The 44,456-nt window shown below is 59.0% G+C and carries 41 protein-coding genes and 1 tRNA gene; 20 read left to right on the top strand and 22 right to left on the bottom strand.

From position 1 onward, the window contains the following. Window positions 1-189: 189 nt before the first annotated feature. Genes ALP40_RS01030 through ptsP form a run of 3 tightly spaced genes read right to left on the bottom strand, consistent with a single transcriptional unit; the run spans window position 190 to window position 5,756 of the window. The gene (locus ALP40_RS01030) at window positions 190-1,932 is read right to left on the bottom strand and encodes a PTS fructose-like transporter subunit IIB (protein ID WP_122206464.1); all 1,743 of its coding nucleotides are present in this window, start codon (window positions 1,930-1,932) and stop codon (window positions 190-192) included. Between the two features lie 12 nt (window positions 1,933-1,944). Next, a complete protein-coding gene (pfkB, locus tag ALP40_RS01035; protein ID WP_122206465.1) occupies window positions 1,945-2,886 on the bottom strand; it encodes a 1-phosphofructokinase in 942 nt (313 codons plus the stop codon). Beyond that, window positions 2,886-5,756, bottom strand: a complete 2,871-nt coding sequence (ptsP, locus tag ALP40_RS01040) for a phosphoenolpyruvate--protein phosphotransferase (protein WP_122206466.1) — start codon at window positions 5,754-5,756, stop codon at window positions 2,886-2,888. Before ptsP ends, pfkB begins: the two co-directional genes overlap by 1 nt. 337 nt (window positions 5,757-6,093) lie before the next feature. Between ptsP and cra the strand changes: the two genes are divergently transcribed. Together cra and ALP40_RS01050 are read left to right on the top strand one after the other, a co-directional pair. Beyond that, window positions 6,094-7,089: a catabolite repressor/activator gene (gene cra / locus ALP40_RS01045; protein WP_122206467.1), complete on the top strand. Its 996-nt coding sequence runs from the start codon at window positions 6,094-6,096 to the stop codon at window positions 7,087-7,089. Beyond that, window positions 7,086-7,874: a TatD family hydrolase gene (locus tag ALP40_RS01050; protein WP_181114141.1), complete on the top strand. Its 789-nt coding sequence runs from the start codon at window positions 7,086-7,088 to the stop codon at window positions 7,872-7,874. Before cra ends, ALP40_RS01050 begins: the two co-directional genes overlap by 4 nt. A gap of 21 nt (window positions 7,875-7,895) precedes the next feature. Here ALP40_RS01050 and ampE read toward each other — a convergent pair whose 3' ends face one another. From ampE to ALP40_RS01065, 3 genes are all read right to left on the bottom strand, one after another. Then, window positions 7,896-8,792, bottom strand: coding sequence for a regulatory signaling modulator protein AmpE (ampE, locus tag ALP40_RS01055; RefSeq protein ID WP_122206469.1), 897 nt, complete (start codon window positions 8,790-8,792; stop codon window positions 7,896-7,898). A 15-nt stretch (window positions 8,793-8,807) separates the two neighbouring features. Further along, window positions 8,808-9,356 (bottom strand): 1,6-anhydro-N-acetylmuramyl-L-alanine amidase AmpD, encoded by a 549-nt coding sequence (gene ampD / locus ALP40_RS01060; RefSeq protein ID WP_122206470.1) that lies wholly within the window; start codon window positions 9,354-9,356, stop codon window positions 8,808-8,810. A 153-nt stretch (window positions 9,357-9,509) separates the two neighbouring features. After that, window positions 9,510-11,762: a DUF1631 domain-containing protein gene (locus tag ALP40_RS01065; protein ID WP_122206471.1), complete on the bottom strand. Its 2,253-nt coding sequence runs from the start codon at window positions 11,760-11,762 to the stop codon at window positions 9,510-9,512. 335 nt (window positions 11,763-12,097) lie between these two features. On the opposite strand from ALP40_RS01065, the gene nadC reads away from it, so the two are divergent. Genes nadC through ALP40_RS01080 form a run of 3 tightly spaced genes read left to right on the top strand, consistent with a single transcriptional unit; the run spans window position 12,098 to window position 15,387 of the window. Next, entirely contained in the window at window positions 12,098-12,946 is an 849-nt protein-coding gene (gene nadC, locus ALP40_RS01070; protein WP_122206472.1) for a carboxylating nicotinate-nucleotide diphosphorylase, read from the top strand. A gap of 57 nt (window positions 12,947-13,003) precedes the next feature. Then, window positions 13,004-14,092 (top strand): AIM24 family protein, encoded by a 1,089-nt coding sequence (locus ALP40_RS01075; protein WP_183135983.1) that lies wholly within the window; start codon window positions 13,004-13,006, stop codon window positions 14,090-14,092. Window positions 14,093-14,145: 53 nt separating this feature from the next. Then, entirely contained in the window at window positions 14,146-15,387 is a 1,242-nt protein-coding gene (locus ALP40_RS01080) for a VWA domain-containing protein (protein WP_122206473.1), read from the top strand. 68 nt (window positions 15,388-15,455) lie between these two features. On the opposite strand, the gene ALP40_RS01085 is transcribed toward ALP40_RS01080, so the two are convergent. The 13 genes from ALP40_RS01085 to ALP40_RS01145 form a co-directional block, all read right to left on the bottom strand. After that, the gene (locus tag ALP40_RS01085) at window positions 15,456-16,034 is read right to left on the bottom strand and encodes a TerD family protein (RefSeq protein WP_122206474.1); all 579 of its coding nucleotides are present in this window, start codon (window positions 16,032-16,034) and stop codon (window positions 15,456-15,458) included. Window positions 16,035-16,070: 36 nt separating this feature from the next. After that, complete coding sequence (locus tag ALP40_RS01090; RefSeq protein WP_122206475.1) at window positions 16,071-16,646, bottom strand: TerD family protein; 576 nt, start codon at window positions 16,644-16,646, stop codon at window positions 16,071-16,073. 29 nt (window positions 16,647-16,675) lie between these two features. Next, window positions 16,676-17,710, bottom strand: a complete 1,035-nt coding sequence (locus tag ALP40_RS01095; RefSeq protein WP_004887478.1) for a TerC/Alx family metal homeostasis membrane protein — start codon at window positions 17,708-17,710, stop codon at window positions 16,676-16,678. 26 nt (window positions 17,711-17,736) lie between these two features. Next, window positions 17,737-18,186, bottom strand: a complete 450-nt coding sequence (locus tag ALP40_RS01100; protein WP_122206476.1) for a tellurite resistance TerB family protein — start codon at window positions 18,184-18,186, stop codon at window positions 17,737-17,739. Window positions 18,187-18,238: 52 nt separating this feature from the next. Beyond that, complete coding sequence (locus ALP40_RS01105) at window positions 18,239-19,423, bottom strand: TerD family protein (RefSeq protein WP_122206477.1); 1,185 nt, start codon at window positions 19,421-19,423, stop codon at window positions 18,239-18,241. Continuing rightward, entirely contained in the window at window positions 19,420-20,013 is a 594-nt protein-coding gene (locus tag ALP40_RS01110) for a TerD family protein (RefSeq protein WP_122206478.1), read from the bottom strand. Before ALP40_RS01110 ends, ALP40_RS01105 begins: the two co-directional genes overlap by 4 nt. A gap of 47 nt (window positions 20,014-20,060) precedes the next feature. Continuing rightward, the gene (locus ALP40_RS01115; RefSeq protein WP_122206479.1) at window positions 20,061-20,765 is read right to left on the bottom strand and encodes an HAD family hydrolase; all 705 of its coding nucleotides are present in this window, start codon (window positions 20,763-20,765) and stop codon (window positions 20,061-20,063) included. Continuing rightward, window positions 20,766-21,716, bottom strand: a complete 951-nt coding sequence (locus ALP40_RS01120; protein ID WP_122206480.1) for an HpcH/HpaI aldolase/citrate lyase family protein — start codon at window positions 21,714-21,716, stop codon at window positions 20,766-20,768. Beyond that, window positions 21,716-22,810, bottom strand: coding sequence for a cysteine protease StiP domain-containing protein (locus tag ALP40_RS01125; RefSeq protein ID WP_122206481.1), 1,095 nt, complete (start codon window positions 22,808-22,810; stop codon window positions 21,716-21,718). The genes ALP40_RS01120 and ALP40_RS01125 overlap by 1 nt, the downstream gene beginning before the upstream one ends. Further along, on the bottom strand, window positions 22,803-23,561 hold the full coding sequence (locus ALP40_RS01130; protein WP_122206482.1) for a trehalose phosphatase: 759 nt from the start codon (window positions 23,559-23,561) through the stop codon (window positions 22,803-22,805). The genes ALP40_RS01125 and ALP40_RS01130 overlap by 8 nt, the downstream gene beginning before the upstream one ends. Then, window positions 23,554-24,687 (bottom strand): phosphoribosyltransferase domain-containing protein, encoded by a 1,134-nt coding sequence (locus tag ALP40_RS01135; protein ID WP_122206483.1) that lies wholly within the window; start codon window positions 24,685-24,687, stop codon window positions 23,554-23,556. Before ALP40_RS01135 ends, ALP40_RS01130 begins: the two co-directional genes overlap by 8 nt. A gap of 76 nt (window positions 24,688-24,763) precedes the next feature. Continuing rightward, on the bottom strand, window positions 24,764-25,906 hold the full coding sequence (locus tag ALP40_RS01140) for a trypsin-like peptidase domain-containing protein (protein WP_122206484.1): 1,143 nt from the start codon (window positions 25,904-25,906) through the stop codon (window positions 24,764-24,766). 53 nt (window positions 25,907-25,959) lie between these two features. Continuing rightward, a complete protein-coding gene (locus ALP40_RS01145; protein ID WP_122206485.1) occupies window positions 25,960-26,958 on the bottom strand; it encodes an ATP-grasp domain-containing protein in 999 nt (332 codons plus the stop codon). Between the two features lie 119 nt (window positions 26,959-27,077). On the opposite strand from ALP40_RS01145, the gene ALP40_RS01150 reads away from it, so the two are divergent. The 3 genes from ALP40_RS01150 to ALP40_RS01160 all read left to right on the top strand — a co-directional run bounded on the left by ALP40_RS01150 (window position 27,078) and on the right by ALP40_RS01160 (window position 29,333). After that, entirely contained in the window at window positions 27,078-27,629 is a 552-nt protein-coding gene (locus ALP40_RS01150; protein ID WP_122206486.1) for a DUF1523 family protein, read from the top strand. A gap of 229 nt (window positions 27,630-27,858) precedes the next feature. Continuing rightward, window positions 27,859-28,296 carry a hypothetical protein gene (locus ALP40_RS01155; protein WP_122206487.1) on the top strand — a complete coding sequence of 146 codons (438 nt, stop codon included), beginning with the start codon at window positions 27,859-27,861 and terminating at the stop codon, window positions 28,294-28,296. A 56-nt stretch (window positions 28,297-28,352) separates the two neighbouring features. Further along, window positions 28,353-29,333: a YiiG family protein gene (locus ALP40_RS01160; protein WP_122206488.1), complete on the top strand. Its 981-nt coding sequence runs from the start codon at window positions 28,353-28,355 to the stop codon at window positions 29,331-29,333. Between the two features lie 83 nt (window positions 29,334-29,416). Here the strand turns inward: ALP40_RS01160 and ALP40_RS01165 are convergent. After that, window positions 29,417-29,497, bottom strand: a tRNA-Thr gene (locus tag ALP40_RS01165). 24 nt (window positions 29,498-29,521) lie between these two features. Next, window positions 29,522-29,944 carry a prepilin-type N-terminal cleavage/methylation domain-containing protein gene (locus ALP40_RS01170; protein ID WP_122206503.1) on the bottom strand — a complete coding sequence of 141 codons (423 nt, stop codon included), beginning with the start codon at window positions 29,942-29,944 and terminating at the stop codon, window positions 29,522-29,524. A gap of 226 nt (window positions 29,945-30,170) precedes the next feature. Between ALP40_RS01170 and pilB the strand changes: the two genes are divergently transcribed. Genes pilB through yacG form a run of 5 tightly spaced genes read left to right on the top strand, consistent with a single transcriptional unit; the run spans window position 30,171 to window position 34,791 of the window. Beyond that, on the top strand, window positions 30,171-31,871 hold the full coding sequence (gene pilB / locus ALP40_RS01175; protein WP_122206489.1) for a type IV-A pilus assembly ATPase PilB: 1,701 nt from the start codon (window positions 30,171-30,173) through the stop codon (window positions 31,869-31,871). Window positions 31,872-31,873: 2 nt separating this feature from the next. After that, window positions 31,874-33,091 carry a type II secretion system F family protein gene (locus ALP40_RS01180; RefSeq protein WP_122206490.1) on the top strand — a complete coding sequence of 406 codons (1,218 nt, stop codon included), beginning with the start codon at window positions 31,874-31,876 and terminating at the stop codon, window positions 33,089-33,091. 1 nt (window position 33,092) lies between these two features. Beyond that, window positions 33,093-33,965: an A24 family peptidase gene (locus ALP40_RS01185; protein WP_122206491.1), complete on the top strand. Its 873-nt coding sequence runs from the start codon at window positions 33,093-33,095 to the stop codon at window positions 33,963-33,965. Continuing rightward, window positions 33,962-34,585: a dephospho-CoA kinase gene (gene coaE, locus ALP40_RS01190; protein ID WP_122206492.1), complete on the top strand. Its 624-nt coding sequence runs from the start codon at window positions 33,962-33,964 to the stop codon at window positions 34,583-34,585. Before ALP40_RS01185 ends, coaE begins: the two co-directional genes overlap by 4 nt. Continuing rightward, window positions 34,582-34,791, top strand: coding sequence for a DNA gyrase inhibitor YacG (gene yacG, locus ALP40_RS01195; protein ID WP_004887444.1), 210 nt, complete (start codon window positions 34,582-34,584; stop codon window positions 34,789-34,791). The genes coaE and yacG overlap by 4 nt, the downstream gene beginning before the upstream one ends. 238 nt (window positions 34,792-35,029) lie before the next feature. On the opposite strand, the gene ALP40_RS01200 is transcribed toward yacG, so the two are convergent. Further along, window positions 35,030-35,491, bottom strand: a complete 462-nt coding sequence (locus tag ALP40_RS01200) for a hypothetical protein (RefSeq protein ID WP_183135984.1) — start codon at window positions 35,489-35,491, stop codon at window positions 35,030-35,032. A 124-nt stretch (window positions 35,492-35,615) separates the two neighbouring features. On the opposite strand from ALP40_RS01200, the gene ALP40_RS01205 reads away from it, so the two are divergent. The 7 genes from ALP40_RS01205 to ALP40_RS01235 all read left to right on the top strand — a co-directional run bounded on the left by ALP40_RS01205 (window position 35,616) and on the right by ALP40_RS01235 (window position 44,232). Beyond that, on the top strand, window positions 35,616-36,245 hold the full coding sequence (locus ALP40_RS01205) for a DUF1780 domain-containing protein (RefSeq protein WP_122206493.1): 630 nt from the start codon (window positions 35,616-35,618) through the stop codon (window positions 36,243-36,245). Window positions 36,246-36,256: 11 nt separating this feature from the next. Continuing rightward, complete coding sequence (locus ALP40_RS01210; RefSeq protein ID WP_122206505.1) at window positions 36,257-36,784, top strand: MOSC domain-containing protein; 528 nt, start codon at window positions 36,257-36,259, stop codon at window positions 36,782-36,784. Between the two features lie 30 nt (window positions 36,785-36,814). Next, window positions 36,815-36,982 (top strand): DUF3094 family protein, encoded by a 168-nt coding sequence (locus tag ALP40_RS01215; RefSeq protein ID WP_122206494.1) that lies wholly within the window; start codon window positions 36,815-36,817, stop codon window positions 36,980-36,982. Window positions 36,983-37,045: 63 nt separating this feature from the next. Continuing rightward, the gene (locus tag ALP40_RS01220) at window positions 37,046-38,344 is read left to right on the top strand and encodes an NAD(P)/FAD-dependent oxidoreductase (protein ID WP_122206495.1); all 1,299 of its coding nucleotides are present in this window, start codon (window positions 37,046-37,048) and stop codon (window positions 38,342-38,344) included. 389 nt (window positions 38,345-38,733) lie between these two features. Further along, window positions 38,734-42,774 carry a Pls/PosA family non-ribosomal peptide synthetase gene (locus ALP40_RS01225; RefSeq protein WP_122206496.1) on the top strand — a complete coding sequence of 1,347 codons (4,041 nt, stop codon included), beginning with the start codon at window positions 38,734-38,736 and terminating at the stop codon, window positions 42,772-42,774. Further along, window positions 42,771-43,373: a 4'-phosphopantetheinyl transferase superfamily protein gene (locus ALP40_RS01230; RefSeq protein WP_122206497.1), complete on the top strand. Its 603-nt coding sequence runs from the start codon at window positions 42,771-42,773 to the stop codon at window positions 43,371-43,373. The genes ALP40_RS01225 and ALP40_RS01230 overlap by 4 nt, the downstream gene beginning before the upstream one ends. Window positions 43,374-43,452: 79 nt before the next feature. Beyond that, window positions 43,453-44,232 (top strand): substrate-binding domain-containing protein, encoded by a 780-nt coding sequence (locus ALP40_RS01235; RefSeq protein ID WP_122206498.1) that lies wholly within the window; start codon window positions 43,453-43,455, stop codon window positions 44,230-44,232. Window positions 44,233-44,456: the final 224 nt, after the last annotated feature.

Raw genomic sequence — 44,456 nt, forward strand, 5'->3', positions numbered from 1 at the left:
GACTTGTACGCGAAAGGGCCGCTCCATTCAGTCGAGATGTAGCGCTTGAAATGCAGCCTTCGTGGACAAGTCCACTCCTACAAGCGGCGTTCAACCGTAGGAGCGGACTTATCCGCGAATAGACCAGTACCTTCGCTAAAAATGCAGCGCCTGAGAATCAACCTTCGCGAGCAAGTTGACTTCGGGGTTTCAAGCGCTGGCTGGGGCGACGTCCAGTTCGATCACTTCAGGTCGCTTCAGCACCGCATACAGCACGCCGGTCACCACACTGCCCGCCACGATCGCCACCAGATACAGCAGCGCGTGATTGATGGCGTTGGGGATCAGCATGACGAACAGGCCGCCGTGCGGGGCCATGAGTTTGCAGCCGAAGTACATCGACAACGCGCCGGTCAGCGCGCCACCGACGACGCTCGCGGGTATCACGCGCAACGGATCCTTGGCCGCGAACGGGATCGCACCCTCAGAGATGAAACACAGCCCCAGCACGAACGCCGCCTTGCCTGCCTCGCGCTCGCTCTGGGCGAACTTGCGACGGGCCAGAATGGTGGCGATGCCCATGCCGATCGGCGGGACCATGCCCGCCGCCATAGCAGTGGCCATCGGCGCGTAGCTCTGCGAGGCCAGCAGGCCCACCGAGAACGCGTAAGACGCCTTGTTGATCGGTCCACCCAAGTCGACACACATCATCGCGCCCAGCACCACACCCAACAAAATGGCATTAGTGGTGCCCATGCTGTCAAGGAAGTGAGTCAGTGCTTCAAGCATGCCTGCAACCGGCTTGCCCACCACGTAGATCATCACCAGACCGGTGAACAGGCTCGACAGCAACGGGATGATCAGGATTGGCTTGAGCGCCTCGACACTGGCCGGCAGGCGCGCATAACGATTGATCGCGGCGGCGCTGTAACCGGCCAGAAAGCCAGCCACGATGCCGCCGATGAAGCCGGCGCCCAGGGTGCTCGCCAACAGCCCACCGATCATGCCCGGTGCAAGGCCTGGACGGTCGGCGATGGAATACGCGATGTAACCGGCCAGCAACGGCACCATCAATTTGAACGCTGCTTCACCCCCGATCTGCATCAACGCAGCGGCCAACGTGCCCTGTTCCTTGAACGCAGTGATCCCGAACACGAAGGACAGTGCAATCAACAGACCACCCGCCACCACCATCGGCAGCATGAACGAAACACCGGTCAGCAAATGCTTGTAGACGCCACTCTTCTCCTGCTTGGCAGGCGATTTCGCAGCGCTGGCATCGGATTCGACCTGCCCTTCCGCCAAAGCCTTTTTCAGCGTAGCGTCGGACTGCTTGAGCGCGATCCCGGTGCCACAGCGATAGATCTTCTTGCCAACGAAACGGTCAGTGTTGACCTCAATATCGGCCGCCAGCAACACCACATCTGCGTCAGCGATGGCTTGCGGGCTCAGCGGATTGCGAGCACCCACCGAGCCTTGCGTCTCGACCTGCAGGTCGTAATTCAAGCGCTTGGCAGCCTGCTGAATCGCCTCGGCGGCCATGAATGTATGCGCCACGCCAGTCGGGCAGGCCGTGATGGCGACAATGCGTGGCTGACCGCCTGAACCGCCTGCCGCTTCTGGCGCAGCCGCTTCTTGAGCAACATGGACCTGCGCGTCCTTGTTGGCACGCTGCAGAAACCCGTCGACATCCTGCAAGGCATGGGACGGCGAGTCCTGGAACAGACGCTTACCGACGAAACGGCTCAGGTCTACCGGCCCGGTATTGACCACCAGTACAAGGTCGGCAGCCTCGATGTCCTGGGCCGACAACTGACGGTCCGGCTTGTGTGGGTCGATGATCTCGACGCTGGTTTCCCAGCCCTGACGCATCGCTGCCGCTTCGAGCAATCGTGCACTGAGTACGCTGCTGACCTTGCCGTTCGGGCAGGCCGTGACTATGGCTAACTTCATGACGATCCTCTCTTATTGTTCTGTCAGGTTGCGCACAGTGACGCCGCTTTCAAGCCGTTTGAGTTGCGCGGCGTCGGTGATGCCGAAACCGATCTGGGTAACCGCCATCGCAGCAATTGCCGTGGCAGTACGTAGCGTTTTGTGAGGCTCATCACCACCGATCAGACCGTGCACCATGCCCGCGAGCAACGAGTCGCCCGCGCCTACGGTACTGGCCACCGTGACCTTGGGCGGCAACGAATGCAGCGCCAGGTTGGGGCTGAACCAATGCACGCCTTCCGAGCCCTGAGAGATGACCACATGCTCGATGCCCTGCGTGTGCAAACGAGCCGCCGCCTCTGCCTGAGCCGCGATGGAAATGATCGGCGCGTCCAGCGCATCGGCCAATTCTTCCGTATTGGGTTTGATCAGCCACGGACCGGCCGCCAGACCGGCACGCAACGCCAGACCACTGCTGTCGAGCGCAACTTTCAGCCCAAGATCCTTGAGCATCACCAACAGGGCGTGCAGCCATTCAGGTGTCACGCCCCGGGGCAGACTGCCTGCAACCACGACGGCATCGAAGCCCGGCGCGATCTGCTGCACACGGGCGAACAGCGCCTGCTGCGCCTCATCACTGACTTGCGGGCCGGGGCCGTTGAGGTCGGTGATGCGGCCACTGCCTTCGGCCAGTTTGATGTTGCTGCGGGTTTCGCCCGGCACACGCACGAACTCATCCACGAAACCGCGACGCTCGAACAGGGCTTCGAACGCCTGCTGATTATCGATGCCCATAAAACCGGCGACGGTCAGCTCATGCCCCAGGTCAGACAGCACCTGCGCCACATTCAGGCCCTTGCCGGCGGCGTGGGTAAGCATCGCGTTGCTGCGATTGACCTGGCCCAGCTCGATCTGGCCCAACTGCACAGTCAGGTCCAGCGCCGGGTTCATGGTCAGGGTAAGAATCTTCGCCATTACAGGGCCTCCACAAGTGCACGGACTTCGGCGGCGCTGCCCACCGTCAGCGCATTTTGCGCCAGTTGCCGAGCGGTGCTCAGCGTCAGTTCACGAACACAGGCTTTGACCTCACCGATACTGCGCGCTGAAACGCTCAACTCGTCAACGCCCAGGCCGACCAGCACCGGCACCGCCAGCGGATCAGCCGCCAGCTCACCGCAGACGCCTACCCATTTGCCATTGGCATGGGCGGCGCGCACGGTCATGTCGATCAGTTGCAGCACCGACGGGTGCAGACCATCGGCCTGTGCCGACAACGTCGGGTGCCCCCGGTCAATGGCCATCGTGTATTGAGTCAGGTCGTTGGTGCCGACACTGAAGAAATCGACTTCCTTGGCCAGTACCGGCGCGATCAATGCGGCGGACGGCACTTCGATCATGATCCCCAGTTGCAGGTCGCTGACCGGAATTTCCTGGCGCAGACGTTCGGTCATGTCCCGCGCCTCACGCCACTCTTCAACAGTGCCGACCATTGGAAACATGATCCGCAGCGGCCCGCTGTTGGCGGCGCGCAACAGGGCGCGAAGCTGGCTTTCCATCACATCGGGACGCTGCAAGGTGAGGCGGATACCGCGCACACCCAGGAACGGGTTCTCTTCCTTGTCGATAGGCCAGTACGGCAGCGGTTTGTCGCCACCCACGTCCAGCGTGCGCACCACCAGCGGACGTCCGCCGAGGTCTTCAAGCACGCGGCGGTATTCGGCTTCCTGAGTCGCTTCATCCGGTGCCTGCGAATGGGCCATGAACAGCAATTCTGTGCGCAGCAGACCCACGCCTTCGGCGCCCTGCTCCACCGCTGCCGGTGTGCCGGTGCTGTCACCAATGTTGGCGAACACTTCAACGGCATGGCCGTCGCGAGTGACCGCAGGCTCCATGCGCAGCGCAGCGGCTTCTTTAAGGCGCTGCTCACGTGCGTCACGGTCTTGAATGGCACGCTGCAAGGTGGCCTCGTCCGGCGCAACCGTCAGACGGCCTCGCTGGCTGTCGAGCAACAATACAGTGCCTGGCTTGAGCAGCAGCACGGCATCGCCGGCCCCCACCAACGCAGGAATGCCCAGCGCACGCGCCACGATGGCACTGTGGGCGGTCGCGCCACCACGAGCGGTCAGAATGCCGGCCACTTGCGCCGGATCCAGACGCGCCACGTCGGACGGACCGACTTCGTCCATCACCAGAATGTAAGGTTCGTCCGGTGCAGCCACAGTCTCGACGCCACAGATCTGCGCCAGCACACGACGACCGACATCGCGCAGGTCCGCCGCACGCTCGGCCAGCAGCGCGTCCTGCAGTTGTTCCTGCTGCACGGCAGCCGCTTCGATCACGCTCGCCCAGGCAGCAGCAGCGCTTTCTTCCTTGTTCAGACGCAGCTCGACTTCGCGGGTCAGCTCCGGGTCGTCGAGCATCTCCTGGTGGGTGATGAAGATTTCGCGGATGGCCTTGGCCTTGCTGCGCTGGATCAGGTTTTCGATGTCGCGGCGAACTTCGGCCAGCGCCTTTTGGAGGCGCTCACGCTCGGCGGCGACCGACTCACCTTGCTGCGGGTATTCGAACGCCTGCAACACTTGAACGTGCGCAGGACCCATCGCAATGCCAGGCGAGGCAGGAACAGCTTGCAGCACACTGCCAGCGGCTGGCGCATTGACGGGCTTGGCAACAACGGCCGCCGGGGCTGGGGCCGCCTGGGTTTCGGACGCGACCGGAAGTGGCTCCACCTCCTCGCCAAGGCCCTGTTCCACGGCGGCAATCAGAGCAGGCAGCGCGTCGGAAGCAATGGTTGGCTCTGCGATAAATTCCAGCGTCTGACCCCGGCGTGCGCCCAGGCTGAGCAGTTTGCTCAAGCTCTTGGCTGACACTGCGGTATCGCCGGTTTCGACGATGCGCACACGAATCTCGCCGTCGAATTCCTTAGCCAGTTGCGCCAGGATCTTGGCTGGACGAGCGTGCAGGCCATGAGCGTTAGCCAACTTGATCTGTTCGGTCGGCCACTCTGCGGGCAGTTCGCCGCCCAGCGCCTGCAATACGACGCGGCTGCTGGTGGCATGCCCCAGTTCGTGGCCGCGACCTTCGATCAGTAAAAGGCACAGGCGCTCAAGCAACGCTTGATGGGCCTCACCCAGACTGGCGAGACAGAACAGCCCCGTCAGCGGCTGGCCCAGGTAGCGAATCGGTTTGTCCGGAGTGACAAAGGCCAGGCCGGGACGCTTGACGGTCTGCTCGCTGTGCAGCCACCACAGGCCATCGCCCAGCGACAGCGCTTCAACCTGTTGCAGCACGGCGGCGAACCCATTGCTGACGCAATCGGCCTTGCGCAACAGGCGGGCACCACGCCAGACCAGCTCTTCAAAATCGTCGGCTGACACACCCAGGCTGATCATTTGCGCGTCGAGCGCCAACTCTTGAGGTGCGCCTTGCAGCAGCTTCAGCAAATCTTCCGGGGTCTGAGCCTCACGCAGGGCCTGTCCGAGGTCTTCCTCGCCCAGCGCGCGGGTCAGCAGTTGCAACAGACGCAAATGCTCATCGGACTTGGCCGCGATACCGATGGCCAGATAGACCATCTGGCCATCGCCCCAGTCCACCCCTTCGGGGAACTGCATCAGGCGCACACCAGTGGTGGCTACCAGGTCGCGGGTTTCAGGCGTGCCGTGGGGAATCGCAATGCCTTGACCAAGAAAGGTCGAACCCTGCTGTTCGCGGTTCATCAAACCGGTCAAATAGCCTTCTGCCACCAGACCATCAGCGACCAGGTGGTCGGCAATCAATTCAAGTGCGGCATTTTTATCCACGGCCGACTGGGCCATAGATATTTGCCCCAGAGTGAGTTCGAGCATTGCCTTGACTCCTGTGCAGCGCCAAGGCGCCACCTGATTCTTGTTTTAATGACGATCAAACGTGATCGACAGCTTGGTGATGAAGTGCTATCCATCGGACATCGCTTTCATCTCGATTGCAGCAGACAATCGAGCTGCTGAATCGTTTAATCTACAATTGCTCGGCACGTTACTCGATTCTGAGGATTCATTGAAGCCCAGTCGGTCTGATCCTGTAGGAGAAGTCCCAAAATACTCGGAGTAGTTGGGTCTACGCTACGGTCTCGTGTAAAGATGATCGTCATACAACGATCTTTCGACTGTCGTAAGCCACGCCAATAACAAAAGGAACATTGCGGTGAAACTGAGCGATATTGCGCGTCTGGCAGGTGTGTCCGTCACCACTGCCAGTTACGTGATCAACGGCAAGGCTGAACAACAGCGCATCAGCCCGGCTACGGTCGAGCGAGTGCGGGCGGTTGTGGAGCAGCATGATTTTCGGCCCAACCCGCAAGCGGCCGGTCTGCGCAGCCGACACAGCAAGACACTGGGCTTCATTCTCCCGGACCTGGAAAACCCCAGTTATGCACGCATTGCCAAGCTGCTGGAGCAAGGTGCCAGGGCGTTGGGCTATCAATTGCTGATCGCAAGTTCCGACGACGACCCCATCAGCGAGCTGCAACTGTTGCAGGTGTTCCGCGCACGTCGCTGCGACGCGCTGCTAGTAGCCAGTTGCTTGCCGCCGAGCGATGACAGTTACCGCGAGTTACAATTGAAGGGCTTGCCGATCATCGCCATCGACCGGGAAATGAACCCGGAGTTTTTCTGCTCGGTGGTCAGCGACGACCATGACGCCAGTCTGCAATTGACCCACAGCCTGCTTGAAACCAAGCCTCGGCACATCGCGTTGATTGGTGCCCGACCGGAACTGAGCATCAGCCGGGCTCGCGCCGCCGGTTTCGAACACGCTCTGACCGATTTTTCCGGCACCACATTCGTCGAGCATGGCGAGGCCTTCAGCAGACAATGCGGCCAACGCCTGATGACCGAGATGCAGCAACGTCTGGGGCATCTGCCCGATGCTCTTATCACCACGTCCTATGTCCTGTTGCAAGGCGTGTTCGATGTGCTGCAAAGCCAGTCACTGACGTCGACCCAGCTTCATCTGGGCACGTTTGGTGATACGCAATTGCTGGACTTTCTGCCGCTACCGGTCAACGCAATGGCGCAGCAACATCAGAAAATCGCCGACACTGCTTTGGAACTGGCGCTGGCGGCAATCCAGAAAAATGAATATCAACCCGGCGTGCATGCCATCACGCGCACATTCAAGCAACGCATTCACGGAGTGTGAGCGTGAAGCTGATCGACACCCACACCCATCTCGACTTCCCGGACTTCGATGCGGATCGCGAAGACGTACTGCAGCGTTGTCGATCACTGGGCGTGGAGCGCATGGTGGTGCTGGGTGTCGATCAACGTAACTGGCAGCGGCTGTGGGACCTGACCCTGGCCAACCCTGAGCTGCACGCCGCTTTCGGGCTGCATCCGGTTTATATCGATGACCATAAGCCCGAACACCTGACAGAGCTGGGCGAATGGCTGGAGCGTCTCAAAGGACAGTCCCAGCTGTGCGCGGTGGGCGAAATCGGGCTCGATTACTACGTTGAGGGCCTGGACAAGGCGCGCCAACAGCAGACGTTCGAGGCGCAGTTGCAACTGGCTGCGGACTTCAACCTGCCTGTCTTACTGCACGTCAGGCGCAGCCACGCCGACGTGATCGCAACCCTCAAGCGCCACAAGCTCAAGCGCAGCGGGATTGTCCATGCTTTTGCCGGCAGTCGGGAGGAAGCGCGGGAATACCTGAAACTGGGGTTCAAACTCGGCTTGGGTGGTGCCGCGACCTGGCCGCAGGCATTGCGCATGCACCGGGTCATCGCCGAACTGCCGCTGGACAGCGTGGTGCTGGAAACCGATTCACCGGACATGGCACCCGCCATGCACCCGAATGAGCGCAACAGCCCGGAACACCTGCCAGACATCTGCACTGCGCTGGCAGACCTGATGAACATTAGTCCGGAAGAGTTGGCGCAGGCCAGCACGCGCAACGCCCGGGAGCTGTTCGGCTGGCCGCTTTAACGCCTTAGCTTTAACGACGCATCAGATCAGCAACGTCCACAATGCGAACCCGGCGTACCAGACGATGGCCGCACGGATCAGCAATTCCCAGAGCATATCGAGGCTATTGACCCCTTCAGCCCCCAGCGCCGGTGACGGCACTTCGCTGGCTGCGCATCCAATACGGGTGATCAGTTGCTCTGCGCTGATGTTCCAGTTAAGCAATTCGTGCAGCATCAAACGGCTGACCGCCACGAAATTGCCCACCAGCGCGAAGCTGGCCGCCAGCAACCTGACCGGCACCCAGTCGAATGCATGGCGCAATTGCGCGGCCCGCTCGGCCAGCGCAGGCGTGCTGCCGTGTTCAGCGGCCAGTGCCAGCAGTCGGTAGGCCAGCGCGGCAACCGGGCCCAGCAAGAAGTACCAGAAAATAACCGCAAAGAAGCTTTGATGGGCCTGCCAGAGCATGTAGCTCTGCACGCCCCGGAGCAATTGCTCACTGTCGTCGGCCTCTACACCCATGTCTCGCTCGGCAACGTGTACAGCCGCTTGCGCATCGCCACGACGACAGGCGTCACGAAACGGCCCCAGCGCAGCGATCAGATCACCTCGTCCAAGGCTGTAGACCAACACCAGCAGGTGGATGGGCAACGCCAGCCAGCCATAGGCCACAGAACCCACGATGGTCAGAACCAGTTGCAACAGCACCACGGGCACGAGGACCATCAACGTCAGGATGACCCAAGGTCGCGACGCGGTTCGAGGGCTGCCTTCAAGCTTGCCCAGCTCCTTCAGGAAGACCCAAGGTCGCGACGCGGTTCGAGGGCTGCCTTCAAGCTTGCCCAGCTCCTTCAGGAAGAAGCCATCACGCTGTACACGCTGACGCAGCGCAGAGAACTTCTCTACCAGGACCGCCAGCAGCAACACTAGAAAACTCATTGTTCGTCCCTCACTTCAATCCTGCAGAGCGGCTCGGAATCTGCCCCAGTCAAAACAGGGCCCCGGATCGGTTTTGCGTCCGGGCGCAATGTCACTGTGACCGCAAATACGTTCAGGGGTAATGCCTGCGTAGGCCAACCGCAGCTGGCGCGTCAGTTCCGTAAGCGCGGCGTATTGCGCATCGGTAAAGGCCTGGTCATCGGTGCCTTCAAGCTCGATACCGATGGAAAAATCGTTACAGCCCTCACGCCCCTGAAAACTGGAAACGCCCGCATGCCAGGCGCGGTCCTGACAGGAGACGAACTGAATCACGTCCCCATCACGTTCAATCAGAAAATGCGCTGAAACCGTCAGATGAGCAATGCCTTCGAAGTAAGGATGCTCGGTGGTGTCCAGTCGGTTCTGAAAAAAGGCCTGCACCTTGCCGGTCTTGAACTGCGAGGGGGGCAGGCTGATGTTGTGAATCACCAATAACGAGATTTCGCCTTCGGGCCGCGAGTTGAAGTTGGGCGAAGGGCAATGTTGAACGCCTTCGCACCAGCCACTGGCGCAATCGAGCTGCATGAAAGCTCCTGAAGCAGACAAATGAATGGCGTTCAGTATGCCCGCGATGGATGAGGATGTGGGGATCGGACTACGGCGCGTGCCGTATGAATGGGCTGTTGACTGTGCAGCGTTAATCCTACGGCCTGCATGCAACACAGGCCATGCGACGGCTCAGGCGCCTTTTTTCAGTTTGCGCAGGTTGCTGATGACCGATTCCAGCGCGCGATCAAACAGCAAGGCATCGTCCAGTACACGCACAGCGCCGCGGCGAAACTCGACCGCGAGCCCCATACGGGTCTTTTCCAGGACTTTCATCCCGGTGCGATTGACGAACACATAACGGCCGCTTGGCTCGACGATGGCGGTCAGCTTGCAGCGCAGCTTGTGTTCTTCGTCTTCCTGGATCTCGACCCAGCACCCGACGCGCAACGTGTCCACCATACGCAGACCGGCATCGTCTTCAGGCAACTGGACCGTAGACTCGGCCAGACCAGCCTCCTCAGGCGCGATCAGGACAATCTCTTCCATGACCTCCATCATGCTCGGGCCTTCAGTGACGCAAATCATCGGCGAGTCGATAAGGGTCTCATCGACGTGGCCGTCCTGCTGGCGGGAGAAATACTGAAAGGCCTGGACGTGCAACGACTCCAACTGGCTGAAAAACTCACTGGTGGCGAACGGGTCGAACGCCGCACTGGACAGGCCGTCACGCAACGCCTTCAGCAACCCTGGCACCAGTTCCAGCAGTTGCTGACGGGCTTGAGGGTCGTCGTGCAGCTCCACGCTCCAGATGAGTTCGTCCATTGTGGTCAGCCCGGCCTGCCACTCGGCAGAGCCGTCGCCGTGCTTGAGACAGGTCAACAGCAGAACCTTGCTCCAGGCTTCCTGTAACAGGCGCACCACGGCTTGCGGCAACGTCTTGCCGAGGAGACGCTGATTGAGTTCCTGCTGCACCCGCTGGCGCGCCAGTTCGGCTCGCGCTCGCCCTTCCTCGGCATCTCGCGTGCGCTGTTCGAGCAGCTCGCTGCGCCGGCGCTCATCGCTGGTGAATGCCAGAAAATCGGCCAGCAACTCGGAAAAAATCGCCGGGTCGTCGACAAAATCATTGAGCAGGCGCTGCACGATCTGCTCGACACGCAGGTACAACGAATCACGCTGATAGTCGTCACGTCCGCCCCAGCCGAGGGCCGCAGTGGCGATCTCGTTGAGTAGGCGCCGAGCAGGATGGCTGCCTCGGCTGAAGAAACTCTTGTCGAGTACCGCCACCTTGAGCATTGGGATTTGCAGGCGTCCGATCAGCGCTCGTAGCGAGGGCGGAAGATTTCGATCGTCCAGGATGAACTCGAACAGCATCGCAATCAGATTGATCACATCCTCATCACCCGAGCCCACACTGCGAGACTTGCCGCTGCGGACACTGACACGGGTCAGCAGTTGCTCAAGCTGATTACGCAGGTCGAACTCGTCGGCGGTTTCCTGCGACGGCACGTACTGCTGCAAATGAGAGAGCAGGCGCAAAAGGTCCTTGCTGGAGATGGGCCGCACTTCGGCATTGGGCTCGTGCCGTGGGGTCAGGTTGCCGCGAACCTGCAACAGCAGCTCTTGCAGCGCGGAAAACACTTCATGCACACCCTTGTCGAGCTTGTCTGCCGCCTGGGCCAGCGCAGGGTCGGACAACTCCGAAGGGCGAGGCCTTGATGCGGGCCGGTCGGACGAGCGCCGCGCAGGCAACGCTTTCATGTCCGGCAGAACACCTGTGGCAATCAGCAGTTGATTGGACTCGCCGTACAAGTGATCGGTATTGCTCAAAACATAGCGTTCGAAGAGCTTGAGAATAATCAGTTTGACCTTGATCTCGACGCCCAGATTGCGCGCGGACTCAAGAAACAGCCTGCACAGGATCGCCGGCCCCATCGGGTTGGTTTCATCGGTGATGGGCTGAGGCAACAGGGCGTTCAGGCGTGCCGTCAATTGGCCGAGAGCAAGGCTGTCACGACTCATGACCTTGGCAACCATCGCGTCCACGGCCACTGTCTTTTCCAGCTCATCGTTCTGAACCAGTGCCAGCTTGTCGAATGAAACGGCCGCTGGGATGGCAGGTTCGGTAATTCGATATTGGCCAAGCGCCAGGAACGACTCATAAAACTTGTCGAGAAAGCCGCGCTCGATGCTTTTGCGCTTGAGGCGGAGGTCGCGCATCGCTTCGAAAAAGATGTTCTGGTCGGTGTTATTACGGGCCCGATCAGCCATTTCGAAAAGGGTGTCGTCGGCGTTGTCGAACAGCGCCTGCAAAGCGTCCTTCAACTGCTGCGCCGCCTTGTCGCGCACCTGAAGTAACACGACGGGCAGCCGAGCCAGAGGCGTATGAGCACCCGGCATCGAAGACATTTTGCTCAACGGCACTACTTTTTCGTCGTTCGGCATTACACCCCCTGACAGGAATTACCTGAACCCCATCACAGACTTTCGCGTGCGAAACGATTCCCTTGGCTCAGCGCTACGTCAAACCCCTGACGTCAAATACAAGTCGGATTATCTGCAAAACCTGTATGCAACGCCAGCAATGTCTTTCGCCACTTATATAAGGTGAGCATCTGAGCCGCTATGGGTGGATAGACCCCATGTTTGAACTTCCATCGCAAAGCTTTTTACAAAACCGACCAACAGCATGTCTCAATCGCAAGACATCCCCTCTGGCACGGCTGGGTTACAGGGGAGTGGTGCCTTATACTCGGGCTACTTTGTGAGTGGAGCCCGCTATGCCGAATTTACGCCTTGCCGCCCTGACCGCCGAAATCGAAGCCAATGTGCGTCGCGCATTGCTTGAGGATGTGGGCAGTGGCGACATTACTGCGCAGTTGATCCCGGAAGGACGACTGGCCAAGGCCACGATCATCTCGCGGGATGCAGCCGTCATCGCAGGCACTGCTTGGGTCGATGCGGTGTTTCGCCAGCTGGATCCCCGCGTAGCCGTGCATTGGCAAGTGAGCGACGGAGACAGGGTCACGCCCAATCAGGCGCTGTTTCATCTGGAGGGCCCTGCCCGCTCTCTGCTGACAGGCGAGCGCAGTGCGCTCAACTTTCTGCAATTGCTGTCCGGTGTTGCAACCCGCGCCCGGCATTTTGCAGACATGGTGTCGGACACCCAGGTCAAATTGCTCGACACCCGCAAGACGCTGCCGGGCCTGCGACTGGCGCAGAAATATGCGGTGACCTGCGGTGGCTGCCACAACCATCGCATCGGGCTGCACGATGCGTTCCTGATCAAGGAAAACCACATTGCGGCCTGTGGCGGTATCGCTCAAGCCATCGAAGCGGCTCACAAGATCGCGCCGGGCAAACCGGTGGAAGTCGAAGTAGAGACCCTGGCCGAACTCAAACAGGCGCTTGACGCTGGTGCGGACATCATCATGCTCGACGAGTTGAGCCTTGAGGATATGCGCGAAGCCGTCCGGCTCACTGCGGGCCGCGCTAAGCTTGAAGCCAGTGGCGGTATCAACGATGACACGCTACTGACCATCGCGCAGACCGGTGTGGATTATATTTCCATCGGTGCCATGACCAAGGACGTCAAAGCGGTAGACCTGTCCATGCGACTGAGCGCCTGACAGCCCGGCCTCTCCAACCGTGATGAAACGAAGCAGTCCTGATCAGGAGCAAACGCCTTGCAAGACTGGTATGTAATGAATGCGGGCAAGCAACTCGGCCCGCTGGACGCCCCGGCGGCACGACTCATCGCCCGCGAATCACCGGGTGCCTGGTGCTGGAAACAGGGCATGGCGGACTGGAAACCTATCTATCAGGTCGCCGATGTACGCGCTCTCAAGAAAGATGGCGTCACGCCCTTTCCCGATCCGACACCGGACATGATCCAACCCAAACCGCCGGCATTGCCCGCCCACGCATCGCCGCCCGCTGCATCGGCACCACCGACCAGCACGCCATCGCTAAAGCGGCCTTCCTTCACGCCTGTCCCCAACGCTTCGGGCGGTTATGGCTCCGGACAAGCCACTGACGGGGTGGATTTCAAGCTGTATGGCACGGAAACCCAGTTCGTCGAGCTGGAGCTTGATCGCGGCGAAAGCGCGGTCGCCGAGGCCGGGGCGCTAATGTACAAGACCTGTGATGTGCAGATGGAAACCATTTTCGGTGACGGTAGCAATCAGTCGTCAGGGCTATTGGGCTCGCTGTTCGGCGCCGGCAAACGCATGCTGACAGGCGAAAGCCTGTTCACCACGGTCTTCTCGCAACAGGGCGCAGGCAAAGGCCGCGTCGCGTTCGCCGCGCCCTACCCCGGCACCATCCTGCCGCTGAACCTGAGCGACTTCGGTGGCAAGCTGATCTGCCAGAAAGACAGCTTTCTGGCCGGTGCCAAAGGCGTCTCTATCGGCATTCAGTTTCAAAAAAAGATTTTGACCGGTCTGTTCGGCGGCGAAGGCTTTGTGCTGCAAAAGCTGGAAGGCGACGGCTGGGTATTCGTGCACATGGGCGGTACGGTGCGCAAAATCGAACTGTCGGCAGGCGAAGGACTGGATGTGGACACTGGCTGCCTGGCGGCCATGACACAGACCGTCGATTACGACATACGCATGGTGGGCGGCGGCATCAAATCAATGCTGTTCGGCGGCGAAGGCATGTTCTTCGCGAGGCTCACCGGCCCTGGCACCGTATGGCTGCAAAGCCTGCCATTCTCACGTCTGGCAGGACGCATGCTGGCAGCCGGCCCGGCGGGTGTGGGCAGAAGCGAACGATAACGTCGGCGATGTCATAGAGGGTGCATGTGCGCCCTCATCACCAAGGAAGAAACATGCTCATCACTCAGGGTCAACGCATCCCTCTGTCCACACTGATTCAAGGCACCGACCTGACGCTGTCGATCGCGATCACGTCTGCTCATGTCATCGACTACGTGTGCTTCGGGGTCGATGCCAGCGGCAAGCTGTCCGATGACCGCTACATGATTTTCTTCAACCAGCCCGCCAGTCCCTGTAACAGCGTCAAACAAGTCAACGGTGGCGACTTCCAGCTCGCGCTAGCCGGCCTGCCCGCCTCCATCGACCGACTGGTGTTCACCGCATCCATCGACGGGGCCGGGGCCATGAGCGATATTCAGGCCAGCCATTTCAGCGTTCGGGAAAACACTCAAGAAGTGGCCCGGTGCGAATTTTCCGGCGCAACGTTCGCGGCCGAGAAGGCCATCATGGTGGCGGATATCTACCGGAAAAATGGCGAGTGGCGTATCGCCTCGAACCTGCAGGGTTACAACGCAGGGCTCGACGCACTGGTGGTGCATTTCGGTGGCGAGATTGCCGAGGCACCTGCGCCTGCCGCCCCTGTACCGGCAAAGATCTCTCTGGAAAAGAAAATTGCCGCAGCTGCACCGCAGTTGGTGAGCCTGGCCAAGAAAGCACAAGTCAGCCTTGAGAAGGCCAACCTGACCGACACAAAGGCACGGGTCGGCCTGGTACTCGACGCATCGGGCTCCATGAATCCTCAATACACCCGTGGGCACGTTCAGGAAGTGGTAGACCGGTTGATTCCGCTTGCCGTGCACTTCGATGACGACGGCGCGCTGGACTGCTGGGCGTTCGGTGCCAAACCCCAACAATTGTCGGCGGTCACGTTGGCCAACTTCAAGGACTTCATCAAGACCGATCACGGCGGATGGAAAGACTGGGAGCTGGGCGCGCGTATCAACGACGAACCCAAGGCGATGCGCAAGGTCATCGATTATTACAAGCAGTCGGGAGACAAAACGCCGGTCTACATTCTGTTTATCAGCGACGGCGGCGTTCACCAAGACCGCGAAATCAGCAAGCTGATGGTCGAAGCCGCAAAACTGCCTATCTTCTGGCAGTTCGTGGGACTGGGTGGACGTGGCTACGGAATCCTGGAAAAGCTGGACGACATGGACGGTCGAGTCGTCGACAACTGCAATTTCTTCGCCCTCGACCGGCTCGACGAAGTGCCGGAAGAAAAGCTGTATGACTTGCTGATGGAAGAGTTTCCGGACTGGCTCAAAGCGGCCACGGACGCGGGAATTCTGTAACACCTGGCAGCCCCCCAATAAAAAAACCCGCCATCGCTGGCGGGTTTTTTTGGGCGCAATGCTCGGGGTTAGCCGATCGACACGCCGTGTGCTTCTGCCAGCGACTTGAGGCCGCCTGCGAAGCCTTGGCCGATGGCCTTGAACTTGAACTCTTCGCCATTGCGATACAGCTCACCGAAGATCATCGCCGTTTCGGTCGACGCATCTTCCGACAGGTCGTAGCGAGCGATTTCCTTGCCATCAGCCTTGTTCAGAACGCGGATGTAAGCGTTCTGCACCTGACCGAAGTTCTGCTTGCGCTCGTCAGCAGAGTGGATGGTCACTGCAAACACCAGCTTCTTGACCGTGGCAGCCAGGCCAGTGAGCTTAACCACAGCAGACTCGTCGTCGCCGTCGCCAGCACCGGAACGGTTGTCGCCCAAATGCTCAACCGAGCCATCGGCCGACTTTTTGTTGTTGTAGAAAATGAAGCCGGTTTCGTCCAGTACCTTGCCGTTTTCACCCACGATGAAAATGGACGCATCCAGGTCGAACTCGGTGCCGTCGGTAACGCGCGGGTCCCAACCCAGGCCTACGGTCACTTCCGTCAGGCCAGGTGCTTCTTTGGACAGGGAAACGTTACCGCCTTTACTCAGACTTACAGCCATGTTCTTGATCCTTTTCTAGAAGAATGTGGGGACGAATCAGAAGTTCATGCCATACGAATTGGCAACGGCCTTCAGACCGCCAGCATAACCCTGGCCAATTGCACGGAATTTCCACTCGCCAGCATTGCGATACAGCTCGGCGAAAACCATCGCCGTTTCGGTCGATGCATCTTCGGCAAGGTCATAACGAACGACTTCGGCGGAGGACTTTTCATTCACCACGCGGATGAACGAACCGCCTACCTGACCGAAGTTCTGCTTGCGGGCGTCAGCTTCGTGAATGGTCACGACAAAAACGATTTTCTCGACGTCGGCAGGTACACGCGTCAGGTCAACCTTCACGACTTCGTCATCGCCGTCGCCAGCGCCGGTACGGTTATCACCGGCATGCTCGACGGAGCCGTCGGCGCTCTTCAGTTGGTTGTAGAAAATGAAGTCAGCTTCACTGCGGACCTTGCCATTGGCGGCCAACAGAAATGCGCTGGCGTCCAGGTCAAAATCCTGGCCGTCAGTGGCACGCGGATCCCAGCCCAGGCCAATGAGAACATTGGTCAGGGTCGGGTCGGTTTTCGACAGCGAAAGGTTGCCACCTTTTTGCAGAGTCAAAGCCATGATTCGGTTATCTCCTATATCCAGTGTTTTTACGCTTTTTCTTCGGCCGGTTCTTCTTTACCCGGGAACAACAGGCTAGCGACGATACCGATTACCAGAACAACCACGACGACCAGCAGGCTGGCGTTGGCACTGATCTCGTAACCGTGATGGAAAATGTGGTTGGTCGCATTCAGGCCCAGCTTGAGAGCGATGAAGAACAACAGTGCGATAACCGCTTTCTCCAGATGCACCAGGTAACGCTTGAGGGCTTCAAGAACGAAGTACAGGGTACGCAGGCCCAGAATCGCGAACAGCATCGCCGAGAACACGATCAAAGGCTCGCGGCTCACGGCGATGATCGCTGGCACAGAGTCGAACGCAAACAGCACGTCGGAGATTTCAGCCACGACCAGACACAGGAACAGCGGCGTTGCGAACAGCGCACCTTTGGCAGCCAGGGTAATGCCGGCGTTCTCGGGTTTCTTGACCTCTTCTTCCAGCACCGAACGGCGTACGAAGAAGTTGCTGCCGTGCAGCTTTGGCCAGACCGGAAACAGCTTCTTGGCGAAGCGATAAGCCATGTGCTGGGAGTAGTCGATCTCTTCGTCGTCGTCATCACCGGCACGCAGCATCATGATGGCGGTCCAGGCAACGATGATTGCGAACACCACTTCGACCCACGGGCCCAGGGCCAGCAGGCCTGTACCAATGGCAACGAAGATGCCGCGGAAGACGATGGCACCGATGATGCCCCAGTACAGAACGCGGTGGCGCAGGCCATCCGGGATTTTGAACCAGGTGAACAGAGCCATGAACACGAACAGGTTGTCGACGCTCAGTACTTTTTCCAGCGCATAACCTGTGACGAACAGGGTGGCCACTTCAGAGCCGTGCTGAACATACAGAAAGCCGGCGAACGCCAGCGAAATAGCAACCCAGAAAACCGACCAGGCCGAAGCCTGGGCGAGCGTAATCGGCTTGTTCCCACGGTGAGAAAACATGTCGATGGCCATAGCCGTAATGGCCAGGCCAATGAATACGGCCATCGTGAGTGGAGGGAAGCCTAGAGAGGTGCTTTCCATTTAACTGCGTTCCTTAGGGTGAAAAATTACAGGTCGAAATCGGACGGGTTCAGGCCAAGCTCACGACAGATCGTGCGGCAGACTTCCCGCTCTTTCTCGTCGAAGCTGCCATCTGCACCACCGATGGCACAGCAGACGCGCACCAGCAAACGGGCGGCATCTTCTTTTTTCTTGATCTTGCCAATGGTTTTCAGTGCTTCGGCACGACCAATCTCAAAATCGAATTCGAACTTTGAACAGGCATCCTGAAAACCCTGGATGACGTCTTTCATGTCGAAAACTTTCAGTTCCTGAGAGTTCTGAATGAAACCCGCCATTTTCTGCTTTTCACTGGCGCTGATATCGCCATCGGCGGCAGACACCAGAGCGCAACCTGAAACCACGGCGTCCATGAATTCGCGATTCTTGAACTTCGAAACTTCGGTTGCCAGTTTGTCACGAGCCGCTGTTGCGTTTGTTTTCAACCAGTCCAGCATGTCTATCTCCTGTGAAGCGGCAGGGCCGGCTTCAGAAATATCGGAATGTTTTTTACTTGGAACCGGCAGCCCAGCGCATGCCCCAGCCGTAGGCTTTGTCCATGTTGCTGTGGCCATTGTGAAAATCCACACAGCGCGTCACTTTGACGGCACCGTTGTCATTTTCAAGCAGAGCGATCGCGCACATGCCCTGACGCCCACCTTCTTCGTTCAGACGAACCTCGATGGGCGGCTGGCCTGGGGCATGGATAGTGACCACTCCGTCAGTCTCTTTCCAGTTTGGCGCGCCTTCATAGATGAATGCGTAGACCAGAATGCGACGAATCTTGCCCCAATGAGCGCCGTTGATGTGCAACCACTCGCCGTCGCTGACAGAGCCGGTGCGGTCGTCGCCCATCAACTTGATGAAAGGTTCGGTGTTGAGTGAACCGAATGAATTGCCCAGCGCCTGAACAGCCCCTTTGTGGCCGTCCTGCAATTCGAACAGGCAGCCTACATCAAGGTCGATGGCATTGCTCTTCTTCATCGAGAAGAAGCCACTGCTCTTGGCCTCGCTGCGACGGTTCCAGTTCAGGTTGACGCGAATCTCGCCAAAGCCCGCGCTGGTCTTTTCCAGGCTGACCGAGGCGCGGGTCTTGTCCAGCGTGATCTTGCTCAGGCTGACAGTCGATTTGACCGCAGGCGCCGCAGGGGGCGGCGGCGCTGCAGGTGCAGGTGCAGGCTGATCCTGCGGGGCAGCCACTTCAACGCCGAAGTTTTTTGCCAGAGGCTCGAGGCCACCCGCAAAACCCTGTGCCACGCAGCGAAATTTCCATGCCCCCTGCCGCAGGTAGAACTCGCCCAGAATAAGTGCGGTTTCCTTCATGCCGGCAGTCGGAATTTCAGCTTCGATGCCACCTGTGATTGTCAAAGCCAGCCGCGACACGCTGTCGAAGCTCGCCTTGTTCTCATAGATGGTCGCGGTCAGGGCCACTTTTTCGATGACCGCATCCAGACGGCTGGGGTCAAGAGTGAAGACTGCGCGCCCGGTCGACGTTTCCGTCAACTGCACCGCGCCGCCGTTCACGCTTTTCTGGCCGTAGAAACACATGTCATGGTCACCGCGGACCTTGCCTGAGCCGGTCAGCAGAAAAGCGGACACGTCGATGTCCGCGCCCGCTAGAGGGGAATAGCTGACGTCAACCGTCAAGGGACCGGCAGCTACCGGCGCATTGGCGCCAGGGACAAGTTGGGTCATGCGCGTACAGCCCCGATAGCCAGTTCGACCAGATCATCCGCGGTGCGGCCATTGGTTGCCTGACCTACCGCGGTGAAGTCCCAGCCACTTGGCGTGCGCGACAGATAAGACATCACGACGCCCGTGTGCTGGCCTTTTTCGGAAAGGTCAAAGCGGCCCAGTTCGTTACGCGAGCCCAGGTCCACGATGCGGCAGTAAGCGTTCGCGACTTTTTCGAAGTTCTGTCCAGTGAAGGAGTTGACCGTGAACACCAGGTATTTAACGGTGGCAGGCAATTTTTCCAGATCGACACTGATGGTTTCATCGTCACCCGCGCCTTCGCCGGTGCGGTTGTCGCCGGAGTGCTGAATGGCACCGTCACGCGATTGCAATTGACGGAACCACACCAGATCAAGAGGTTTCTTCTCAGCGTCGAGCATGATGCAGGAAGCGTCCAGATCGATGTCGCCACCGCCACCGCCCAACAGTTTGCCGAAGAATCCACTGGCCTTTTCCGGGTCCCATCCCAGGCCCATGCTGACTTTCTTGAGGCCTGTACCAGCGGTTTTCTCAAGCGAGATCGTCTGGTTTTTTGCCAAAGTGAGTGCCATTTTTCGCTCCATGTGGACGACGGAAGTCGGATAAAAGTGTTACAGCCTTACCGTGTTGGCTCATCTTTGCTATCGGGATTGTGTAACTTGGCGTTAATGGGACCTTTGTAACGCCCTTTTCGCCACGTCGGATGGAAGTGACGCCAGTGCGCATCCTGCGCAGCGGCGAGCAATTCGTGATCGCCACGGGTGTCACCCCAGGCACGCAGGCGGAATTTGTTGAGTGGCCCGTAAACGCTTTCCAGCCGCGCCACCTTGGAGTCGCAACGGCAGTTGCTGCCCTCAATCAAACCGGTCAGTTTGCCGTCGATCACTTCAAGGTTGGTACCGATCAGCTCGACTTTGAGCCGGTCGGCGAAGGGTTGAAGCACCATAGCAGGCGATGCTGAACAAAGCGTGACAATGGCACCTTTCTCAAGCTCGGCCGCAATCGACTCCAGAGCCGCCGGGCGCATCAGGCGTTTCCAGTAGAGTTCGCAGAAGGCTTCAGCTTTCTGTTGCAGCCATTGCGCTTCGACGCCAGTCAGAAAAGCCTTGATCAGGCGGCCTTTGAGTTCATCGCGGGTGACGCGCTTGGTGAGGTAACCAATGCTCGGCAATACCAATCTGGCCATGCGTACGGAAAAGGCGCGCTGCCCAAAAGCGAATTTGAGAAACGGTACGAAGCTGTCGTGTCGGGTAATGGTCCCATCAAAGTCGAACACCGCCAGCAGGCGTTGCTCCACTTCGATTTCAAGGTCAGGTTCTATCATCTAGCTAACTGCCTCAGCGAGTCGAATGCTGGCATCCATGAACGAAGCGGGTGCGGGTAACACTCCATGCCATTTGGCGCGCTCCATGATGTGGGTCGCCCATTTGTAATGGGTCGCCGGTTCACACATCGCGTCGTTGTACTTGAACACGGCCGGCGCGACAGAGTTCAAAATCATGCGGGCCGAATTCAGGTCTTCAAGACTGACGCGAAGTGCATTCTGAATGATATTGACCTGTGATGGGTGGATTGCGGTCTTCCCGACCAGACCGTTGGCAATGTCCAGCGCCAATTCCTGCTGCAGAATGTCGGGCGTGGCCAGTTGCTCGAACACCGGAGCCGTCAGCGCAAAGCCTTGCGAGCCCATGACCCCGGCCAGCATGGGGATGACATAGCCCATCGGCGTTCCATAGAGCGTCATCGTCGGGTTGCGGCGCAGGCCCAGGCAACCCATCAGGTCGTTGCCACCGATGCGCAAGGCAATGATCCGTTCGTCGAGATTGGCTTTCAAGGCCTGCCCCAGCTCGACCATCGCGGTGGGGTTGAACACTTCGGGCGTTTCCAGCGTCGGCATCAGCGCCAGCGCCGGGTTGGTCACGGCCTGTTCCCAGCTCGGCAGGCTCTTCAACGAGAGCTTGGGCACCACAAAACCGTCGACATGCGCCATCAAGGGCCAGTCATTGAGAATGCGCGCCATCGCTGCGTCTCGGGGACGGACGAACAGCAACGGACCATTGGCCGGACGGCCGCCGCGATCATGAATGCGCGTCAGGACCTGACGCAGGTTGGCAAGCGCGGTGTCGACATCGGTCAGCGCAACGGCATCTTCCAGGCAGACGACCAGTGAGCGCAGTTCGGGAAGCTTTTCGGCAAAAACCACATCCAGAATGTCGTCGCGGGTGGCCGGCATGTAAAGCGTTGCCCCCAGTGCATAAGGCGAGAATAAGGCCATTAGCGCAGACTCCGAATGATGGTTACCGCCCTGTAGGGCCCAAGGGCACTGCCGACCTGCTCGACAGGGATGCCCGCTTTTTCGGTCAGGTGCATGAGCAGTTGCACGTCGCTGTCAGCGGTATCGCGCACCAGCACGTGATCCGGCACACGGCGCATGACCGCACGCGTCGCTTCCGCAATGCCCGGTTTTACACGATTCAGGTTGTTGATCTCAAAGCGTTCGGCCAGATGCGTGACCACCTGTGAGGCGGCCGCTTTGAGTTCAAGCCGCTGTTCGGGCGTCCAGGGTGTCACCCTGGCGACAGAACGCCGACTGCTCCATTGTTTCTCGATGTGTTCGATGAAACTGCGGGTGACGTCGTGCGGCTGCAAGTGATCGTAGACCACGCAACCGTGCAGCCCACCGCTGGCAGGCCAGATCGAGCGCGATACCAGCCCGGAAACGGTTGCGCCCAGAATGCCGGACGGGATTACCCAGTCTTCACTGGACGCTGCCAGCCAGGCGCTGCCGCAGGGATCAGCCAGCACAACGAGACGCGGCTCTTCAGGAAAGCGTGCATCGCCCGCCAGACTGCGCTTGATCTCGCCTGAGATCGCGCCCTTGCCGGTCCAGCCATCGACAAATACGATGTTCTGCGCACCATGAGTCTGAACGATGGCCTCAAGTGCCACGCTATCAATGCCACGGTCGCGAATGATGCTGACGCCGTAGTGGTGGGCTTCACGCCCCAGATTGATCAGCGCGCGACGCAGCAGCACGCCAAGCGGAAGACCGGCGCGCACGAACGACACCAGCACAATCTCCGACTCGAGACATTCGCGGTCCAGCGCCTGCGCCAGCGACTGAACGTCTGCGGCCATGCGTGCGCCGTTCTGTGCCAGCGTACGCTCGAACAGGGCCTGATGCGCCCCGCTGGGCGCTGCCTCCTCGCTGATCATCTCCGAATAATGCTTTTGTTGCGTCTGGATCAGGCGCTCTTTTTCCTCGACGTCGGTGGTCTGCATCTCCACACAACGCAGCAAAAAATGCACATCGTCTTCCAGATAGCTGCCGCTCCCCACGGTATCCAGCCCGTGAACAGGATTAGTCATGCGCGGCCCCGACAAACATTTTGGCCAACTGACTGCGGGCGGGCGTTGCCCACCAATGGCATTCGTCCATGAAACCCAGATCGGTAATGCTGTCGCCAAAACCCAGCACCGGTCGCTCACCATTCACGGCGATGTCGCGTCGCAGCCACTCCTGAACGGCGTAACGCTTGGCCAGGCCATTGGGCAGGAACGCCAGGTTGTTGCCGTTGCCATGCACATGCATATCGTCGAGCAAGCCCCGCGCCTGCACCTCGGCCAGCACACGCGTGAGGATGCTGTCGTCATGCTCGTTGTGTTTGGTGACCACGTAATGAAACAGCCTGGCCTCTTCGACGACCCAGCCGCGCAGCGACACACCCATTTCCTGGCCGATGGCCAGCGTGGTCGCTGACAGTTCATGCAGGCGCGTCTGATAGGCAGCGAGCGTCTGTTTCATCTGCTCGTTCCAGTCCTTGTCCACCTTTCCCATCAGATCGAGGATGACGCCGCCGTGGGAACAGATGGCACCCGCAGCGAAAGGCAGTTTGACCCGACTGTAGGCCTCGACACTGCGCGCCGTCACTGGCACGACATCGGAGTGGGCCAGCAACCAGTGGGCGAACGACTTCTGCACGTTGGTCATGTAGCCGTTGGCATTACCGCTGATGTCGAGCGTGGCAACATGCTTTTCACTATCGGCCGGGGTTTTGCGAGCGGTCTGGAACAAGGTGTCGTCCAGATCGACGAAAATCAGCGGGCGAACATCACTCATCACAGACAACCTCGGCGTTCAACGCTTCAATCAGTTCGGCAGGCACCGCCTGGCTCGGGGTTTCGGTACAGATCAGCACACGGTCGAACTGACCCGGACGCACGTTGTAAAGGAAGTTGGGAATGCCCAGCCCGTAGTTGTCGGAGAACGACAGCGCATGATCAATGGCATGGCCCAGGGCAATCGGCGAACGACTGGTCGAGCTGAAATGCACATCCGCACCGGCCTTTTCCAGGCGCTCGGCCAGCAGAAACGGGCGCCAGACGAACTCGCTGGTGCCGACCACCAGGACTCGTTCGCCTTTTTTGACCTGGATGCCGGGGGCCAGCGTGTCGTCCACCGACAGCACGCCCAGGCGTCCCCAGTCATTGGCCGTCACCAGCGGCCAGTCGCCCATCGCAACGGTGCCGACTTCCGGCATGTCAGGCATGGGGGCGCTGACATCTTCGTCGAAGGAGTAGGACCCCTGCAGCAGCGACACCTGCTCGGCGACCGCGCCCATCGATGTGCTGACCGCCCCCGCCGACCAGTCGGTCAATACGCAGGTTACGACCCGCTCCAGCTTGTCCAGACCCGCATCGACCAGTGCCCGGTGAAGGTTAATGAAGGTCTTGCCGGTGGACGCTTCATCGTCGACCAACACCAGCGAACGGGCGTTGAGCATCATGTCGCGCAGTGCAGGGTCGGTCGGCAGGTGGATCAAGTGCGCGCTGGCATGGCTGTGCTCTTCTTCGAAGCGCGCAAACAGATCGGTGCCCGTGGGATGACGGGTGCTGACCAGGTACAACGCATCCGGACGCGACGCGCTGTAGGCCCGGTGTACACCGGCGCCCAGGCCCACCGCCGTCTCGGCCATGCCGATGACCAGCACAGGGCCTGGCAAATCGGCAGGAATCTTGTGCGCCAAGTCTTCAAAACTGTTGAGCATCACACTTGGACGAACCGGAATGTGCCGCCCCAGCACCCGGGAAACGAACAGGAATGCACGCTTGGGGTTACGGCGTTCAGCGAAACCGAACAGTGAATCCGGGGCAATCGTGGATGCATTGACGCTCACATTGAGGGAGCCCCGAAGCAGATCAGCACGAAGCCTGACAGGTGTGGAAGTAGCTACGCTGCTGTCCATCGATAATTTCCTGATTGGCGGGGTCGCAACCCCTGGCGTCTGCCGGTCGAAACCCCGTTGAAGGGGCGTTTCGACATCACTCGCGAGAGGCTTCGACAAGCCAGAGCGAGGACCGGGCAGCACGCGTGATTTCTGTGGTGGTGTAGGTCCTTTCCGACCTGGCATGTGGCGCTTCGATGCGGCAAGCCTGCAAAAAGGACAGAAGCAGTGCGGATTTCACCGCGAAATTCATGTTTTGCCCGTCCGGCACCGTGGACGTCACCATCCCGATGACCGCCCCGCCGCTGTCGAACAGGGGGCTGCCGCTGGAGCCCGGCTGTATCGGCGCAGTGAACTGGAACAGGCTGGCATCGCTGTGCAGACCAAAAAGACCGGATATGCCACCCTGCGTCACCTGCAAGCCGCCGCCGGAAATGGACGCCAGCGGATACCCCAGCACGACCACGTTGTCGCCCGGTTCGCAGCCGGGGCCTTCGCGGAACGTGACCGGCGTCAGCGGCGAAGTGCCCTGCACCCGCAACAGTGCGATGTCGTTGCGTCGATCGATGACCACCGGCTCGGCCTTGTAACGGCCTTCCAGCGAGTTGATGTAAAACACGCTCATGTCTTCGATGACGTGCGCGCAGGTCATCACGTGCGCAGGCCCTACGACGAACGCCGTGCCGGTCGCAGACTGATGATGCGAGCCCCCGCCGTTCGGAGCGCCTGCCGGGCGCCGAGGATGACGATCATCGACTTCCAGCCCGATCTTGCGCCCAAACGCCGAAAGTCCGTACGACGAACCTTCACTCAACGCACGGAATTTCCATTGCTCGTTACGCTTGTAGAACTCGCCAATGATGATTGCCGCTTCGCCGTTATCGCGCAGGTCGATCCTGTGTTCGATGTCCGCATCGACCTGCAGATGCAGGCTACCGATTTCGCGGACCGGTCCGGTGGCAGCAAACACATAGACCATCAGCAGCACACGATCACTGCCCGCCGGAAGCCGGTCCAGCTTCAGCGTACAGCCCACGTTCTGTGGGCCGCCGCTCCACTCCATCCAGTTTTGTTCCTGATGCAGCAGCGCCGGATCGCCCTTGGGCTGACGCTTGTCGTCAACAGCAAGCAATGCGACCGCCGCGTACTCACCGAAAACCGAGGATCGGCCGCTCTCCAGGTTCCAAGTGCACTGCGAACTCGCTAAAGCTGTATTTGCACCTGGCGCCAAGACCTTCATGCCGATCCTCCCTGACAAGAGCGATTAGTAATAGCAAAAATCTATTGTGCGGATCATACAGTGGCCCGCACGGCAACGGTGATGGCCTTGACCCGAATATCATCGAGCCAATGTGTTTCCGGTTCTTTCAAGCCAAGACGTCGTGTCGCGAAAGTCCCCGGCAGATTGAGGCCTGTCTCCCGTGTGTACCCAATGCCGCCAGAGTAGCGCGGATTGATTTCAAGCAAATGTGGCTTGCCGTCGGCGTCGTCCCGAGTCTGCACATTGATCAGCCCATCACAGGCAAAATGCTCGGCGGCTTTTACGGCCAGATGAACCGCTTCGCTGTCGCGCTCGAACGTCTGATTCAACCCCAGTTTGCGTCGGCCGACAAACGCCACGGCCTTGCCCCGCTCACAGACCATGTCCACCGAACACTCGCTGCCGGGCATATAAGGCATAAGCAACATGGGCGGACGGCCCTCGGACTGGCGATAGGCATTCAGGTAAGCCTTGAAGGTCGTCTCGCGAGCATCAGGATTGGCGAAGCAGCGGAAATCGTCGACGCCGTCCTTGAAACGCCAGAAACCCTGACCGTAAATCCCGACGGTAGGCTTGATGCACACCTCGCCCGAACCGGACAGCGCGTCATACGCGGCCTGTAATTCGTGGGCGTCGTTCGCGGTAATACCCGGTATGCACGCCAGCCCGGCCAATTCGGCTGCGGCGGTGAACCGGCTTTTGTCATCGACATTTTGAAAGGTCTGCAGCGACGTTCCGCCCGTCACAAGGTCCAAGCCTTCAGCGACGAAGCGCTCACGCTGCGCTTCGTAACTGGCGCCCACGCGACCGGCCACAATCACCTTGACGCCGAGTGTGCGGGCCGTCTCGATGACCCAGTCGATGCGCTCATCGCTATCGGTGGGTTCCTGCAAGGCCACATCGGCCTGGCCGGTAATCTCCGACCGCAACTGGCGATGGGATGCGACAATCTGCACCGAGGCAGGTAAGGCGGCGCGTGCCCCCATGATCACTTCACGCTGGCTGGACTGCCCTTCAAGGAACCAAATCATGTGAATCTCCAAAAGACAAGCTCGCGTCAAACGGCCTTGTCGAATTTTGTAATAACTGTTTTGCTTCGAAATGTTCGGATTAGGGCAAAGTCACGCAATTTTAAACAGAGGATGCTGGTATGAAGTGGCTTAAAAGGTCGATTTGGCTTGTGGTATTCGTAGCATTCGGGATCGGCGCATTAAGCCTCTATTACGTCCTGCCGCGCCATGATGTCGTGATGATCACCGGAGTGGAAGTCAAAAGGATGGACGCAGACGGTGTGATCAACGCCGAAAACCCTGCCGACGGCCCGACCCGCGACGTGTACTTCATTAATACTGAGCACCCGGACAACAAGAACGTGGTGGTCTATCGCAACGAAGACACCGGCTGGAGCTTCCCGTGGTATTTCAAGTTCGACTCCGCCGACATCCAGGCCAAAGCTCAGGGCTACTCGCGTGACTCCCAGCAACTGGCGCTCATCCGCTACTACGGCTGGCGTATCCAGATCCTCTCCATGTTTCCCAACGTGACCCAGGTCGAAGCCGTCACCACCCGTGACGAGCCGTTCCCAGTGTTCAATGCGATCTTCTTCGGCGTGCTGACGGTGCTGCTGGTGATGATCATGGTCGTGATCCGCCGCCGCTTTCGCAAGCCGACTCAGCCACGGGTTGATCAGGTGGTGAGGTAACCACGTAAGTGCAACACAGAAATCCCGATCCTCCGTGATCGGGATTTTTCGTTTAGGGCATTCGCCCCCGCACTCTCCAGGTGCCAACGCTTTCACACGCCTGCAATCAGACCCCGTAGTTTGTGAACCAATGCTTAAATATGGCGTCTGTTACGCACGTGCAGGCATTACGCCACTCATGGATCGACCCAGCGCCTCCTCACAGGCGCCGTCAGAGGGATTTGAACAGATGAAAGAAACCTCCATCCTCGTCTCTTTCGTTGCTCTCGGCTTAGTGTTTTGCGCACCCGTTTTTGCGCAGGAAAACCCGCCGTCGCCTCCTCCACTCAACGTGGTGCTTGGCCAGAAACCGCTGCAACTGATGGACCACCAAGGCCGCTGCGCCCTGGCCGAACGCGGCCAGAGCCCACATGTGCTGGAAATGAACTGGCCCTGTCAGTTCAGCCCTGACAAACAGGGCAAGGCGCGTGTCGAGATGTTCAATCACACACCCATCGTCCTGGTGATGCGCAGCGAACCCGAGCCAACTCCCGGCACCAATTGCCTGACACAGACTCAAGCGGTGCGGTTGATCAACGGCAAACTCGAAACGTCTGTTCGCATGGACACCGCAGGCTGCGGCTATGGCGCAGACCAGAAAGTGTATGTAGGCCTGTTCGATTGGTAACGCATGCCTGTAATACCTTTTTTGACACCCCCACAACTCATGGAAGGAAGAGCAAATTGCACTCAAGAAGTACGCTGGCAGCACTGTTGGTTTCGATGGGGCTTCTCTTGGTCGGTTGCGACAAAGGCGACGCCCCCAAGAGTGCCTCGCACCCTGCTAACTCGACGCAGCAGAGCATGAGCACCGAGCAGGCAGAAATCGAGAAATACAACGCTTATGTCGACGCGGCCAACCAGGGCGAGGACTTCGGCGAGCTACTGGACAAGCGCCTGGAGCAATACGCCGGCAAGCTGGCTTCGGGCAAAAAGGTGACCGACTACTCGCTGTTCAGTCCTTACGACATCACCACGTTGCAGAAGAAATTGAACGCAGCGCTGGCCATCAGCTTCCCGATGCCGGAACTTGACGAGCCTGCAAAAAATACGTTGGCCGCACTGGCCAAGCTGGAACCGATTCATGGCGAACTGGCCAACTACAGCGACTCCAAAGGCTACCTTGCCGATGATGGCAAAAAAGCGCGGGCGATGGAGCCTGCGCTTGAAGCGGCGATGAAAGACGTTGCCGACGCCCAGGCCGTATTCTTTGACGGCATTCGCAAGCGCGACGAAATCAACACCCGAACGGCCTTCGAAAAAGCCGAGAAAGACACAACCGCCTACTACCGCGCCGGCATCATCGTGTATGGCAAAGAGTCCGCACGACTGGCTCGCGACTTCTTCGAAAGCGCTGGCAGCGAAGCAACGGCCAAGCCCCTCGAAGAAAGCCTGAACAAAACGGCCCAAATGATCGAAGGCTGGGACAAGAAATCCCGCGAACAGAAACGTCCGCCCAACTGCTCTATCACGCTGAGCGACCTGAATGGTTTCGTCGGCAAAGGACGAGAAGCGGTCAGCAATGCGCGAACAGGCCGATACAAACGCGAAAGCACCAGTGAAATGATGTGGAAAATCAACAACCCCATCAAACGGGACTCGGAAGACCTGCAACGGGCGTTCAGCAAGCTGATCAACAGCATGAACCGGGATGACTGCATCTGAGGCAGATACTCAAGATGCAACCGGGTGACTGAACGCAAAAAGCCTCGAAATCCGTAAGGATTCGAGGCTTTTTGCGGTGTTGCTGGTGCCGAAAACAGGAATCGAACCCGCGACCTTCGCGTTACGAGTGCGCTGCTCAGCTCAATTCAACTGAGCTATTCGGCATTGTAGAAAATACCAATCAAATTTTAGTTAGCTCTTACATAACCTGCGGTTACACACACTCCGCCAAACGTCCAGGTTGCACCGCCGCCTAGGCCAGAAGGGGTCAAAGTGCACGTTTCTGTAGCGAGGATACCTTTGAACGCATTTGGTGTGGCCGTAATTACGCCGTTGGTACCGATAGTAATTGTATTGACTGCACCAGTTGTGACTCCAGTAGGCAGAGTTACACCTACTTCGCCAGCTGTATCGCATTCAGTTATCGCAGCTGCCTGAACGGCACATACTCCAACGGCAGTTTTGACAGACGCCATTGCAGCCAAAACCTCAGAATAAGCTGCTTTTTTGGTGTAGTTCTGATAGGAAGGAATCGCTACTGCTGCCAGAATGCCTACGATCGCTACCACGATCATCAATTCGATCAACGTAAAACCTTTTTGTGCTTTCATCGCGTACTTCTCCGAGGCGTCAATTTTGTGTGCCTTGAAATGACTAAAGCACACGTCATGCCAATGTGGCACAAGTCTCGATTCACCGCCTCAGACCAGGCTTAACGCACGTTTCAACCTTCAGAAATCAGAAGAAACTGACAATTTTCGTCACATCCCCCACTCCCATTTGGCAGCACTGCCCGACTGCGCTATAAACCTTCCACTGTCTGCATCTGGTGGTTCTATGAGTGATGTCGTTGTCCTTACCGGCCTTGCGAAGCAATTGGTCGTCGCTGAGCTTCTTTCCGAAAAAGCTGCCCAACAAGCTTTTCAACAGGCGCGGCGGGACAAGATGTCGCTGGTCAGCTATCTGGTCCAAAATAAACTGGTCAAGAGTCTGACTCTGGCAGAAATGGCCTCCGAGCAGTTCGGTGTGCCATTCATGGACCTGTCCAGTCTCGACAAGGAGAGCCAGCCTAAAGGCTTGGTCAGTGAGAAACTCGCACGCCAACATCACGCGCTGCCGCTATGGCGTCGAGGCAACAGACTCTTTATTGGCATCTCGGACCCGACCAATCATCAGGCGGTGACCGATATCCAGTTCAGCACCGGCCTGAACACTGAAGCGATTCTGGTAGAAGACGACAAACTCAGTGTTGCCCTCGACAAGTTTTTTGACAGCGACAGTGGTTTGGGGTCATTGGCCGACATCGACCTGGATCTGGACATCGACCCGGGCGAAAGCGCCAAAGAAACATCGATTACCAGCCGTGACGACGCAGATGATGCGCCAGTGGTGCGCTTCGTCAATAAAATGCTGCTGGACGCCATTCGCCTGGGCTCGTCCGATTTGCACTTTGAGCCTTATGAAAAAGTATTTCGCGTTCGCTTTCGTACCGACGGCATTCTGCACGAAGCAGCCAGACCCCCGATCAATCTGGCAAACCGCATTGCTGCGCGTCTGAAAGTCATGGCCAGCCTGGACATCTCGGAACGGCGCAAGCCTCAGGACGGTCGCGTCAAGCTGCGCGTCTCCAAGACCAAGTCCATCGATTTCCGTATGAACACGTTGCCGACCCTATGGGGCGAAAAGATCGTAATGCGTATCCTCGACCCGACCAGTGCCCAGATGGGCATTGATGCGTTGGGTTATGAACCGGATCAGAAAGAGCTGTATCTAGAGGCGCTCAAACAGCCGCAGGGCATGATTCTGGTTACTGGCCCCACCGGCTCGGGCAAAACCGTCTCGTTGTACACCGGCCTCAATATCCTCAATACCGTGAACATCAATATTTCGACCGCCGAAGACCCGGTGGAGATCAACCTGGAGGGTGTCAACCAAGTCAACGTGAACCCGCGCCAAGGCATGGACTTCTCCCAGGCGCTGCGTGCGTTTCTGCGTCAGGACCCGGACGTGATCATGGTCGGTGAGATCCGCGATCTGGAAACAGCCGAGATTGCGATCAAAGCCTCGCAGACCGGCCACATGGTGTTGTCGACACTGCACACCAACAGCGCAGCGGAAACTTTGACCCGCTTGCATCACATGGGTGTCGCGGCGTTCAACATCGCCACCGCGATCAATCTGATCATTGCCCAACGACTGGCGCGCAAGCTGTGTAACCATTGCAAGAAAGAAGTCGACGTGCCCCACGACACGCTGATCAAAGAAGGCTTCCCAGCCTCAAAAGTCGGCTCATTCAAATTGTATGGGCCGGTCGGGTGCGAGCATTGCAACGGGGGTTATAGAGGCCGAGTCGGGATTTACGAAGTCGTGAAAAAAACGCCTGAACTGGAGCGCATCATCATGGAAGAGGGCAACTCGCTGGAGATTTCCAGGCAGATGCGCAAGGATGGTTTCAATGACCTGCGAACATCCGGCCTGTCGAAAGCCATGCAGGGTATTACCAGCCTGGAAGAAGTCAATCGCGTGACCAAGGATTAAGCATGGCCAGTAAAGCAGTCAAAGTCAGTGTTTTCACCTGGGAAGGCGTAGACAAGAAAGGCAGTAAGATCAGTGGCGAATTGAGCGGCCATAACCCGGCGCTGATCAAGGCTCAACTGCGTAAGCAGGGCATCAACCCGACCAAAGTGCGCAAAAAGACTGTCTCGATATTTGGCAAAGGCAAGAAAATCAAGCCACTGGACATTGCCTTTTTCTCGCGACAAATGGCGACGATGATGAAAGCTGGCGTTCCACTGCTCCAGTCTTTCGACATTATCAGCGAAGGCTCGGAAAACCCGAACATGCGTACGCTCGTCGACTCGCTTAAACAGCAAGTGTCGGCGGGTAATAGTTTTGCAACTGCACTGCGTCAAAAGCCCGAGTATTTCGATGATTTATTCTGCAATCTCGTGGACGCAGGTGAGCAAGCTGGCGCCCTTGAAAGTCTTCTGGACCGTGTAGCCACTTACAAGGAAAAGACCGAAAAGCTCAAAGCCAAAATCAAGAAGGCCATGACTTACCCGGCGGCCGTTTTGGTCGTCGCCATTATTGTTTCGGGTATTCTGCTTATCAAAGTGGTTCCCCAATTTCAGTCGGTCTTCGCCAGTTTCGGAGCGGAACTGCCCGCATTCACACTCATGGTCATCGGGCTTTCGGAGATCGTTCAGAACTGGTGGCTCATCATCCTTGCTTTGGCCATTGGTGGCGCGTTCATGTTCAAGCGGGCTTACAAGCAGTCGCAAAAACTTCGCGACAGCATTGACAGGTTTTTATTGAAAATACCCATTATCGGCCCGCTGATTTTCAAATCATCGGTAGCCCGCTACGCGCGAACATTAGCCACTACCTTCGCTGCGGGCGTTCCATTAGTCGAAGCGCTTGACTCCGTTGCAGGCGCTACCGGGAATGTGGTGTTTCGCAACGCAGTGCAAAAGGTCAAACAAGATGTTTCCACCGGCATGCAGCTTAACTTTTCAATGCGTTCAACCGGTGTGTTCCCCAGCTTGGCCATTCAAATGACCGCCATCGGAGAGGAGTCCGGTGCGCTGGACAGCATGCTCGATAAGGTCGCCACTTATTACGAAGATGAAGTGGATAACATGGTCGACAGCCTAACAAGCCTCATGGAGCCAATGATCATGGCTGTTCTCGGCGTCATCGTAGGTGGTTTGGTCATTGCCATGTATCTGCCTATTTTCAAACTCGGAAGCGTCACCTGACATGCCCCTCCTCGACTTCCTGGCCAGCTCAATGCTGGCCTTCGTTATTTTCTGCGGCGTACTCGGCCTGTTAATCGGAAGCTTCCTCAACGTCGTGGTCTACCGCCTGCCAAAGATGATGGAGCGTGACTGGAAAGCCCAGTCGCGGGACATGCTTGGCCTGCCCGCTGAGCCTGAACAGCCCACCTTCAACCTGATCCTCCCCCACTCCCGCTGCCCACACTGCGCGCACCAAATTCGCCCGTGGGAAAACCTGCCAGTGATCAGCTACCTGCTGCTTGGCGGCAAGTGTTCGCAATGCAAGGCTCCGATCAGCAAGCGTTACCCACTGGTCGAATTGGCATGTGGACTGCTGTCGGCCTACGTTGCCTGGCATTTTGGCTTTGGCTGGCAGACGGCAGCAATGCTGGTGTTGAGCTGGGGTTTGTTGGCGATGAGCCTGATCGACGCCGATACGCAGTTGCTGCCCGACTCAATGGTGCTGCCGCTTATGTGGCTGGGCCTGATCGTTAACGCATTTGGCCTGTTCACTTCGCTGAGTGATGCGCTGTGGGGTGCGGTGGCCGGGTACCTGGCGCTGTGGTCGGTGTTCTGGCTGTTCAAGCTGATCACCGGCAAGGAAGGCATGGGCTACGGCGACTTCAAACTGTTGGCCATGCTCGGCGCTTGGGGCGGCTGGCAGATTTTGCCGTTGACCATCCTGCTGTCGTCGCTGGTGGGCGCGGTGCTGGGCGTGATCATGATGCGATTGCGCAACGTCGAATCCGGCACGCCAATCCCCTTTGGTCCTTATCTGGCCATTGCGGGGTGGATCGCTTTGCTCTGGGGTGGTCAAATAACCGACTCCTATTTGCAGTTCGCCGGTTTCAAATGACCCACCCTGATCAAAAACCCTGGATTCTTGGCCTGACTGGCGGCATTGGTAGCGGCAAAAGCGCAGCAGCGCAGCGTTTTATGGATCTAGGTATCCACGCGGTAGATGCCGACCATGCCGCACGCTGGGTGGTCGAACCCGGGCGCCCAGCGCTTGAGCAAATCGTCGAGCACTTTGGTGCAGGCGTTCTGCAGGCCAGCGGTGAACTGGATCGCAGCGCACTGCGCAAGCTGATCTTCGAACATCCGGAGGAGCGGCGCTGGCTGGAATCGTTGCTGCATCCGCTGATCAATCAGGAAATCACCCGGTATCTGGCGCGCGCGACTTCGCCCTACGCCATTCTGGTGTCGCCGCTGCTGATCGAATCCGGTCAGTACCGTACGGTCCAGCGGGTACTGGTGATTGACGCCCCCCAAGAACTGCAAATAGAGCGCACCATGCTGCGCGACCGCTCAAGCCAGGAGCAGGTCCAGGCCATCCTCAAGGTTCAGGCGCAACGCGAAGACCGCTTGCGCCACGCCGACGATGTGCTGGCCAACGACCGAGATACGGCCTGGCTCAAAAGCGAAGTCGAGCGGCTGCACCACTTTTACCTTACTTTGCGTGGAGGCCAATCATGAGCCAACCAATGACCGTTCAATGCCCAACCTGCGGCGCGCCCGTGGAATGGAGCGCGGCCAGCCCCAATCGTCCGTTCTGCTCGGACCGCTGCAAACTGATCGACCTCGGTGCCTGGGCATCGGAAGAACACGCCATCCCGGTCAGCCCGGACGCTGAAGACGATCTGTTCTCAGGTGACCTGGAAGCGCCGCACAGAGGCCACTAAGGCCTGCGACCTCTCTTTGTAGGAACTCCCAGAGGTTACGACAGCAGGGATGGGCTGCAAAGCAGCCCTCTGACCTGCCAACTCATCACTGCCTTCAGGCCTGCCTGGATACTCTCCGGATAAATGCAAAACCCGTGGGAGGCGACTTGTCGGCGATAGCGTCATGCCAGTCGCTGAAGGGCTTGCTAAGAAACGCATCGCCGCAAGCCGCCTCCCACGGTCTATGTATACCCCCCCGTTACGGCCTCTCCAGCGCCACGCGCAACGCCTCGGCACTGCCAAACTGCTGCTGACTCACCAATTGCCCATCGCGCAATTGCAACCATAAGACCTTATCCTCATCACCCGCGTACTGCGGCACGATGCGGGCTTCGCGGTCGAGCATGACGCGGTAGGTGTAGTCCCGCATCTTGGGGATGGCGAACATCTTGGCGATGATCGTTGGCATTTTCTGGATGTCGGCCACGAAGACGGTATTTCGAGCTTCCAGGAAGCCTTTGGGTTTGTCCGCAAGAGCGGCATTGACCAGCTTGGCGGCGTCCATGCCTCTGGCGACCAGCAGGGTTTGGGTCTGGTTGTTGAGGGTGTAGGGCTGATCGTACTGATCAAGCAGGGTCCACGGCGCAAGGCGTTCGCCCGTTTGCAGCGCATGGGCGGTCAGCGGCAGCAGGGCCAGAAACAGCATGGGCAGAAATTTCAACGGGACACTCCTCGAAAAGGTACTGTTTGCCATAAGGCCAGTGCAGGCAGGCAAATGAAGCGTCAGTTTACACCTGCACATTCACCCTTCCAGTCAACGCGATTAGAACGCTAAGCTTAAGCCTATGGATGACTCAGACTACCTGCGCCTGTTGACGATCCAGGCTGAACAAGCCAACGCCTTTCTTTCCAACGCGAGAAAGTGGGAGCGTGAGCGGTGGGTGTGTCAGCGCCTGTTGCAGGGCCTGAACATCCCGCATCGCAACGAAGACTTCACGCCGGCAGGCCAGGAGCCACCGGACGTGCTGTTTCGCGATGCCTGTTTCGAGGTGTTTTTCGTGCTGGACGAAGGTCGTCGGCTCAATGATGAGTGGCGCGAGGAGTTGCAGCGACGACGCAGTGCCTTCTCCCTGAGCCAGTTGGTTCGCCGCGAAGCGAAGCCCAAGCGCATCCCGGCTTCCGAACTGTTGAGACGACTCGCCCCCACGCTGCGCAAGAAATCCCACAACTACCGAGAACGGGGCCTGGACCTCGGGGAGCTAGACATCATCGCCTTCTCCAGCCTCAAGCGTGAAGTGCTGGACCTCAACAGTCACTTCCCGCCGCCCACCGAGTACCTGCGCCAGGGCTGGCGCTCGCTGTCGCTGGTCGGGCCGACCTTCGCTCGGGTATTGTTCGCCCATCCGGACGCCCCGGATTTCTTGCGTACCAATCTGGGACGCAGCGTCGTATTCGATGTTGGAATCAGTTTATGAATGCCCCCGTCATGAGTCCCCTGCAAGCGCTGCTGGCGGATGTTCCACAACAAGGTCGCGTGCGTTGGATCGGTGTACGCCCCGAGTCCCGCGTCGACATGATCGAACTCGACGCTGTGGAAGCGCGTCGCGAAGCCGGGCTGACCGGTGATCATGCCCGCCCCGGCCCGCGCAACGCCCGGCAGGTCACGCTGATTCAGTGGGAGCATCTGTCAGTGATCGGATCGCTCTTGAACCGTCCAGCTGAAAACCCCATTGTTGCGCAGGACCTGCGGCGAAATATTGCCATCAGCGGCATCAATCTGTTCAGCCTGAAAGGGCGGCGTTTCAGGATCGGCCAAGCCATTTTCGAAACCACGGGATGGTGCCAGCCCTGCGCACGCCTTGAGCAACGCCTCGGGCACGGGACCTTTCAAGCGGTGCGCGGGCATGGCGGAATTACCGCCCGAGTGATACAAAGCGGCATCATCCGGCTGGACGACACGCTTCAAGTCGAGCCGCTGGACAGCGACGCCCCTTGGCCTCCTGCCAGACAGTGAAGCGAAGAGACCCCTAAGACGAGACTTAAAATGAGCAGCCGTCTGAACCCGGACGACCAACGATGTGTCGAAGAGTACCTTCAGGCACCTCAGCATCAAATCGAGCGCCAGCCTTTCAGGCCCTGGCTGATCGTGCTGGTGGTCGTGGTCATCGGGTTGGGCCTGCTGAGTCGATTTCTGAGCCATCTGACGCTATGAGCTGCCTTGCGCTCGCGAAGATCGCGCTCCCTCCGAATTCCTTAAACCTTCTGAGTAATCCTTATGACTCATCGTATTGTCATCGTTGGCGGAGGCGCTGGCGGTCTGGAGCTGGCCACCAGTCTGGGTAAAACCCTGGGCAAGAAAGGCACGGCCAGCGTCACGCTGGTGGACGCCAACCTCACCCACATCTGGAAACCTCTGCTGCACGAGGTGGCCGCCGGCTCGCTGAACTCGTACGAAGACGAGCTCAATTATGTGGCCCAAGCCAAGTGGAACAACTTTCAGTTCCAGTTGGGACGCATGACCGGACTCGACCGCGCGACTCGTCAGGTACATCTGGCCGCAACTGTGGATGAAAACGGCGCTGAGCTGGTCCCGGCGCGCAGCCTGGGGTACGACTCGCTGGTGCTGGCCGTCGGCAGTACCACCAACGATTTCGGCACCAAGGGCGCTGCGGAACACTGCCTGTTCCTCGACACGCGTAAACAGGCCGAGCGCTTCCACCAGCAGTTGCTCAACCACTACCTGCGCGCCCACGCCGGGCAAGCCGATTCCGCTCAGGAGATCACCGTTGCCATCGTCGGCGCCGGTGCTACAGGCGTCGAGCTGGCAGCCGAACTGCACAATGCAGCCCACGAGCTGGCCGCTTACGGACTCGGCCAGATCAAGCCGGAAAACCTGCGCATCACCGTGATTGAAGCAGGCCCACGGGTTCTGCCCGCATTGCCCGAGCGCATCGGCGGCCCGGTCCACAAAACCTTGAGCAAACTCGGCGTGACCGTGCTGACCAATGCCGCCGTCAGCGAAGTGACAGCCGACAGCCTGATCACCGCCAGCGGCGAGGTGATCCCTGCGACCCTGAAAGTCTGGGCAGCCGGTATTCGTGCGCCGGCATTCCTGCATGAGCTGGACGGACTGGAAAGCAATCGTATCAACCAGCTGCAGGTATTGCCGACACTGCAAACCACTCGCGACGAGAACATCTTTGCCTTTGGCGACTGCGCGGCCTGCCCGCAGAAAGGCACCGACCGCAACGTCCCGCCGCGCGCCCAGGCTGCGCACCAGCAGGCTTCACTGCTGGTCAAATCCCTACGGCTGCGGATCGAAGGTAAGGCACTGCCGGAATACACCTACAAGGACTACGGCTCGCTGATCTCACTGTCGAGCTTCTCGGCCGTGGGCAATCTGATGGGCAACCTGACTGGCAGCGTCATGCTTGAAGGCTGGCTGGCGCGGATGTTTTACGTGTCGCTGTACCGCATGCACCAAATGGCGCTGTACGGAATGTTCCGCACGCTGATGCTGATGCTGGGTAGCCGCATCGGCAAGGGCACCGAGCCCCGGATGAAGCTGCACTAAACGACACTGACCTGATCATGCCATCGCCCTGCGTTGGCATGATGGCCAGGATGCTACCTGTTTCGATGCCCGGGAATGCAACGCTCCTGCACCAAGACGCGAAGCATCCTGAGCTGTATTTTCTACGTCCCAACGATCCATTGACGCCTCCCCTCACGCCCCCCCTTCGGTACACCGTTCAAGCTGCGTACAGCCAGCCCTTGCGATATTTGCCTGGCCAGCTTGTTCAGTTGCCCTCGAAGCAATGCGGCCAAAAATGTATCAAAACTGACACATTCCGCATGCTTGGCCCTACACGACGCACCTCACATTCTGGTTGATCCGCTTCTGTGCTCATAACGACAAGCCCGTAAAGGCACCTCTCTCCTACGAGCGAACGACCTGCTGCCATGAACAACATGAACCAGTTGAAGACGTACCAGAACGACGCCTTACAGGATGTGATGTATGGGCCGATACAACCCGAGCTTTTGCGTGAGGAGGTGCTGGCCGATTTGCTCGAAGCCACTGCGCAACGGTATCCCGAGCAGACCGCGCTCATTTATGGCGAGCGTCGGCTCAGTTACGGCGAGCTGGATCGGCAGGCCGACCGGGTGGCGTCTGCGCTGATTCAGGCGGGCGTGAGGCCGGGCGATATCGTCGGTCTATGGCTGCCACGAGGCATCGAGCTGCTGGTGATGCAGGCTGGTATCGCCAAGACCGGTGCGGCCTGGCTGCCGCTGGATCTGGACACCCCGGTTGATCGCCTGCAAGTCTGCCTTGAAGACGCCAGCGCGCTGGGCGTGGTCTGCACACAAGCCCTTGGCACCACCTTGAGCGGCACCGGCCTGACCGTGTGGACGGCCGAGACACTGTTGACGCCAACCGACGCTCCTGCGATGCGCCGCATCGCGGCCCTGCCCGATCACCCTGCTTACGTGATCTACACCTCAGGCTCGACCGGCAAGCCCAAGGGCATCGTGATTTCCCAACGCAGCATCTGCCACTTCTTGCGAAGCGAAAACGCGATCCTCGGCATCCGCAACAGCGACCGCGTGTATCAGGGGTTCTCGGTCGCGTTCGACATGTCGTTCGAGGAGATCTGGATCGGCTATCTGGTCGGCGCCACGCTGTGGATAGGTCCGAAAGAAACCAGCGGCGACCCCGAAACCTTGCCGCGGCTGCTGAATGAACACCAGATTACCGTCCTGCATGCGGTGCCGACGTTGTTGGCCCTGTTCAGCGAAGATGTTCCCAGTCTTAGGCTGATTAACCTGGGCGGCGAAATGTGCCCCGAGTCGCTGGTCGATCGCTGGTCAACGCCGAACCGGCAAATGTTCAACACCTACGGCCCCACCGAAGCCACCGTTTCGGCAAGTCTGGCGCGGCTGTCGCCCGATCGCCCGGTCACCATTGGCCAGCCATTGCCCAACTACGGCTTGCTGGTCATTGCACATGACACTCAGGTTGGCCGTGAGCACCCGCCCGTCCTGCTGCCACGCGGTCAGACCGGCGAGCTGTGCATCATCGGTCCAGGTGTCGCCGACGGGTATCTCGGACGGCCTGACCTCACCCAAGAGAAATTCCTGATCAACCCTTGGTCCATCGGTGATCACGATGCTCGCCTGTATCGCACCGGCGATCTGGCGCGTATCGATCATGAAGGTCAGGTGCATTGCCTGGGACGTGCCGATGATCAGATCAAGATTCGCGGTTTTCGTGTCGAACTCGGCGAGATCGAAGCCGTACTGGCGCAAGAACCCGGCGTTGGCAACGTCGCGGTGCTGCTGCGCAACGACAATGGGCTCGATCAACTGGTCGCCTATGTCGTCTGCGACGATGCTCCTCCGGCCGCGTTCACGAGCCGGTTGCGCAAAGCGCTACAGGCCCAGCTTCCACCCTACATGGTGCCCGCCCAGTTCGAACTGCTCGAAAGCATGCCGCGCCTGCTGTCCGGCAAGATTGACCGCAAGGCGCTAAAAGCACGCCCCTTGAACGTGGATGCAGGCAGCGCCAGCGCGGAATCCGATGTGGCTGAAACACCCGGTGAGGTCGTGCTTTTCGCAGCACTCGCCGCGTTGTTTCCAGGAATACCGATCCGCCGCCATGCAGACTTTTTCACCGATCTGGGCGGACATTCTTTTTTTGCTGCACGACTGGCCTCGGCACTGCGTGCAGACCCGCGCTTTGCTCACATTACGGTGCGCGACATCTATCAGCAGCGACGCATCGACGCCATTGCCGCCGTTCTGAACCAGACACCGCGAACCAGCAGTACGCCCGAGCAATGGACGCCGCCTTCTGCCTGGCGACGCTGGCGGTGCGGCGTAGCGCAAGCACTGGCGCTGCCGGTGATGGTCAGCCTGCGCATGTCGCAATGGCTCGCGCCGTTCTTCACTTATCACTACCTGACCGGCTCACCCGATGACTCTGTTGCGCTGGCAACGCTCGCGTCGATCTCGGTGTTTCTGATCGCAACCGTCGTGCAGTTCATGATCGCGCTGGCGGGCAAATGGTTGATCGCCGGTCGCCTCAAACCCGGCGTCTACCCCCTGTGGGGCATAACCTATTTCCGCTGGTGGGCAGCTGATCGGATGGTCGAGTCAGCGCCAACCTACCTATTGAGCGGGTCTTCGCTCTATCCGGCCTGGCTGCGCGCGCTGGGCGCCAAAATCGGGCGAGACGTCATCATCGGTGGCGCGGTGGTGCGTGCTCCCGATCTGCTGGACATCAGCGACGGCGTCAGTGTCGGCAATGGCGTCAGTTTCGAGAACGCACGGGTCGAGCGCGGCCAGTTTCACCTGGGGCAGATCACCTTGCAGGCCAATGCCTGCGTCGGGTCCTACGTGATCATGGAAGGCAACACCAGCGTCGGCCCGCTGGGTCATCTGGAAGCACAGTCCGCATTGGCGCAAGGTCGTGAGGTGCCCGCAGGACGCATCTGGCAGGGCTCGCCCGCCCGTGATGTCGGCTCGTTCGATACTCAGCGCCAACCTCCGCGACCTGCCGTGAGCAAACACCGCCTGCGTGCGGAAACACTGTTCTTCACGGCAGGTATCCTGCTGATTGCCACGCTGTTTTTCATTCCGGTTTTTCCTACTTTCTTTCTGATGGACTGGTTCGATGCACAGCACGTCATGCCCTGGCTGGCTGGCACCAGCGTCGGCGGTCAACTGGCCCGTTATTTCATGCTGGCTCTCCCGGCAAGCGCGGTGCTGATCGTTGCGACAGCGCTGGCATCAGCGGCTTTGCGCTGGGTCGCACTGCCCAGGCTCAAGCCGGGACGCTATGCGGTGCACAGCAATACTTATTGCGCCAAGTGGCTGGTCAGCCATATTCAGGAGGCGAGCCTCAACGTTCTATCCGGTATCTACGCCACGGTGTATGCGCCTTTCTGGTACAGGCTGCTGGGCGCGAAAGTGGGCCGTAACGCCGAAATCTCCAGCGCCCAAGGCGTAATCCCCGACATGCTGACGCTGGGCGATGAAACCTTCATTGCCGATGCGGTGATGCTGGGCGACGAGCACATCGACGGCGGCTGGATGACCATGCAACCAACGGTTATCTCCAATCGCAGTTTCGTCGGCAACGGCAGCTACTTGTCGGACGGCACCGTATTGCCGGAGAACGTGCTGATCGGTGTTCACTCCAGCACGCCCCCCAACAGCGATCTGGCCGATGGCGACACCTGGCTTGGCTCCCCACCCATCAACCTCCCCGCTCGCGAACAGACAAGTGGCTACCCTGAGTCGCTGACCTTCAAGCCTTCGCTGTCACGGCGCCTGGCGCGCGGCTTGATCGAAGGTATCCGTATCGTCACGCCCAACGCCGTCATGATTGCGGTGGGCTACACGGTCATGCTGGACCTCATGCCCCTGACGGAAGAAGGCCGCTGGGGAACCGTCCTGATTTACCTGGCGCTGATCGGCCTGGCCTACAGCGTGGGTAACTTTGTGCTGGTGGCGGGCTTGAAATGGCTGCTCATCGGTCGGTATCGGAAACGTGCCACACCCATGTGGACCCCGTTTGTCTGGCTGTCGGAAGGCATCACCAGCCTCTATGAAGGCATGGCAGCGCCGCACTTCATGCGCTACTTGCGAGGCACGCCGTGGCTGCCGCTGGCGTTCAACCTGCTGGGGTGCAAAATCGGCCGAGGGGTGTACATGGACACGACGGACATCACCGAATTCGACTGCGTGAATATTGGTGCCGACAGCGAGCTGAATGCCGGTGCATGCCCACAAACCCACCTGTTCGAAGACCGTGTGATGAAGATCGATCAGGTCATCATCGGCGAGCGGGTGTACATGGGGCCACGCAGCGCCGTGCTCTACAGCGCCGACGTGGGCAATGGGGCTTACCTCGGTCCGTTGACACTGGTCATGAAGGGCGAAAGCATTCCCGCGCTCACCCGTTGGGCTGGCTGCCCCGCAGCGCCTGCCAGGACATGAGTGGGGGGCAAGCCAGCACTTTCGATGGCAAGTGCTGGCTCGCTCATCCATCCCCCGACCAGTTGCCCGCCAGAAGACAGAGCGAGCAGGTGTTGCTGGTCAGTACCGTGGTAGAGCCTGGCGTTTCCAGAACCGACGCAAGGGCTCGAATTCGAACCCACTTGCGCGACTCGATCACCCAGTGGCTAGGGCTGCCGCTCACTGCAATTAGCCTGGCAAGCACGCCCGGGCACGCTCCCAAGCTATGGATCGAAGGCCAGAATAAGCCAGGCGTATCGTTCAGTCATGAAGTCGGGCTGTCAGTGGCTGCGGTGAACCTGAGCGGCCTAGTGGGTGTCGATGTGATGACGGTACAGAACGTCCCGGACTGGCTAACAGTGGCCCGGGATTACCTGGGTCCAACGGTTACGTACCGATTGCAGGCAACACCTCAAAGATCGCGCGCCCTCGCCTTCGCTAAAGCATGGTGCCAGCACGAAGCACTGTTGAAGTTGCATGGCAGGCACCTTACGGAATGGGCCGAGCACTCCGAACCGGTGGGATCTTCGGTTGAGCTTGAGTTGCTGCCCGGTCTGGCGTGCGCATTAGCGCTACTTTGATGGTTACCGCTCAACGCGCTGACTGGCGTCTCTTTGCCTGTTCAGAATGACCTTCTACGTTGTTATCGAGATGTGAAAAATGAAATTGCCCCCTACACGCCACCTCACCCTGCTTTTCGCAGCATGTGCCGCGCTCAGCACCGCCGCCCAGGCCGAAGAGCTCAATGTGATGACATCAGGCGGCTTTACCGCTGCATATAAATTGCTGGGACCTCAATACGCAGCGTCCAGCGGTGACACCCTGACCACGATTCTCGGCCCTTCGATGGGCAAAGCGCCTGAGGCCATTCCGAACAGACTGGCTCGTGGCGAACACGCAGACGTCGTCATCATGGTTGGCTACGCGCTGGACGAGTTGATCAAACAAGGCAAGGTCGACCCGGCTTCCCGCGTAGAACTGGCTGACTCCCGCATCGGCATGTCGGTCAAGGCGGGGGCGCTAAAGCCGTCGATCAGCACAGACGCCGAACTGAAAAAAGTGCTCCTGAACGCCAAGTCCGTCGCGTATTCGGACAGCGCCAGTGGGGTCTATATCGAGAAAGAGCTGTTCAAGAAACTGGGTATACAGGAGCAGCTCGTGCCCAAAAGCAAAATGATCGAGCGCATTCCGGTTGCCTCGGTGGTCGCCAATGGAGAATACCAACTGGGCTTCCAGCAAGTTGCCGAATTGATGCCGGTGCCGGGCGCAACCTTCGTCGCCAAGATCCCGGAGGATGTGCAGTCCGTTACCCGCTACGCCGCAGGCATCCCCGTCAACGCAGATCACCCCGATCAGGCCAAGGCACTTCTTGCGTTCCTGTCTTCATCCAAGGCGCAGCCAACGGTGCAGTCCACCGGACTGGATTCAGTGCCCCACTAACGTCACAGGGGCTTTGCTGGCGAGTGAAGGCTGCATCCGTGTTCTGGTGCAGTCGTCACTGAGCGGTGTGTCGACTTGCTGAAGCAACCAAGCCGGTTGTCACGGAGAAAACAAAAAAGGCGTCCCGAAGGACGCCTTTTTTGTTGGACTCAAGACCACTGTTCTTGAATCCTGATCTTCAACCCTGATACAGCTGGGCGAAAATGGTCGGGGTAAGGGGATTC

The organism is Pseudomonas viridiflava, assembly GCF_003702045.1.
GTDB lineage: Bacteria > Pseudomonadota > Gammaproteobacteria > Pseudomonadales > Pseudomonadaceae > Aquipseudomonas > Aquipseudomonas viridiflava_C.

What these genes read in the sequence shown, in the direction of transcription:
- ALP40_RS01205 (WP_122206493.1), top strand. Translation starts at nt 35,616, where the DNA reads ATGGATGACTCAGACTACCTGCGCCTGTTGACGATCCAGGCTGAACAA.
- ALP40_RS01120 (WP_122206480.1), bottom strand. Translation starts at nt 21,716, where the DNA reads ATGGCCTTATTCTCGCCTTATGCACTGGGGGCAACGCTTTACATGCCG.
- ALP40_RS01185 (WP_122206491.1), top strand. Translation starts at nt 33,093, where the DNA reads ATGCCCCTCCTCGACTTCCTGGCCAGCTCAATGCTGGCCTTCGTTATT.
- ALP40_RS01115 (WP_122206479.1), bottom strand. Translation starts at nt 20,765, where the DNA reads ATGATAGAACCTGACCTTGAAATCGAAGTGGAGCAACGCCTGCTGGCG.
- ALP40_RS01230 (WP_122206497.1), top strand. Translation starts at nt 42,771, where the DNA reads ATGAGTGGGGGGCAAGCCAGCACTTTCGATGGCAAGTGCTGGCTCGCT.
- ALP40_RS01130 (WP_122206482.1), bottom strand. Translation starts at nt 23,561, where the DNA reads ATGAGTGATGTTCGCCCGCTGATTTTCGTCGATCTGGACGACACCTTG.
- ampD (WP_122206470.1), bottom strand. Translation starts at nt 9,356, where the DNA reads ATGCAGCTCGATTGCGCCAGTGGCTGGTGCGAAGGCGTTCAACATTGC.
- ALP40_RS01155 (WP_122206487.1), top strand. Translation starts at nt 27,859, where the DNA reads ATGAAAGAAACCTCCATCCTCGTCTCTTTCGTTGCTCTCGGCTTAGTG.
- ALP40_RS01215 (WP_122206494.1), top strand. Translation starts at nt 36,815, where the DNA reads ATGAGCAGCCGTCTGAACCCGGACGACCAACGATGTGTCGAAGAGTAC.
- nadC (WP_122206472.1), top strand. Translation starts at nt 12,098, where the DNA reads ATGCCGAATTTACGCCTTGCCGCCCTGACCGCCGAAATCGAAGCCAAT.
- pilB (WP_122206489.1), top strand. Translation starts at nt 30,171, where the DNA reads ATGAGTGATGTCGTTGTCCTTACCGGCCTTGCGAAGCAATTGGTCGTC.
- ALP40_RS01080 (WP_122206473.1), top strand. Translation starts at nt 14,146, where the DNA reads ATGCTCATCACTCAGGGTCAACGCATCCCTCTGTCCACACTGATTCAA.
- coaE (WP_122206492.1), top strand. Translation starts at nt 33,962, where the DNA reads ATGACCCACCCTGATCAAAAACCCTGGATTCTTGGCCTGACTGGCGGC.
- ALP40_RS01225 (WP_122206496.1), top strand. Translation starts at nt 38,734, where the DNA reads ATGAACAACATGAACCAGTTGAAGACGTACCAGAACGACGCCTTACAG.
- ALP40_RS01095 (WP_004887478.1), bottom strand. Translation starts at nt 17,710, where the DNA reads ATGGAAAGCACCTCTCTAGGCTTCCCTCCACTCACGATGGCCGTATTC.
- ALP40_RS01065 (WP_122206471.1), bottom strand. Translation starts at nt 11,762, where the DNA reads ATGCCGAACGACGAAAAAGTAGTGCCGTTGAGCAAAATGTCTTCGATG.
- ALP40_RS01090 (WP_122206475.1), bottom strand. Translation starts at nt 16,646, where the DNA reads ATGGCTTTGACTCTGCAAAAAGGTGGCAACCTTTCGCTGTCGAAAACC.
- ALP40_RS01170 (WP_122206503.1), bottom strand. Translation starts at nt 29,944, where the DNA reads ATGAAAGCACAAAAAGGTTTTACGTTGATCGAATTGATGATCGTGGTA.
- ALP40_RS01145 (WP_122206485.1), bottom strand. Translation starts at nt 26,958, where the DNA reads ATGATTTGGTTCCTTGAAGGGCAGTCCAGCCAGCGTGAAGTGATCATG.
- ALP40_RS01235 (WP_122206498.1), top strand. Translation starts at nt 43,453, where the DNA reads ATGAAATTGCCCCCTACACGCCACCTCACCCTGCTTTTCGCAGCATGT.
- ALP40_RS01135 (WP_122206483.1), bottom strand. Translation starts at nt 24,687, where the DNA reads ATGGACAGCAGCGTAGCTACTTCCACACCTGTCAGGCTTCGTGCTGAT.
- ALP40_RS01105 (WP_122206477.1), bottom strand. Translation starts at nt 19,423, where the DNA reads ATGACCCAACTTGTCCCTGGCGCCAATGCGCCGGTAGCTGCCGGTCCC.
- ALP40_RS01140 (WP_122206484.1), bottom strand. Translation starts at nt 25,906, where the DNA reads ATGAAGGTCTTGGCGCCAGGTGCAAATACAGCTTTAGCGAGTTCGCAG.
- ALP40_RS01085 (WP_122206474.1), bottom strand. Translation starts at nt 16,034, where the DNA reads ATGGCTGTAAGTCTGAGTAAAGGCGGTAACGTTTCCCTGTCCAAAGAA.
- ALP40_RS01210 (WP_122206505.1), top strand. Translation starts at nt 36,257, where the DNA reads ATGAGTCCCCTGCAAGCGCTGCTGGCGGATGTTCCACAACAAGGTCGC.
- ALP40_RS01150 (WP_122206486.1), top strand. Translation starts at nt 27,078, where the DNA reads ATGAAGTGGCTTAAAAGGTCGATTTGGCTTGTGGTATTCGTAGCATTC.
- ALP40_RS01125 (WP_122206481.1), bottom strand. Translation starts at nt 22,810, where the DNA reads ATGACTAATCCTGTTCACGGGCTGGATACCGTGGGGAGCGGCAGCTAT.
- ALP40_RS01100 (WP_122206476.1), bottom strand. Translation starts at nt 18,186, where the DNA reads ATGCTGGACTGGTTGAAAACAAACGCAACAGCGGCTCGTGACAAACTG.
- ALP40_RS01180 (WP_122206490.1), top strand. Translation starts at nt 31,874, where the DNA reads ATGGCCAGTAAAGCAGTCAAAGTCAGTGTTTTCACCTGGGAAGGCGTA.
- ptsP (WP_122206466.1), bottom strand. Translation starts at nt 5,756, where the DNA reads ATGCTCGAACTCACTCTGGGGCAAATATCTATGGCCCAGTCGGCCGTG.
- ALP40_RS01030 (WP_122206464.1), bottom strand. Translation starts at nt 1,932, where the DNA reads ATGAAGTTAGCCATAGTCACGGCCTGCCCGAACGGCAAGGTCAGCAGC.
- ampE (WP_122206469.1), bottom strand. Translation starts at nt 8,792, where the DNA reads ATGAGTTTTCTAGTGTTGCTGCTGGCGGTCCTGGTAGAGAAGTTCTCT.
- ALP40_RS01110 (WP_122206478.1), bottom strand. Translation starts at nt 20,013, where the DNA reads ATGGCACTCACTTTGGCAAAAAACCAGACGATCTCGCTTGAGAAAACC.
- ALP40_RS01220 (WP_122206495.1), top strand. Translation starts at nt 37,046, where the DNA reads ATGACTCATCGTATTGTCATCGTTGGCGGAGGCGCTGGCGGTCTGGAG.
- pfkB (WP_122206465.1), bottom strand. Translation starts at nt 2,886, where the DNA reads ATGGCGAAGATTCTTACCCTGACCATGAACCCGGCGCTGGACCTGACT.
- yacG (WP_004887444.1), top strand. Translation starts at nt 34,582, where the DNA reads ATGAGCCAACCAATGACCGTTCAATGCCCAACCTGCGGCGCGCCCGTG.